Source organism: Acetatifactor muris, from assembly GCF_024623325.1.
Classification (GTDB): domain Bacteria; phylum Bacillota; class Clostridia; order Lachnospirales; family Lachnospiraceae; genus Acetatifactor; species Acetatifactor muris.
Genome location: NZ_JANJZD010000038.1, coordinates 1 through 43,840 on the forward strand (window position 1 = coordinate 1; position 43,840 = coordinate 43,840).

Below are 43,840 nucleotides of genomic sequence, written 5' to 3' on the forward strand. Positions count from 1 at the left end.
ATCTATTACTCTTTTGTCGGCAAGGTAGAATTGCCCGACTAAAGCCCGACCCGTCCGGCAGTCAGCCGGACAGGGAACGGCAAAATTTTTTACACTTCTTTTACTTCTTTATCTCACATGAGCAAAATCACAGGGCATGAAACAGGTCACGGCTAATTAGAGGTAATCAAAAGAGGAAAGGAAAAGCACAATCCAGACGGAACCGGCGATACCGTCAAGAAATGTTTGTGAGTTAGCAAGAATCCTGATATAATGGGTGTAAACGCCCATCTGGGGCAGAAAGGCAGGGAGAAAAATGCACATCAGCTACAAACCGCTCTGGCACACACTGATAGAGCGAAACATGAGGAAAGAGGATTTAAGGCTTGCCGCTGGACTGACCACAAATATGATAGCCAACATGGGCAAAGAAGGGAAACATATCAGCATGGACACGCTGGCACGAATCTGCGAAACGCTGGATTGTGGCATTATGGATGTGATTGAGCTGGCCAGTGACGAGCCTTCCACCACAGGAGGGAACGACAATGGAAAAACTGAAAGAAAGAATCACAGAGAACGGTATTGACTATATTCTGGCAGGCGATTACTATATTCCGGACTTGAAGCTGCCGGAGGAGAACCGCCCCATCGGACGCTATGGGCGGCTGCACCGGGAATATCTCAAACAGGAACACCCGGCACGGTACAGCTCCCTTATCCTGACCGGGAAATTGTGGACATACCTTGCCGACCTGAACGAGCAGGCGGAGGAACGGCTGGACTTAATCATGGAGCAGATAAAAACCGCCGAGGGAGTGACCGAGGAACTGAAAACCCAAAACCAGCTTGAATGGGTAGGCCGGATGAACAATATCCGCAGCCGGGCGGAGGAAATCATAAACAGCGAACTGATTTATATTTGATTGGACATGGAAAGGCCAGCCGACACCCGGCTGGCCTTTCTAACCTTCCTTATGCTCCAATACTGCCCGAATCATGGCAACGGCGATTTCCTGCTGGCTGGGCGATGTGCTTTCCCACAGTTCCGCCAGCTCCCGTATTTTGCTGACCTCATTATCTTCCAACGCATCCCGTAGCAGATAATCAGGGGAGATTTTCAGTGCATTGCAGATATTGATAAATACGGGCAGGCTGGGAACCTTTGTGCCGCCCTCAATTTGCCGGAGGTAAGTTGCGTTGATATTGCACAGTTCCGAGAGCCTGTCCGCCGTGAATCCCCGGTCTTTCCTCACCATGTTGATACGTCTGCCTAATCCTTTTCCTTCCATAATGCCCACCCATTTCATAAGCTTTTAGCATTTATTTTGTTCACTTTTAGACTACATCACGCATAGGGATTGCAATAGATTCTAAAAGGCTATATAATATTAGCTAATAGACTATAAATTATGAAAGGGGAACAACAGAATGGAACTGAACTATTTTAGGGACAGGCTTTTCGATTTACTGAATGACAGCGAGGGGATGGGGATTGCCGACCTGAACGCAGACGAGCGGAACAGCCTGCTCACTGTCAGGACAGAGGACGGGAACGTATTTGAAATCGTATGCCGACAGGCAGCGGGGAAGGAGGATGGATGGACGACCGGAAATTGACCGTTTATAATGGGCGAGGGGCTTTCAAAAAATCGCCGCCGCAGATTCTTTTACAGGGGAACTGGCTGGAACAAGCCGGATTCTCCGCAGGGGACAAAATCACCGTGAAATGCCAGCAGGGGCAGCTTGTTATTACAAAAGACAGAACAAGAGCAGACTTACGAGAATAACACTTTATTGCAACTAAATGAATTTTTTGTAAAGTCTATTCCATCAGGAAAGTTATTGCGGTATAATGGAGTCATTGACAAATCTGTAGTTGCTCATTTTGACGGCGGGGCAAACGATAGGAGGGATATATCATAAGCGAATTGATGAAATTTGCCAGCAGAAAAGAATTCCGTGAATGGCTTTACGAGCATTGTCTGTCAAATGAAGGTATTTGGCTTTTATTTGGTAAGGCTGGTGGGCCAAAAACTATAAAAGCGGGAGAAGCTTTGGAGGAAGCCCTCTGTTTTGGCTGGATTGACGGACAGATGGAAAAGATTGATGATAAAACCTATAAGAAGTATTTTTCTCTGCGCAGAGAAAACAGCAAATGGTCAGAGAAAAATAAGGCATTGGTGAAAAGGCTTGACGAACAAGGGCTTATGACTGACTTTGGCAGGAAGAAAATAGACGAAGCCAAGAAGAATGGCCAATGGGACGCTCAAAATCCTCTGGCAATCATTACAGAGGAACAGATTGCCTGCCTATCCGCACTGTTGGAAGGGTACGAACCTGCTTATACAAATTTTCAAGCCATGCCCCCATCCGTAAAGAAAACTTATACACGGGCATACCTTGATGCTAAGACAGACGCTGGACGGGAAAAGCGAATCGCATGGATGGTGGACAGGCTCAATAGAAACCTAAAACCCATGTAATCAATTTGAAAGGAGTAACACCATGGAAGAATTAAAATTTATTATGGAGAAGTTCGTTGCGTCTGGTTGGGATTTAATATCTATTCCCGCACAACAATGGTTAGAGGGAAAAGCTGATAAAGACACTTTAGTATCAGCAATCAAGCAAGCAGACAAAGAATGTGAAAGCTGCGGTTGCGAATTAGACCCGTTGTATAAAAGAGCTTTGGAATTGATTTAATATCGCCAGCAATTCTAGTGTACCGACCTATTGACATTTATGGTAAAATGTAGTAAAATAAAAAGAAACGGTGGTGATACATTTATGGGTAGAAAACGAACTTACCATATCTTTTTATCTGATGACGAAAAAAAGCTTCTCCATAGTACCATAAACAATAAAAAAACATGTAAAACAATTATCCGCAGATGTTCCATACTTCTTGAACTGGATGAAAATGCCCCCGCACATCTGACCCAGATGCAGATTGCAAAATCATATGGTGTTAGTAAGGCAACTGTTTCAAATATTGTAAAGGCATATGCCGACGGCGGCATTAAGTCAGTTACAGCGATTAACCGCAACCCAAACTCAAATGCCCGCCGGAAAGCGGATGGCAGGACTGAAGCGGAGATCATCAGGATTGCCTGCGGGCCGGCTCCGGAAGGAAGGTGCCGGTGGACACTGCGCCTTCTGGAAAAGCAGGTTCTCCTGGAGCTTGATGAGCCTGTCGGGCGGGAAACAATCCGCCGTGTTTTAAAAAAACGAACTCCATCCCCACATGAATGAATACTGGTGCATCCCGCCAAAAGAAAATGCGGATTTTATAGCACACATGGAAGATATCCTGGATGTATATGAAATGCCGTATAACCCGGAAATCCCGGTGGTCTGCATGGATGAAAAACCATACCAGATGCTGGATAACCGTCTGGAACCGCTGCCTGTGCGCCCTGGCGATATACAAAAAACGGATTCCGAATATATCCGTAAAGGAACATGCAGCATTTTCATTTTTGTGGAGCCGCTGTCAGGATGGCGTTATGCCAGTGTACAGGAGCACCGCACGGCAGAAGACTGGGCTTTAGAAATAAAACATCTTCTTACCGAATGTTATCCTTGCCATGAAAAAATCATCCTGGTAATGGACAATCTGAATACACATGTGCTGGCGTCGCTGTATAAATGTTTTCCGGCCCCAGAAGCCCGCAGTTATGCAAAAAGGCTTGAAATCCACTATACACCGAAACATGGGAGCTGGCTGAATATTGCAGAGATAGAACTTAATGCTATGACACGCCAATGCCTTGCCCGGAGGTTAATGGATCTGGAAACCGTCAGGCAGGAAGTTTCTGCCTGGGAAATCATGCGTAATGAAGATGCGTGTAAGGTAACCTGGCATTTTACGGCAGATGATGCGCGGAATAAGCTGGCTTCCTTGTATCCTAAATTTTCTTCTGCAGAGGAATAAAACACCTCTGCAGAATTACCATAGATAACAATGGGTCATCACACTAGTTTATCAAGCCACGTTCTCAACTAAATACCGCCAGCACAAAACCGCTGTTACATGGAAACATACACAACCATGCAACAGCGGTTTTTTTATTTCCGTTTCTTTCTCTGTCCGACATAGCTTTTGAAGAATTTGGATTTTTCAAGGATATGTACAAGCTGCCGGAACTCCACATCAGACAGCTTGTTATAATTGATACCCAGCCGCTTGCAGTAAAGCGCAGCCTGTTTTTCAAGGGGGCTTCCCTTGAAATTCGCAACATCCTCTAAATCCTGCTTCAATTCTTCGGCAATGGTAGTTGGCGGCGCACTCTCACTGTCAGACTTATGTGCAGCACGAATATCCCGGACGATTACGCTTATATCGTCCTGTATCATGTGGCTGAAATATTCATCATCCTCAATGTGTGCAGCCTGCAAAATCCGGAGGTACGGGTCATCCTCTCCGGGGCGGTGGCGTTCTATAATTTCGTGCCGGACGGTATCCACAAGGGAGTTGAGGTTTTGAATCTGCATGGAGGCAAGCCCATCTACATAAACCTCAATATCAGCCAAAAACTTTATAAAATCCTTGTGGGTGGCAAGTTCGCACAGCAGACGGTTGTTAATCCGGCCGCTTTTCAGAAGCGCAACCATTTCATCACTCAAATGCAATTCTGTTAAAGGCGTGTTGACCTGCTCCCTGTTTTCTGTCCGACATAACAGATAATCAATGGACACTCCATAAAAATCTGCCAGCGTGATAAGGTTGCCATGATTGATTTCTTTATTGTCCTTAGATTCATAGCTGGCAAGGGCAGATTTTGAAATCTTTGTCAGTTGTGCCAGTTTTTCCAGATTCAGCCCTTTGTCCTTGCGCAGTTCCCAAAGGCGTTCCTGTATGGTAGTCGCTCCTTTCATGGGCGCACGCTCCTTTCTGGCGGCTGCTTCCCTGCCGCTTAACTGGATTATACCATACTTTCCACAATCGTGGAAATTTCCGATATTTGCCCTTAATTCCTTTTTTGTGGACATACGGCACAAGGCTCAAAAATGTTCTATGATACAGGTAGTTCATCGATGGATTATTCCAATCGAATGACCGGCCTGTATGGGATATGCTCCCCGGCGATGTAGCGCAACGACTTCCGGCAGGGAAACGGAGGAACCCTGACCGCAACGAGCGTACCAAGGAGAGCGAAACGCCGCCAAAGACGGGGGCAGGAACGACAGCAGAGGGAACCGGCAAAATGAACACCGAAACGATACCGAAACACAACAATTTCACGGGGCATAGTCTGCCCTGTCCGTAATACCAAGGGGGATTTTGGGGCGGCTCTACGGCTGTATTTCCCTTGAAAATCACCCCGAAACGCTACACAAAAAACTACTGTCCGCCCATTCCGGCTGTTACTGCTGAATCGGGCGGTTTTTCTATGAAGGAGGCACTATGCCGAGAATGTCAAAAAAGCGGAAGAAAGAGCTTGCTTTCTTCCTGAACGACCGGGGGCGCAGAAGCTACAATGAACTCTGCCGGAAATGCCAGCATGAGTGCAAGCAGAGTTTCCGGGCTGTCATGATCGACTGCCCCCGCTACCTATCCAAACGAGCCAAAAGGAGGACACCACCCAATGAATTATGAGTTTATGATAACCGGAACACACCTGCCGCCCTGTATGCCGCTCCCAAGAGCGACACTCCGCCTGCCGGTCAGCAACACGGCAAAAGTCATGTACGCCCGCCTGCTGGATGAAATCCTGACAAGGGGAACCGAGGACTGCAACGGGATTTTGTTTATCCGCTTCCCCATCATGGAGATAGCGGCGGCACTCTCCCGAAGCCCCCAGACCTGCAAGCGTTCCTTAAACGAACTGGAACAGGCCGGGATGATTATGCGTGTCCGTCAGGGAATCGGGGAGGTCAGCCACATCTATATCCTGCTCCCCAAGGAGGACGCCGCCCATGAATGAGAAGCTGGAAAAACTGAATCAGGAGATTGAAAAGACCGAAGCAAGGCTGCGGAGGGCGCAGCATAAAGAGAAAATGCTGGAACACCAGATAAAGACTCTGAACCGGAAGGAACGGACGCACCGGCTCTGCACCAGAGGGGCAATGCTGGAAAGCCATCTCCCCCACCCGGAATCCGTGACGGACGGGCAGGTCAGCACCATCTTAAAAGTCCTGTTCTGCCGGAGCGACACCAAGCGTCTTGTAGCACAGGTTCTTGCAGAAAATCAGAAGGAGGACACGGAATGAAATTTTCAAAAAGTGAGCTGGATATTATCTACCAGTACGCCGCACCGACCAAGGAGGAAACCCTTGCGGGCATGAAAGAAATTGTGCCGGTGATAAAAGATATATTGACCAAGGCAATCGTGGAGAACGCCATCCGAAAACTGGAAAAGATACCGGAACCGGAGTGCAGCCAGTTTGTCGCTGCCACAAAAGCACGGTTCCTTGCAGAACGTGACAACTCCATCCGCCAGCGGCTTGCGGCGGCAAAGCTACAGGAGCCGATTATGCAGGGGCATGACCTGTCAGGAAAGGAACGGTTCCACCCGGAAACCCGGCACATGATTACGCTGGAAGTGCAGAAAGATTGTTTTGTCGGTTTTAAGGGAGAGCGGTTCCGCTTTTACCTCTCCGATGAAGGCTACCGGAACGCAAAACACAGCGAACAGGAAGGGGAAATCAAGATAAAGAGCCATGCCGCCGTTGTCGCCGGGAAGCTCTATCCTGACAAGAAACCCAGACAGCGGGAACGGTAAAAACGGCAGAAAAACGGAAACCCGGAAAATCCCCCTCTGAAAGAGGGCGCAATTATACACCACTTAGGGAAGTGGTGCATTGCGCCCTGCCGGGAGCGTCCTGCGGACAGCAGATGATTTCCACAGATTTTCAATCTGCTCCAATCATCACAGGGGAAGCTACCCTTCCCCTGCGCTGGCTTTGCCAGCTACCCCTTTGTGGCTTTGCCACCCGGAAATCTTTCAGAAAGCGTATTCCATTTAGCAAGTTAAAGCTGTATAATAGTGCCAGCGATAAATCAGGATTTGAGAGGAGGAGTTTTTTATCATCAAACAGATTAAGCCATTTATTATCCCTGTACTTTTTTTGACATTGATAGACCAAACTATAAAAATAATTATATTAAAGTTATTTATGCAAGACGAGTTTGATATAATATTTCATTTGTTGCGATTTAACCCAGAACAAAATACAAATTTGTCATGGTTTGGAAATTTTGCTGATGTTTTTTCAAGTTCATTTCTTATGGTTGTTTTTAACATTCTTGCCATTTATATTATTCTATCAGGATATTTATTGTATAGAGCAAAAACGAAGAAAACTAAATTTTCAGTGAAAATAATTTTAGTTTTTGGGTTGGCAGGTTGTTTGTGTAGCTTAATAGATAAAATTTTTTGGGGAGGAAGTTTAGACTTTTTGCAGATACCAAACTTCTTTATTTTTGATATTAAGGACTGTTACCTTACAGTCGCAGGAATTATATTTGTTATCATCGGTATTTTACATAGTAAAGAAATAACCGTTAAAGAGTATTTGTACTTTTGTAGGAATAAATTCAAATTGTAAAATTTTAGCTTATCAAACTGATAACTCATCAAAAACTAAATACCTGCCGCCCACCAGCGGCAACGCAAGCAGGAAACTGAAAAAAGGTATCCTGCTTTTTCTATGCCCGGAATCCGGGAGAAAGGAGGGCGCACACTTGCCATGCCCGCACTGTAAAATCACCATCATTAAGCGGAGCAACAATGAATCCGCTGTTTCTGCCGCCGCCTACCAGAGCGGCGAAAAGCTGTTCTCTGAATACGACCAAGAGCAGAAATACTATCCCTACAAGAACGAAGTCACCCACAAAGAAATCATGCTCCCACCCCATGTGCCGCCGGAGTTTGCAGACCGCAATACCTTATGGAACTCTGCTGAAGCGCAGGAGAAACAATGGAACTCCCAGCTTGCACGAAGGTTCGTGCTTGCCATTCCAAGGGAAATCCCGCCGGAACAGTATGCCGACCTTATCCGTGACTACTGCCGGGAGTTTTTTGTTTCCAAAGGCATGATAGCCGACTTTGCCATCCATGACAAAGGGGACGGCAACCCCCACGCCCATATCCTGCTCACCATGCGGGCGATGGACGAAAAGGGCAAATGGCTCCCCAAGAGCCGCAAGGTATACGACCTTGACGGGAACGGCGAAAGAATCCGGCTCCCATCCGGCAGATGGAAAAGCCACAAGGAGAACACTGTAGACTGGAACGACCGGAAGTACGCCGAAATCTGGCGGCAGGGATGGGCGGACACGGCCAACCGCTATCTGGAAGCCAATGACCGCCCGGAACGGCTTGACCTGCGCTCCTATGCCCGACAGGGGATTGATAAAATCCCCACCGTCCACATGGGGCCAGCCGCCTGCCAGATGGAGAAGAAAGGAATCCAGACCAACATCGGCAACCTGAACCGGGACATCAGGGCCGCCAACTCCCTCATGCAGTCCATCCGCCAGATGGTGCGCCATTTAAAAGGCTGGATTGCCGAATTAAAGGAGAAAAAGGCCGCTTTTCTGGAAGCGTTGAAGCAGGCCAAGGAGCCGACACTCCCAGAGCTGCTTTTTCAGTATCTGGAACTGCGGAGCGGGGAGCGTGCCGACTGGACTTCCAGAGGGAAGCTCAAAGGCACAGTTGCCGACTACAATAAAGTGCAGGCGGCTATGGACTTCCTGCGGAAGAAAGGAATCTCCACCGTGGAGAGCCTTGACACCCGGCTGGACGAAATCAGCCAGAACGCCGTTTCCGTCATGGGGAGCATGAAAAAAAGCGAGAAGCGTATCAAAGCCATCAATACCATGCTGTCCTACATTGACAAATATGAAGCGAACAAGCCAGTCCATGCGGAGTATGCCGCCATCGGCTGGAAGAAGAAAAAGGAGAAGTTTGCGGAGAGCCACCGGGAGGAACTGGACGCTTACAATGCCGCCATCCGGTATTTTAAAGCCAACCTGAAAGGCAACTCCTACTCCCGCAAAGATTTGGAATCCGAACAGGAACAGCTTGCCGCCGCCCTGCCCGGACAGAGGAAGGAGCTGGAAGCGGTTCAGGCAGACGTGAAGGTACTCCGTGACGTGCGCCACTGGCTCAACCAAGTGCTGCCATCCGAGCAGTACCGCCAGACCGCTGATCCGGGGAGGAAACCGTCTGTACAGGAGAGCCTGAAAGGGCGGCAGGAACGCATCCGGCAGGAGCAGGCAGCGAAAAGCCAGCCGAGCCGGACAGAGAAACAACAGAATATGGAACTTTAATCAGGCACTTGTTTTGTGATTGGAAACCGCAGACAAGCGCCTTTTTCTTTGCAACAAAATGGATTTACCGACAACGTGAGCGACATTGTGTCGCCCACGTTGGGATTATCAGGAGGGAACGCCTATTGAACGTATTTGAAGCCGTGAAGCAGTCCGTCACCACAAGGCAGGCTGCGGAGCGTTATGGAATTAAGGTAAACCGGAACGGGATGTGCGTCTGCCCGTTCCACAACGACAGGAACCCAAGCATGAAGGTTGACCGCCGCTTTTACTGTTTCGGCTGCGGAGCCACCGGGGATGTGATTGACTTTGTTTCCCGGCTCCACGGAATCGGGAGCAGGGAAGCCGCCCTCATGCTGGCGCAGGACTTCTCCATCCCCTACGAGGACGGGAGGAACACCGGGAAGCCGCCCATCCGTCCACGCCTGCGGAGGGAAACCGAGGAACAGAAATTTAAGCGCATGGAGCGGCACTGTTTCCGGGTGCTGTCCGACTATTACCATCTCCTGCGCCGCTGGAAGGAGGAATACGCCCCACGCCAGCCGGATGAAGCATGGAACCCCCGGTTTGTGGAAGCCCTGCAGAACATGAGCCGGGTGGAATACCTGATGGACGTGCTTCTCTCCGGGGATATTCACGAGCGGGCAGCCCTTATCACAGGACACGGAAAGGAAGTGAGGAACCTTGAAAGACGAATGGCAGAATTTACCGCCCCAGATACGGCAGGAAATAGCGAACATGGCAGGCAGCACCGAGCCGCCCCGGAGCGTTGAGGAAGTCAAGGCCATGCTGGAAACCACCGAGAAAGGCGGCTTCCGCAACAGCATGAGCAACTGCCTGACCGTGTTCCAGTGCGACCCGCTCCTGTCCGGGGCGGTTGCCTACAACCTGCTGACCGACCGCACCGATATTTTAAAGCCAATCGGCTACAAAAGAGCCACCGGAAGCCCTATGACCGACACGGACATGAAATATATCCGGCTGTATCTGGAAAAGACCTATGGCCTGACAAGCGAGAAAAAGATACAGGACGCCGCCGACCTTGCCGCCAATGAGAACAGTTACCACCCTGTCCGGGATTATTTAAACGGCCTGACATGGGACGGAACCGGGCGGATACGCTTTTGTCTGCGGCACTTTCTGGGAGCCGGTGAGGACGATTACACTTACCAATCCCTGCGCCTGTTTTTATTGGGAGCCATCCACCGGGCATTTTCCCCCGGCTGCAAGTTTGAAGTCATGCTCTGCCTTGTGGGAGGGCAGGGAGCCGGGAAGTCCACCTTCTTCCGCCTGCTGGCAGTCAAAGACGAGTGGTTCTCCGATGATTTACGGAAACTGGACGATGACAACGTATACCGGAAGCTGCAAGGCCACTGGATTATTGAAATGTCGGAAATGATTGCCACGGCAAACGCCAAAAGCATAGAGGAAATCAAATCATTTTTGAGCCGCCAGAAGGAAGTCTACAAGATTCCCTATGAAACCCATCCGGCGGACCGCCCAAGGCAGTGCGTGTTCGGCGGCACATCCAACGCCCTTGACTTCCTGCCCCTTGACCGCTCCGGCAACCGCCGCTTCATTCCTATACAGGTATGCCCGGAACAGGCGGAAACACACATTTTAGAGGACGAACCCGCTTCCAGAGCCTATATCAATCAAGTGTGGGCGGAAGCGATGGAGATTTACAAAAGCGGCAGATGGAAGCTGACGTTCAGCCCGGAAATGGTGCGCTACCTGAAGGAACACCAGCGGGATTTCATGCCGGAGGACACCAAGGCCGGGATGATTCAGGCTTTCCTTGACAGCTACCCCGGCGATACCGTCTGCTCCAAGCAGCTTTACAAAGAAGCCCTGAACCATGATTTTGACGAGCCGAAACAATGGGAAATCCGGGAAATCAACGAGATAATGAACCAGTGCGTCACCGGCTGGAACTATTTCTCCAATCCCCGGATGTTCGCCGGGTACGGCAGACAGAAGGGATGGAAACGGGAAAACGCACGGACAGAACCGGCAACAGACAGCGGCAACAGGACGGAAAAAATCCCGGAGGGATTTACACCAGTGCCGGAACAGATGGAACTTCCCTTCTGAAAAAATCCGGTCAGGGACAGCCCGTTGCATACTCCGTTGCTACCCCGTTGCCGAGCCGGTTGCCGGGGGAAATCCCGTAACTGCGGGCTTTTCTCCCCTTTAACAACCAAAGCAACAGAAAAATAAAAGAAAAAGTATAAAATAACCCAACCGCCAGACAAGGATTATCTGCGAGGTTTTTTGAAGCCCGTTGCCGGACTTCGTTGCCGGCCTTCCCTGTCTGGCCTTTTCATGTATGGAGGACAACTGCCTATGGCGAAAAATAAAACAGAGATTCATGTCACCACAGTATTTGACGGCGAGCTGGACGCTACGGACGTTTTCGTGAGCCTTATCGCACAGAAACACAGCAGAAAAATAGATAAAGAATATCTTGCTAAAACGCAAGAAATGAGATATAATAAAGACGAGGTTCATAGCGACCGTGTTCCGTCTGGATTGTGCGGGTAAACGGTTATGATGAACACTTTTGAATATGCAGGGATGGACACACTCCTTGCCGGGAGCTTCCGGGCAGCTATCTATTGCAGGCTGTCCAAGGACGACGACCTTGACGGGACGAGTGCCAGCATCGAAAACCAGCGGGATATGCTGGAAAAGTTCTGCGAGAAGCAGGGATGGGAGGTCACGGCAGTCTATCAGGACGATGGCTTCACCGGCCTGAACATGGAACGCCCCGACCTGAAACGGATGTTGAAAGCCATCGAGCGGAAGCAGATAAACCTTGTCATTACAAAGGATTTATCGAGGTTAGGGAGAAACTACTTGCAGACCGGGCAGCTTATCGAGGACTTCTTCCCAAGGAACGGTGTACGGTACATCGCCATGAATGACGGGATAGACACCATGCGGGACAACAACGACATTGCGCCCTTCAAAAATATCCTGAACGAGATGTACAGCAAGGACATTTCCAAGAAAGTCCATTCTTCCTATGTGCTGAAGGCGCAGAAAGGCCAGTTCACCGGCTGCCTTGCCCCCTTCGGCTACCGGAAAGACCCGGAGGACAGGAACCGCCTGCTGGTGGACGAGGAAACCGCCCCGGTTGTCCGGCTGATTTTCGGGTATGCGCTGGACGGGCACGGCCCCAACTACATCCGGCGCAGGCTGGAGGAAGGGAAGCACCCCTGCCCCACATGGTGGAACCGGAAGCGGGGACACCGGAATATCCGCACCAAATGGGAAAAGAAAGACCCGGAGAACGGGCGGTACGTCTGGGACTTCTCCGTGATTAAGGAAATCCTGATGAACCCCGTCTACACCGGCGCAATCGCTTCCCAAAAGACCGAGTACCGCTTTAAAATCGGCACGATCCGGGACAAGAAGCCGGAGGACTGGATTGTGGTGGAGGGGACGCATGAGCCGCTGATAGACAAAAAGAGCTTCTCCATCGTGCAGGAAAAGCTGAAATCCCGCCAGCGACCGGGCAAGTCCGGGGAAATCAACCTCTTTGCAGGGCTGATAAAATGCGGGGAGTGCGGGAAGGCTCTCACCATCCGCACCACGCATGAGAAATTCCCGAAGCGTATTTTCTCCTGCAAGACCTACAACGCCTATGGGAAGCAGCACTGCACCCAGCACCGGGTTGAGTTTGACACGCTCTATTCTCTTGTGCTGAACAAAATCCGGGTGTGCGCCGCCGCTGCCCTGACCGACAGTGAAGCGGTAGCCGACCAGCTTACCAATACCTGCGAAGCCCAGCAGAAAGGCCAGAGGGAAGCGATGGAGCGCACCCTTGCCAAAGACGGGGAACGGATTGACGTGCTGGAAAAGATGGTGCTGCGGCTCTATGAGGACATGGTAGCCGGACGGATTACAGAAGAAAACTTCAATCTCCTGCTGGAAAAGACACAGAAGGAACAGGCGGAATTAAAAGCCAAAGTTGAGGAAGGACGGAAACGCCTTGCCGATGAAATCCGGCTTGCCGTGGACGCAAGGCAGTGGGTGGAATCCATACAGGAGTACCAGGACATCACCGAGCTGGACGCTCCCACCTTAAACCGTCTGATTAAAGAAATCGTTGTCCATGAAACCATAAACAGCGACAAAACAAGACACATTTCTATCGAAATTCATTTTAATCTCAAACCCATACCGGAAGTGGAGCAGGTCACAGGCTGACCGCTCCCCTGCTCCGGGGAGGTTCTTTAAAAACTCCATATATATTTCTTGACGTGCCGCCGCCCGCCAGAAAGCTGTATTGTTCCTACTAATTGGGGATAACACAGCTTATGGCGGGCGGAGGTATTGCGCTGGTGGGTGCCACGCTGATCCCGCTGCTCTCCGGCCTGTTCGGTTAATAGCCGATGGGCAGTCTGTTTGAATGGATAACAGACTGGATTAAAGAGGGCTTGATTGAAGCGATCACAGGACAATACACCGGTATCTTTGAGTCCGTCAACAGCCAGGTCTCGGATGTGGCCTCCCAGGTAGGCCAGACACCGCAGGGATGGAATGGCGGCGTGTTTTCCATGATACAGAACCTTTCGGAAACCGTCGTCATTCCCATTGCGGGAATCATCCTGACTTTTGTTCTTGTCTATGAACTGATCCAGATGATCCTGGAAAAGAACAATATGCACGATTTTGATACGTTCAACATCTTCAAGTGGATTTTCAAGACCTTTGTTGCCACATACCTGCTCACCAACTGTTTTACCATTGTCATGGCGGTGTTTGACGTCGCCCAGCATGTGGTAAGCAGGAGCGCCGGCGTGATAAACGGAAGCCTGGATGTTACCGCCGCGCTGGCCGACCTGGAGACGCAGCTTGAGGCAATGGGGATGTGGGAACTGATCGGCCTGTGGCTGGAGACCAACATCATCAACCTGTGCATGTGGGTATTGTCCATCGTGATCTTTGTCATTGTGTATGGCCGCATGATTGAAATATATCTCACGGTCAGCCTGGCACCCATACCGTTTTCCACAATGGCAAACCGTGAATGGGGGCAGATGGGGACGAATTACCTGCGTTCCCTGTTTGCTTTAGGTTTCCAGGGGTTTTTGATTATGGTCTGTGTTGCGATCTATGCGGCGCTGGTCCAGTCAATCCCTTCTTCCGGCGACATCCACGGCGCGATCTGGGGCACGGCAGGCTATACGGTCCTGCTGGCCTTCGCCCTGTTTAAGACAGGCTCGCTGTCCAAAAGCATATTTAACTCGCATTAGCGTGTAACCAACCTACATTTTAACAAGAAGGAGGACTTTTCTATAATGAGTAAGACAAACAATGAACCCATGCAGCCGGAGGCCCAGGCGGGCGAGGGCTTGAAGCTGGATGTGACGGTGCGCCCGATTGCCCCGATGGGGAACCTTCTGGCTTTCGCCAATGTGACGATTGGGGACAGTTTCAAGATTGACGGCTTCCGTATCTGCTCCGGCGAAAACGGCCTGTACGTCAACATGCCTTCCACCCAGGATAAGCAGGGAAAATGGAGGGATGTCTGCTGGCCGGTGACGGCGGATTTCCGCAGGCAGCTCAACGACGCCTTGATCGGAGGGTACGGGCAGGCGATTGAAAACCTGCAGGCCACCCTTGAAGCGACAAAGGGAGCGGCGGAGAAGCCTTCACTGACCGGCACCCTGAAAGAAAATGCCGGCAAGGTCAAGACGGCCCCGGCAAAACCCGCCCCGACAAAGAATGAGCAGGCCCGGTAATGGCGGAGGCCGGGAAATATGGCATCGTGTACGCAGACCCGCCCTGGCGCTATGATATGAAACGCGGAAACGGGGTGGCTGAAAACCACTATCCGACCATGAGCATGGACGAAATATGCGCGCTGCCGGTTGCAGACCTTGCGGCCAGGGACAGTGCGCTTTTCCTGTGGGCCACCTTCCCGCAGCTTAACGAAGCCTTCCGGGTGATCGAGGCATGGGGGTTCAAATATAAGACGCTGGCCTTCCTCTGGCTCAAACAGAACCGGAAAGCGGATTCCTGGTTTTACGGGATGGGGTTCTGGACCCGCTCTAATGCGGAGGTATGCCTTCTGGCGACACGCGGGCGCCCGAAACGCCAGTGCGCGGGAATCCACCAGTTTGTAATCTCCCATATTGAGCAGCACAGCAAAAAGCCGGACGAGGTACGGGATAAGATCGTGAAGCTCATGGGCGACCAGCCCAGGATAGAGCTTTTTGCGAGGCAGCAGACCCCCGGCTGGGATGTGTGGGGCAACGAGGTGGAATCCACGGTCACGATGCAGGAACAAAACCAGTGAGATAAGCATGAATGGAGGTGAAATTACATGCCTTATGTACCCGTACCCAAAGACTTAACAAAAGTCAAGACCAAGCTGGCCTTCAACCTGACGAAGCGCCAGCTTATCTGTTTCAGCCTGGCCGCGCTGGCCGGGCTGCCGGTATATTTCCTTACCCGCGGCGCTGTCGGCAATTCGGCGGCGGTGCTGATGATGATCGGGCTTATGATGCCCTTTTTCTTTTTCGCCATGTATGAGCGGGACGGGCAGCCGGCGGAGAAACTTCTGAAAAACAGGCTCCGCTATAAGCTCTGGCCGAAGAAACGGCCATACCGGACAGAAAACCTGTATAAATCCATGTCAGAGAAGGAGGTTATGAGGATTGCCAAAAACCAGACAGCAGGAGGCCCAGGAAAAGCGCCTGCAGAGAAACATCAGGCAGGCCCAAAAAGCCAGGGCCGATGCAAAAACAGGCGGGCGTAATGCTTCCCGCGCAAAGCCGTCCAGGAAAGGCGGCTTTTTTGCCGGGCTCAAATCGGATGCCCCGCAGACGGTCCAGCAGAGTATTCCCTACAAGGAAATGTACCGGGACGGGATCTGCCGGCTGACGGATAAGCTCTACACCAAGACAGTGCAGTTTTTTGATATTAACTACCAGCTCGCACAGGCGGATGACAAGGCGCAGATTTTTGAGGGCTACTGTGATTTCCTCAATTATTTTGACGCTTCGATCCGTGTGCAGCTTACCTTTGTCAACCAGCGGGCCAACATGCAGGATTTCGCCCGCAGTATCGACATCCCCGTCCGCGGCGACGAATATGACGGAATCCGCAGGGAGTATGGGGATATGTTAAAGGGCCAGCTCCAAAAAGGCAATAACGGCCTTACCAAACGGAAATATATCACCTTCGGCATTGAGGCCGACGACCTCAGGACCGCAAAAATGCGCCTGGAGCGGATCGAGGCTGACGTGCTGGCGAATTTCAAGGCCCTGGGAGCCCAGGCAAGGCCGCTTAACGGGCTGGAACGCCTGGAGCTCCTTCACAGCCAGCTCCACCCGGACGGGCAGGAAAAGTTTCATTTCACCTGGGCGGACCTGCCGAAAACCGGGCTTTCCACAAAAGATTTTATCGCGCCCTCCGGCCTGTCGTTCTCGAATGACGGAAAGACCTTCCGGGTGGCCGACCATTCCGGGGCGGCGTCCTTTTTGCAGATTTTAGCGCCGGAGCTGACGGACCGGCTGCTGGCGGAGCTGCTTGATCTGGACGACGCCGTGACGGTGAACCTGCATATCCAGTCTATCGACCAGGCGCAGGCTATTAAAAATATCAAGCGCAAGATGTCCGACCTGCAGAAAATGACCATTGAGGAACAGAAGAAAGCGGTCCGTGCAGGGTATGACATGGACATCATACCTACCGACCTTGCCACCTATGGGGAAGAAGCAAAAAATCTCTTACAGGATTTGCAGAGCCGGAATGAGCGGATGTTTTTAGTCACGGTACTGGTGGAGAACATCGCGCCGAAACGCCAGAAGCTGCTGAACGATATTCTGTCTGCCTCCGGCATTGCGCAGAAATATAACTGTGCCCTGAAACGTCTGGACTTCCAGCAGGAGCAGGGCCTGATGTCCTCCCTTGCCTTAGGGCTGAACCAAGTTGAGATTGAGCGTGGGCTTACGACCAGCAGCACCGCCATTTTCGTGCCGTTCACGACCTGCGAGCTGTTCCAGGAGGGCGAGGCGCTTTATTATGGCCTGAACGCTTTAAGCAACAACTTGATCATGGCGAACCGCAAGAACTTAAAGAACCCCAACGGCCTGTTCCTGGGAACGCCGGGCAGCGGCAAGTCTTTCTCGGCAAAGCGCGAGATTGTCAACGTGTTCCTTCTGACGGAGGACGACATCATCATTGCAGACCCGGAGAATGAGTACGGGCCATTGGTGCAGCAGTTCGGCGCCCAGGGGCAGGTCATTGACATTTCCCCGACCTCCACCAACTATATCAATCCGATGGACATTAACCTGGACTATTCGGATGATGAAAACCCCATCACGCTGAAAAGTGATTTTATCCTGTCCCTGTGCGACCTGGTGATCGGCGGCAAGGAGGGGCTTTCCCCCATTGAGAGGACCATTATTGACCGCTGCACAAGGCTGGTGTACCGGGATTATTTGCAGGACCCGCGCCCGGAAAATATGCCGGTCCTGGGAGATTTGTACGGGCTGCTTTTGAAGCAGGCCGAGCCGGAGGCGCAGAATATCGCCACGGCGCTGGAAATCTATGTCAACGGCTCCCTGAATGTATTCAACCACAGGTCCAACATTGACATGAACAACCACCGGGTACTCTGCTTCCAGTTAAAGTCTCTGGGGAAGGCCCTGAAAGAGATCGGGCTTCTCATTATGCAGGATGCCGTTTGGAACCGTGTCACGGCCAACCGCTCGAAGCATAAGACGACCTGGTTCTATATTGACGAATTCCATCTCCTTCTGAAAGGCCAGACCGGAAGTTTCAGCGTGGAAATCTGGAAACGGTTCAGGAAATGGGGCGGCATACCGAGCGGCCTGACGCAGAACGTGAAGGACCTGCTGGCCTCCCGTGAGATCGAGAATATCTTTGAGAACTCGGATTTTATCTACATGCTGAACCAGGCCCAGGGGGACCGGCAGATTCTGGCGAAGCAGTTGGGGATTTCCCCGCACCAGCTTTCCTATGTGACCCATTCCGGCCCCGGCGAGGGGCTTCTGTTCTTCGGGAATGTGATTATCCCCTTTGTCGATCATTTCCCGAAGGATACCCTGCTGTACAGCGTACTTACAACCCGGCCTGATGAAGTGGCAGGGACGAAAGCATGAGAAAACGAAAATACCCTGAAAGCGATTGGAGGTGAGGACAATGGCGCGTGACAGGAATTTTCAGAGAAAACAGAAAGACGCCCGGATGCCGGCGCGGGATTCCCACGGGGAGGACCGCATGGCGGCCCGGCAGGGAGAGCCGGATTTTGACCTGCGCCGGGCAAGGGACGCCCCTTCTTCCGGCACTTCAAGGAACCGCAGGCAGGCGGCACCGGTGCAGGCAGAAACTTATGGATCAGATATATTTGCAGGCTGCGAAAACAGCGATACGGCGGCACAGGATTCCCCTATCCAGGTTTTCCCCGGACAAGAACCAACCGGATCAGAGCCATATGTGCCGGAAACCGGGCGGGGCAGCCAGGGACAGGGCAATGCCGTTTACAGGGATGCCAGGCGGGAGAAACCCAGGCAGGCTGATTTTAGCCAGGAGAGCCCAGGGAGGCGCAATACCGTTTACCAGAATTTCAGGCAGGAGGAACCCAGGCAGACGGATTCCAGCCAGGAGAGCCCAGGGGGACGCAATGCCGCTTACCAGAATTTCAGGCAGGAGGAACCCCGACAGGAGGATTCCAGCCAGGAGAGCCCAGGGAGGCGCAATACCGTTTACAGGGATTCCAGGCAGGAAGAACCCAGGCAGGCGGATTCCGGCCAGGAGAGCCCAGGGAGGCGCAATGCCACTTACCGGAATTTCAGGCAGGAAGAACCCAGGCAGGCGGATTCCGACCAGGAAAATCCCGGAGAGACATCTTTTGCAGAACACGATCCGAAAGGTACGGATTCCCGGTATGGGAAATTATTTCAGGAAAGCGCCGGGGCACAGAAAGGGGAAGAAAAATCCGGCCAGGCAGGACGCCGGAACCGGACACGGCAGCATGGCAATAAATACCAGCAGCGCTTCCGGGAGACGGCACAGGCAGGGGAACAGGCGGCGCAGGCAGAAGGGAAGGCCGGGGACGGGCAGAAGAAAATTTCCAAGCTGGAATTTACCGCTGACGAGCTCCCACCGGAGACGGCGGATAAGAAACTCACGAAAGCCAGGCGGAAGGCAGAACGGACAGCGGAAAAGCTGGAACAGGCGGAAAGCCGCCTTCCTGCCCGCCGCAGGCTGCGGATGGAAACAGCTTCCGACCCTGATACGGGCAAGGCCAAAAAGCGCCTGAAATTTGAAAAGGAGGTGAAGTCCCAGCGGGCCCATGTCAAGGGCCCCGTCCCAATGCGCCCGGTAAAGGCCGGCGCAAATACGGCAATCGGCTACGCCCATAAAAAGATTTACCAGACGGAGAATGAGAATGTCGGCATTAAGGCGGCCCACCGCACCGAGCTTGTAAGTGAATCGGGGCTGCGCATGGCATATCACAGGCATAAGACAGCGCCGTACCGCAGGGTGGCAAAATTGCAGCAGAAATCAGCCAGGGCCAATGCCCGGCTTGCCTACCGGCAGACTTTGCATGACAGCCCGGAGCTGAAGAAAAACCTCCTTGCCCGGATGTGGCAGAAACAGAAGATAAAACGCCAGTATGCCAAAGCAGCCAGAGAAGCGAAAAAAGCGGGAAAGCGTGCAAAGGACACCGCCGTTACCACGGAAAAGATCGCGGCCGGCGTGGTCCATGCCGTCAGGCGCCACCCGGTCCTATGCGGGATCGTGCTCCTGCTCCTTCTGGTATTTTTTCTGATCGCGTCCCTGATTTCTTCCTTTTCCAACCTGGGGACCGGCGGGCTGGGGAGCCTTGCAGCCTCTACCTACCTGGCGGACGATGCGGACATCAACAATGCGGAGCTTGCTTATACCGAGTGGGAAACGGACCTGCAGATGCAGGTCAACCGTGTGGAAACAGACCGGCCCGGCTACGACGAGTACCGCTATAATATCGGCCCCATTGAGCATGACCCCTATGTCCTGATGGGGTACCTCACTTCTGCCTATCAGAATTTTACCTATGCGCAGGTCGAGGGCGTCCTCCGGGAGCTTTTTAACGGGCAGTATTCCCTCTCTTTTTCAGAAGAAACGGAAACCCGCTACCGGACGGAAACAAGCACTGACCCGGAGACCGGCGAGGAAACGGAGGAAGAAGTGCCTTATGAGTGGCACATTTTGAATGTAACGCTTACTTCCGTGCCGCTTGAAAACCTGGTGGTTCCACGCATGGATGCGGACCAGAAGGAAATCTGCGAGATTCTATTGCAGACCAAAGGCAACCGCCAGTATGTGAAAAATGTATTTGGCACGAACTGGCTGCCCTATGTCACCAGCTACTACGGCTACCGGGTACACCCGATCAGCGGGGGAAAGAACTACCATACCGGCGTTGACATCGGGATGCCCCAGGGCACGGAGATTCTGGCCGGGCATGACGGCACGGTCACGCTGGCCGGTGAAGCCGGAGGATATGGCCTGTGCGTTGCCATTGAGGGCGAGGCTTATGAGGGGCACTCCCTCACCACCAAATACGGCCACTGTTCGCAGATTCTTGTATCTGCCGGGCAGGAAGTAAGGGCTGGGGACGTGATCGCGAAGGTCGGCAGCACCGGGAATTCCACCGGGCCGCACCTGCACCTGGAGGTCCTGGTTGACGGCCAGTATAGGAACCCTTTATATTTTGCCGATACCGGCGATACCAGCGAGCGGCATTTACCAACAGTGGGCGCAGGCGGCGGAGGGAATTATTTTGATTACGATGTCCCGCCGGAGGCCCTTGCGGATGAAAAGTTTGCCGCCATGCTCGCGGAGGCCGAGAAGTATTTAGGCTATCCGTATGTATGGGGCGGCGCGAGCCCTTCCACTTCCTTTGACTGTTCGGGCTATGTTTCCTGGGTAGTCAACCATTGCGGCGTGGGATGGAACTTCGGGCGGCTGACCGCGGACGGGCTTTTAGGCGTATGCACGCCTGTATCAAGCGCGGATGCAAGGCCCGGCGACCTGATATTCTTCCAGGGCACCTACAATACCAGCGGCGCAAGCCATGTGGGAATCTATGTGGGCAACGGGATGATGATCCATTGCGGGGACCCGATCTCCTACGCAAATATCAACACAAGCTACTGGCAGCAGCATTTTTATACATTTGGGCGTCTGCCCTGACAGATTGGAGGTAATGAATTGAACCCTAAGATTGAGAAACTGGAGAAAGAGATCGACAAGGCCAAAACAAAGATCGCGGAGATGCAGGCCAAACTCCGCGACCTGGAGAAACAGAAAACGGAGCTGGAGAATACCGATTATGTGGCGATTGCCCGCAGCTTCCATCTGACGCCCCAGCAGTTGGCCGAATTTCTGAAATCGCAGCAGCCCGCCCCGTCCGGGAACGGCACGCTGCAGAAGGAGGATAGGAATGAGGACTAAAAAAATCTCTCTGCTACTGGTGCTTATGCTTGCCGTAAGCGCCATAGCTTTCCCCCTGACGGCCTATGCCGCCGGGGACAAAGATACCACGCCGCCCGAACTTACGGCTTCCCTGGACGGCGATACGCTGAAAATAGAAAGCAGCGACGATAATTCCGGCGTGGAGGCGGTCTTTGTGGACGGGAACCGGATCGGAACCCTGACGAACGGGGCGGCCTCTGTCACCTTAAAGGATTATGCCGGCACGGAAAAGCAGGTAAGCGTGTACGCCCAGGATTATGCCGGAAACCGCTCAAAGGCCGTGAAGTTTGAGAATCCCTATTATGAGGAACCGGCGCCCACGGAAAAACCTGCGGCTGCAACGCAGGAGGACCAGGGCGGCACGGCGGCAAAACCGGCGCAGGCCCAGGCTGCTTCCCCCGGCAGCACAAACAGCAATGCCGGGAACAGCAATTCCGGCAGCAGCCACTCCGGGAACGGTTCTAATACAGGTACGAATACGGGCGCCAATACCGGCGGCAATACAGCCTCCGGCACAAACGGCGGCGGCTCCGATTCCCAGGAGGAAACCGCTTCCGCTATCCCGGACGGCGCATTTACCCCGGAGGGCACCGGCACGGTGTTAGATACGGCCATCGGGGAAGATGGGGATAAACAGTTTTACACCATCACCTCCGAGGACGGGAATGTGTTCTATCTGATTATTGACGGAAAGCGTGACGGCAACAATGTCTACTTCCTGAACGGCGTTACCGAGGCCGACCTGATGGCTCTGGCGGAAAAGAGCGGGGACACCATGAGCGCTATCCCGGCGGAGGACGTCTGCACCTGTACGGAGAAATGCGCAGCAGGGGAAGTTGATACCGCCTGCCCGGTCTGCAAGAATGACCTGAAAGGCTGCACCGGGAAGGAAAAACCTGCGGAAACGGAGGAACCCGCGCAGGCCGAGCAGCCGAAAAAGGACAAGGGCAGCGCCGGCACGATTATCTTCATTCTCATTGCCCTGCTTGCGGCAGGCGGCGTTGGCTATTATGTGAAGATCGTCCGTCCGAAACAGCAGGCGGAGGATGACGAGGATTTCGAGGATGACGGGTACGGCGAAGGCTTCGACCCGGACGAGGCTTACGGCGGGACGGAATATCTCTCCGAGGACGATTTTGAGGACAGGATCAACGAGGAACAGGAGGACAGCGAGTAAAGCTGTCCTTTTGTATTCCAATCAAATATAAGAAAGCGAGGATTTCTATGGTAAATATGAAAAAGCACGGCCTGAAAAGGCTCCTGGCGCTCCTGCTCTGCGCGGTATGCCTCTGCGGGGTGTTCCCTTCCCAGGCGTCTGCCGCCTCCGTGGGCCAGAAGGCAAGCTCCTGGCTCGGAGACCAGTACATCGGTTCTGACAGGCAGCATTATTACAGCCCGGCGCCCTACACCTACCTGGTCTACAATTCTGACGGGACGATGGATGTGCGCACCAGCTCCGGCGGCAGCGCCTACCGGCATTACATGCTGACAGATTCGGGCGGGGTGAGCCACCATGTCTATTGCGTGGAAAGCGGCATTGCCTATAACACTTCCGACAATACCTATACATCGGAAAGCGGCACCAACAGCAATTACCTGAACCTGCTCCCTTCCGAGGCAAGGCGGGGGATCACCCTCACGACAATCTACGGCTGGAAACCCGGCGCTTCCCTCCCTGTGCCCGGCATTAACGAGGACGATTATAAAATGGCGACACAGATCATCCTCTGGGAATACCAGCAGCAGCTCCGCAGCGACCCTTACAGCCGGCACGGGAACGGCCAAGCAAAGGCAGACCAGTATTTCAGCGTGATTGCCGGACGTCCTGCGGAAAAGGCATATAACTGGATTCTTTCGCAGGTCGCCTCCCATTCCACGGTCCCCTCCTTTACTTCCACGAAGAAAAGCGAAGCCCCGGAGCTGGAGCTGAAATGGGACACGGAGAAAAAAGTCTATGCCCTGACCGTCACGGACACCAATAACCTGAAAATCAACCTGGAGACCCTGAAAGGCAGCGGCGTTTCCGTCACAAGGAACGGGAACAAGTACACGTTCACCAGTAAGAACATGATTATGGACCCTGTTGCCTATGAATTCCGAAAGGACATCCCTGTTGCCAACGACATGCTGATCTGGGGCAGGCCGGGCTACCAGACCATGATGACCGGCGCCAGCGACCCGGTTTCCTTCTTTGTAAAGGTCAAGACCGAGACCTACGGCACCGCAAAGATTGTCAAGACCAGCGAGGACGGCATTGTGTCCGGGATTCCTTTTCAAATCTCCGGCACGGACATCCTGGGGAATAGGGTGGATGAAACCGTCACTACCGGGGAAAACGGACAGATTAAGGAAAAGCTGCTGCCCGGCACCTATCTGGTGAAGGAGCTGCCGGTGGACCGCTATGTGACCCCTTCCGCGCAGTATGTCACCATTGAAAGCGGCCAGACCGCCACGGTCCATTTCAGCAATATCCTGAAAAAATTCCGTGTCCATGTGGTAAAGAGTGACGCAGATACCGGCACCGCCCAGGGCGACGCCACCCTTGCCGGGGCCGTTTACGGGATTTATAACAACGGCGAGCTGGCAGACACCTACACCACCGGGCCGGACGGCAGCTTTATGACCCGGTACTATGTCTGCGGCGATAACTGGACCGTGCGGGAGATTGAGCCGAGCACCGGCTACCTATTAAACGATACGGTCTATGAGGTGGGCGCTTCCCCAACGCTCTATGAAGTGGAGCTGAACACCGCCGAGAACCAGGTCAAAGAAACGGTCATTTATGGAAACATCCAGCTTGTGAAGCATACGGACGACCCGGACCCGGATGTGTCCGGGGATGAAAATACGGACGAACCCAATGAGGGCGTCATTGAGCGCCCGGAGGCCGGCGCGGTTTTTGAAGTCTATCTGAAAGCGGCTGGCAGCTATGACGAGGCGAAGGAAAGCGAGCGCGACCTGCTCACTACGGATGGGGACGGCTTCGCCGCCTCTAAAATGCTCCCCTACGGGCATTACACGGTGCACCAGGTTTCCGGTGAGGAAGGGAAAGCCTTTATCCCGGATTTTACAGTCTTTGTTTCCTCCAACGGGCAGACCTACAGCTATATCCTGAATAACCGTACCATTACCGCAAGGCTGCGTGTGGAGAAATGCGACGCGGAGACCGGCAATCTTATCCCGATGACGGGCACCGGCTTCCAGATCAGGGATCTGTCCACCGGGGAATTTGTCACCCAGGAAATCTACTACCCGAACCCGGAAACCCTTGATACCTTCTATGTTTCGGATGAAGGCTGGCTGATGCTGCCGGAGCCTCTGCACACCGGAGATTATGAATTGTATGAGGTGGCGGCGCCCTACGGTTATGTGCTTTCCAGTGAGCCGGTGCCCTTTACCATTGACGGCAGCGAGGCCGTTGTCACGGTCACACAGCACAATATGCCGCAGAAGGGGCAGCTTACGATTACCAAGACCGGGGAGGTATTTGCTTCCGTCCAGGAGAACGGCGGCCTGTACCAGCCGGTGTATGAGGTCATGGGGCTTCCGGGCGCGGTCTATGACGTGATCGCGGATGAAGATATTTATACCGGAGACGGTACGCTTCGGGCGGCAAAAGATACCGTCGTGGAGACCCTTGCCACCGGGGAGGACGGGACGGCGCAGAGTGGGCTTTTATACCTGGGGCGCTACCGCCTGGAGGAACGCCAGGCGCCGGAGGGGATGGTCTTAAATACCCAGCCGGAATATGCGGAGCTTACCTATGCGGGTGAAACCGTGGAAGTGACACAGGCCGCTGCCGGCCTCTATGACGAGCGCCAGAAGGTGGATGTGAGCCTGTCCAAAGCGCTGGAAACGGACGAGCTTTTCGGGCTCGGCATGAATGAGGAATACAAGGATATTTCTTTCGGGCTGTATGCTTCCGCAGACCTGACAGCCCTTGACGGCAGCGTGATCCCGGCAGGCGGGCTTCTGGAGGTGGTTTCCGTTGACCCGGATGAGGCGGGCGGCTATGGCGCTTCCTTTGCCTCCGACCTTCCTTTTGGCAGCTACTATGTAAAGGAGCGCACCACAAACAGCGCTTATATCCTCCCTGATACGGAATATCCGGTTGTTTTTGAATATGCCGGCCAGGAGGCGGCGCTGGTACAGATTCTTGTAAACGAGGGAGAGGCTGTTTCTAATGACCTGCTGCGCGGGCGTGTGGACGGCATGAAAGCCGGGGAGAACCCGGAGGGCGGCGGAGATGTGAAGCTGGCCGGCGCGGTTATGGGCCTGTTTAAGCCCGATACAGAAGAATTTACCGGAGAAAATGCGCTGCTTACCGTTACCACCGCGGAGGACGGCAGCTTTGCCTTTGAGAATATCCCTTACGGCCACTGGATTGTAAAGGAGATTTCTTCCCCGGCGCTCTATACGGTAAGCCCCGAACAGCACCATATTTATATCGGCGTGGACGGCCAGAGCATTGAAATCAAGGTGGAAAACACCCTGATCCGCGGCAGCGTGCAGGTGATGAAAACCGAGGCGGTAGACGAGCCTTCTTCCGTGGAGAAAAAGGACAAGGATAACAACACCTTCCTGCGTTTCCTTTCCGGTGCGGCGTTCGATCTGTATGAGGACGCCAACGGCAACAAGGAATTTGATTCCGAAGATACGAAGATCGGCACACTGAAAGAATCGGATGCGGGCTACCACACGGCGGAGGACCTTCTGGCAAAGGGCTATTTCGTGAAGGAAAGCAAGGCACCGGAGGGCTACCAGATGGATGAAAAAGCCTACTATTTTGAGATCACCGAGGACGGCCAGGTGGCCGTTGTGGAAAATGGAGAGGCCGGGCGCGGCTTTACCAATGAGGCGTACCGGGGGAACCTGAAAATCACGAAGGATTCCAGCGACGGGCGCAAGGACGGGTTTGCTTTTGAGGTCAGGAATGCGGACGGCTCCTATTGTGAGACCTTTACCTCCCCGAAATCCGGCGTGATCGAGGTCAAGGGGCTGCGCGTCGGCATTTATACCGTAACGGAAATCTCCAACCGGGCAAGCAGGGACTATATCATTCCCGACGCCGCCACGGTGGAGATCAAGGCGGACGAAACCGCAACGGTCCAGTTCTTCAATGAAAAACCGGAGAAACCAAAAACGCCGGACACACCGGAGAATCCGAAAACACCGTCCAATCCGTCCAACCCATCCAACCCGTCCACACCGTCCAATCCGGGCAAAGCGGTACCGCAGACCGGGGATGATCATTTCATTTTTCTGTATGGCGGGCTTCTGGCGCTGGCTGTGATCGGCGGCGGTGTGTTTACGGTATGCCGGTACAGAAAAGGGAAGTCCAGAAAGATTTCACCGAAAGCAAAAGCTGCTAACATTGCGGTGATTACCCTCTGCGCAGCGCTGGCTCTTGGCAGCGGGTTCCTGATTGTCCGTGACCTTAACCAGTATGCCGAGAGCGCCGGGACCTATGACGGGCTGGCGGAACATGTGGAAATACCGGAGCAGGCCGCGGAGCCGGAAGAACCGGGGACAGAGGAAGAAACAGGCAGGGAGGATTCCAGTGTGGTCCTCCCTGTTGTTGATTTTGAGGCCCTCAGGGAAAACGGGCCGGACATCATCGGATGGCTTAACCTTCCCGATACGGCCATCAACTACCCGGTAACGCAGACAGACGATAACGAGTATTACCTGCACCATCTGTACGACGGCACCTATAACAAGGTGGGCTGCCTGTTTGCAGACTATGAGAACCGGGCGGATTTTTCGGACCGCAATACCATTATCTACGGCCACAACATGCGGGACGGTTCCATGTTCGCCGCCCTGAATGAATATGGCGGGCAGGGCTATTATGACGGTCACCCGCAGATGTACCTTGTCACCCCTGGCGGCGGCTATACCGTGGAAGTCTTTACGGCGTTTGCGGCAGAGCCCGGAGAGTCCGGCAGCGACGCCTCTCCCTGGAGGCTTAGCTGGAAGGATGACGGGGCCTACACTACCTGGCTTTCTGAAATGGCGGGCCGGTCTGTCATTGAGACCGATGTAACGGTGACTTCCAGTGATAAGGTGCTGACCCTTTCTACCTGTACGCCCGGAGGCAGGAGCCGCTTTATCGTCATGGGAAAGCTGGCGGCTATAAACGATTAACAAGCATATGGAAACCGGTGCGGGGGCTGTCTGCTCCCGCACCTGCTATATAGGAGGATTTTTCTATGGTGAATACCATTGTTTCGATACCCGGCTACGTCCATCTGTACCGCTCCCTTCTGCGGTTCTATGACATGCCGGAGAATGAGGTCCGGGAAATGCTCTATCTTCTGAATACGGCAAACCTGGACTGCTACGAGTATTACCACCCGGAGCGTGATGTGGTCCAGAGCGGGCCGGTGGCCTTTAGCGGCTGGCTGGAGCATGGGGATTACCGCCCTTACCGGACGGAGGTACAGCTTTATAAATCCCTGCTGTTCTTAAAGCGAAGCATTGACCGTGACCTGATCGTGACCGCACAGCGGGAGGCGCTGCAGACGCTGCGGTGTATCATTTCCAACCTGGAATACCGCTTCTACAAGGCGTATGGCATGGAGATCGAGGACAAGCGGACCGTGTACGGGGAATGTACCTACCACATGGTCCCCAGGGAGGACGAGCCCAGCGTGTGCCTGATGCACGACTGGATTTATCTGCCGAGTGCCTGAAATGCAGCGGATAAAAGATGTAATGCGTATTTTGTTCTGCTTCAAGTAAAACTGTCCCGGATTCTATACCGTATTCGGGACAATCCATTTTTCAAAGGAGGGATGCCATATCACACAACAGGAAGTCAATGCCGTGTTTGACGAACAGGTGCGGCTCTGTGCCGACACATTGCAAAAGAAAACGAAGGAATATACCGGGGACGATACGGACCGGCTGGGGGCTTTTAAGGCGGCGGCAGCCTTGCAGCACACCACGCCGGAGCGCGCCCTTGCCGGGATGCTGGCGAAGCATATCGTTTCCCTGTACGACATGTGCTTTGACAATGATACGGATTACGGGATGAGCATATGGGAGGAAAAGATCACAGACAGCCTCAACTATCTGTTCTTATTGAAAGCCATTGTAAAGGAGGGACATACCGATCAGACGGATTGAAGTAAAAATATTGAACTGCCAGGCGGTTTCGGAGGCCGAGAAAAACATGGTCTTTGCCGCCCGGCTCACCCAGAGGGGCCATAAGATCGCCACAATGGACGATTTGATGGCCCTTTATGAAAAATCATTCAGTGAGGATTCTGTGGCGGTCATCAGCGCCCTTCCCCACCCGACGGTCCAGAAATTTGCGGTGATTACCGTCGCCGTAGTAGGGGCAAGCCGGAGGTTCCTTTCGCAGATCACCCGGCACCAGAACGAAGTAAAGTTTATGAGCGCGTCCTTACAGTACAGCAATTATGCGGGGCAGGCGGATTTTGCCATACCTTATGAGATCATCACCGCCCCGGCAGCGGTCCGGGAACTGTACTTAAAAAGCTGCCACGATGGCATGGGCTGTTACGAAAAGCTGTGCGCCGAGGGGATCGGCCATGACGCGGCGGGATATGTCACACCTCAGGGGCTTCGGAATGTACTGGTTATCAGCGCCACGCCCTACCAGTGGAAACACATCATCGGCCAGCGGGTATGCCGGCGCAATACGGATGAGACCCGGATCGTGCTCTTAAAAATCTGGCAGGAGCTTTATACATTAAGCACGGCGCTGTTTGCCCCTGATCTTACAGGTCCCTTCTGCCAAAAAGACAAATGTCTGGAGGGGAAAATGACCTGCGGGAACAAACTGAAAGCGGATATGACGCCCGGAGACATCCTAAAAACGGACTATCCGGCGCTTCTGGAAGGAGGCGGCGCATGAAGATCAGACTGATCGACTTTGGCGTGCCGGAGGACCGCCGCCCTTTCCGTCCGCATGGGAACGATGCCGGCGCGGATGTCTACATGCCTTATGACTGCACGTTACAGCCGGGGGAGATCGCAAAGGTTCCTCTTGGGTTCGGGATTGAAGTACCGGACGGATATGCGGGCTATGTATTCCCGCGCACCAGCATGGCGGTAAAAGGGCTGGTCTGTGAGCTGCCGCCGGTGGATTCCGGCTACCGCGGGGAGATTCATGCGATTATCAGCAATGTAAGCAGCCAGACCCAGGAGATTTCCAAAGGTTCCCGCGTGGGGCAGCTTGTGATTACCCCGGTTGTCATTGCGGACTTTGTTTCGGAGCTGGGTAAGCAGCGCGGCACAGGCGGGTTCGGGAGTACAGGAAAATAAAAAAGTGACATTCCGGGAGTGATTCTTGGTTTATCGCCAGTAGTGGGATTGGGCATATCAGGAGGATTGCGGGATAAAATAAAAGAAAGGCAGCAAAAAGCGGCCAGCACCGTGGCCGCTCATTTCCTGCTATTGAGTTCTTTCATAATTCCCAGGAGATAAGAAAGCGACCTGGAATCCAGTTTTTTTGCCTCTGTGATAAATTCCTTTAAGGCTTGCGGGTCCGGGTTCCCTTCGTCAAAAAATTCCTGGGGCGTCACGCCCAGATATTCACAGATGTAAAGGAAGGACTGCATGGAGGGAAGGGACTTTTTATTTTCAATGTTGTTAATGTAGTTATTTGCCTGTCCCAATGACAACGACATATCGCGTGCAGATACGCCTTTCTGTGTCCGCAGCTTTGCCAGCCGTTCCGGGACGAAATCTTCATACATCGCCTCTACCTCCTATTCTGTAATAGATTGTACCTTACACCCTTCCCTTATTCGCAAAATTAAAAAGGGTGTTTGTGTTGAAGCGCTAAAATAAATCTATTATAATTTGATAAATGAAGAATACTAACTATCGGATGGAGGAAAAGAAAGATGGAAGGAAAGACATGCTGTGTCACCGGGCACAGGGATTTACCGCAGAAAGAAATCAACCATGTAAAGGCGGCGCTGCGGCGTGAGATTGACTGCGCCGTTGCGGACGGGTTTACCCGCTTTATGAGCGGCTTTGCGGACGGCGTGGACCAGTATTTCGCAGAGATTGTACTGGAAAAGAAAAAGACGAATCCGGCGCTGGAGTTGGTTGCGGTTATCCCCTACCAAAAGCGCCTGGACAGCCTGATGGAGAAAGGGCGGACCTATGAAATGCTGGAGGCATGTGCGGATGTTGTCGTCATGCAGGAAAAATACCATCCCAGCGTCTATTCCCACCGGAACCGCTACATGGCCGAACACTCAGACCGGGTGATCGCCGTATATGACGGGAGGGAAAAAGGCGGCACGGTCAGGACGATCCGGTTCGCGCACCAGATGAAAAAGGAGCTGCGGGAAATCCCGGTGGGGGAGATCATCCTGCCGGGACAGCCCGCAGCAGGAAGAAAATAGAAGAATGGATAACTGATACCTGATGATGCGCCTGCTTTCCAGTGGGCGTTTTCTTTTTACCCGGAAGGAGGGCTGTTATGTGTAACCTGGTGATGTGCTCCCTGTGCTTTTTAGCAGGCACAGTGGTGGGCGTGATGCTCATGTGCCTTCTGCAATCCAGCAGGCGCATTGACGAAGATTTTGAGGAAATGCAAAGGAGGTCTGGATATTGAAGTTAGTCATTGCAGAAAAGCCTTCCGTCGCCATGTCGCTGGCGGCGGTCCTGGGCGCGAATGAGAAAAAGGACGGCTACCTGGAGGGCGGCGGCTATCTGGTGAGCTGGTGCGTGGGGCACCTGTTGGAACTGGCGCAGCCGGAGGCGTATGGGGAACAGTATGCCAGATGGCGCTATGGCGACCTGCCGATCCTGCCGGAAGAATGGAAATACGAAGTGCCGAAGGATAAGAAAAAGCAGCTTGGCCTCTTATGCCGGCTGATGAAGGACAAACGGGTGGAATCGGTGGTATGTGCCACGGACGCCGGACGGGAGGGCGAGCTGATCTTCCGTCTGGTCTATGGACATGCCGGATGCAGGAAACCGATGGAACGGCTCTGGATTTCCAGTATGGAGGACGCAGCGATCCGGGACGGATTTGAGCACCTGCGCCCCGGCAGCGACTACGATAAGCTCTATGACGCGGCGGTCTGCCGGGCCGGGGCTGACTGGCTGATCGGCATTAACGCCACCCGGCTTTTTTCTGTCCTGTACGGCGTCACTTTGAATGTGGGGCGCGTCATGTCGCCCACGCTGGCCCTCCTGGTGCAGCGTGAGGCGGATATTGAGGCATTTGCGAGCAGGCCCTTTTATGTGCCGGAGATCACCTGCGGCGGATTTACTGCCTCCGGCGAAAAGCTGCCGGACAAGGCCGGGGCTGAAAAAATCCGTATGGAAAGCGACGGGCAGGCGGCTTCGGTGCTGTCTGTGGAAAAGCAGGTCAAGACGGTGCAGCCGCCCCGGCTTTATGACCTGACGACCTTGCAGCGGGAATGTAACCGTATCTATGGCTATACGGCGCAGCAGACCCTTGACTATGTGCAGTCCCTCTATGAGAAAAAGCTGGCGACCTATCCCCGGACGGACAGCCAGTTTTTGACCGAGGATATGCAGGCAACCGCCGCTTCCCTGATCCTCTGGCTGCGGGACAATATGCCCTTCGGGAAGGGGTGTGCCGGGGAACCGGATATTGGCCGGGTAACGGACAGCGGCAAAGTCACCGACCACCACGCGATTATCCCCACGGCGGAGATCGCCCGGACGGATTTGTCGGGGCTTCCTTCCGGGGAGCGGGATGTGCTGACGCTGATCGCCGCAAGGCTCCTTTGTGCCACGGCCCAGGCCCACCGGTTTGAGGCGGTGGCGGCGGTCCTGGACTGCCGGGGCCATTCCTTCACGGCAAAGGGGAAAACCGTGTTGCAGGCCGGATGGAAGGAAGTGGAACGCCTTTACCGCATGGGATTAAAAGAACCCAGGCCGGAGGATGACGGGAATACGGACGCCTCCCTCCCCATGCTGCAGGAAGGGCAGGTATTTGAAACGGCCTCTGCCAGCATCCGGGAGGGCAGGACTTCCCCGCCAAAGCATTATACGGAGGATTCCCTTCTGGCGGCAATGGAGACCGCCGGCGCCGGGGATATGCCGGAGGACGCCGAGCGCAAGGGGCTAGGCACCCCGGCCACCCGTGCCGCCATACTGGAAAAACTGGTATCTGCCGGTTTTGTGGAGCGCAGGAAAAAGCAGCTTATCCCCACGGAGAAAGGCACAAACCTGATCCTGGTGCTGCCGGATAACATCAAATCCCCTGTCCTGACGGCGGAATGGGAATCCATGCTGAAACAGGTGGAACGCGGCGAGCTGGCAGCAGATGCTTTTATGGGACAGATCGCGGACATGAGCCGTGCGTTGGTAAAGGAGCATACTGCCCCGGAGGAATGTTTTGCGGGCCTGTTCCCGGATGCAAAAAGAAACGGGCGGGAGGCGGTGGGCGCCTGCCCCCGCTGCGGCGCTTCCGTGTATGAGGGCAAAAAAGGGTTCTTCTGCGATAACCGGGACTGTTCCTTTGCGCTGTGGAAAGACAATAAATTCTTTTCCGGAAAGAAAAAATCCATAACAAAGCCTGTTGCGGCGGCCCTTCTGAAAGAGGGCCGCGTTTCCATGTCCGGGCTTTACAGCGAAAAGACGGGAAAGACCTATGACGCGGTGGTGCTGCTGGATGACACGGGCGGAAAATATGTGAATTTCAGGCTGGAATTTCCGGCGAAGAAAGGCAGGGGGAAATGAGCGGGCCGCCCTCACGGGAATTAACCAGGCAGGAACGGGCGGCGATCCGAAGGCAGGTGACGGAGCTGTGCGCCAACTATGACAGCCGGGATAAGCTCTGCCGTCCTCTGGACTGCCCCTGTTACATGCTGCATAAATGGTGGACCGGCTCTTTCTGCCGCTACTTCCGGGAGGCGGTGCTGCCGACGGACCCGGCGCTGGAATCTGCCGTTACCGACGAGGACACTTCCTTAAAACAGAAAACCTGCCCGGTCTGCGGGAAGGCATATCTTCCCACCACCAGCCAGGCATACTGTTCGGATTCCTGCCGCGCCTTTGCCAGACGGAAATCCGAGCGGGAACGCAAGCGCCGGATCAGGCAGAACCAGGGGTGATATGTCCGCAATTTAACCCAAAAGAGGCTTGGTTTCAGTGGCTTCCGGCACCCGGATTGAGGGGAGGCTGGATAAGAATACTCCGGCACCCTGAAACGGCCCTAAGTTGCGGACAAAAAGAAAAATGGGGAGGGATGTTTATCGGAAAAATAAAAATTCCAATCGTGCCGGAAGTCATGCGGATCGACACATGGACGCAGGCCATTGACATACAGCAGATCGACAACCGGCGCTTCATGTATAACCCGGACATGGGGCTGTTAGTATTAGGCCGCCAGTATGCGGCTGTAAGCCTGACGGATTCCAGCCACGCCGGCGAGCTTGCGGCTGCCGGTATCACAAAGGATTATGATGCCTTTGTACGGGGCTGGGTCGGGACCGGAGGGGATTACCCTGTGGGGGTGGTCCATTTCGCGCCCAGCGTGGATGCACGGAACATAGGATTATTTGACCGGGCATTTGACACTTTGAAGATGTTTGCGGATAACGGGCTCATGTGCGGAACCGTGGTCCGTGGGTTCGGGAAAGAGTGGGAACAGCCGGCCTCTGCCATTTTAACGGATATGTGGCAGCCGGCAGCAAAGCCTTCCGTCCGCAGGCAGCTAAAGAAACAGCCGGGGGCAAAAGCCGCCCGGCAGAAAACCAACCATCAACAGGAACGATAGGAGGCGGATTTATGAATATCAACACGGTCACAACCGACGACCTGCGGGGCATGGAGGGCAGAGACGGCCTGATCCTGCAGGGCTGCGGCGGGGATTTGAAGGAATGGGTGGACGGGATCAATGAAATGTTCACCGAGGCGGGCATTTTGAAGGATAGCAGTAAATTTGAGGATGTTTCCACTTTCCAGTATGGGGAGCTTACCTGCCTGCTCTACCCTTTCGAGGATGTAAAGCTGGATATCGGGAAACTTGCCATGTGGCGGTTACAGACCCATGCGGATTTCGGGGGCACCTGGCTGTCCGATTTTGTGCCGAACCGTCTGGGCGGCTTTATCAGTGAGCCTTCGCCGGAGCCGGAAAAGCCGGACTGCGCGCTGATCGGCCAGGACGGGAATATTTTCAACCTGGTAGGGATTGCGGCCCGCACCCTGCGCAGGAATGATATGGCGGACCAAGCAAAGGAAATGTCGGACCGGGTGTTTGCTTCCGGCAGCTACCATGAGGCGCTGAACATCATCGGCGAGTATGTCAATATCACGGATTCCGAAAGGGAGCCGGAGCACAGGGCCTCGGTCCGGCAGCAGATAAAAGAAACAAAGACGGCGGAACCGGACAAAAAGCAGAAAACACCGAAACAGCAGGAACGGTAAGGAGGATCACAGGATGGGAAAAGAAAAAGTATACGGCGTGTGGGCGGTCCGTAGCGGCGCTTCCATTTTTGGACGTGCGGAGGGCTGGTGCAAAGAGGACGGAAAGCCCCTGGAATTTGATTCCGAAAAAGCCGCCCAGGATTATGCGGATGAGGCCGGACGCCATGCCACGGCCAATGTCCGCTACTATGTGGAGGAAAAAGAGCCGGAACCGGGCGCAATAAAAAAACATGCGGCACAGCCGGATTTGGATGCCCGCACCCATGAGGATGCAGCGCCGAGAAATGACGCGGCGGAAAAGCGCGGCGAGATTCCCGGCAGGCAGATCACGCCGGAGGCGGACCCTCTGGTGGAAATCCGCTCTGCGGTCCACAGCAACTATGCGGGCATGGTCGCCATGCTGGGCGCGGATAACCGGGTGTACCTGGGGCGTGAGGAACGCTGCCACTGCCAGGATATGCAGGCATCTTATTATGACAACCAGGACGGCTCCCTGTGCTTTGTCTGCGACCAGCCGGATATGTACTATTTCCTCTACGGGGAGGGCTGGGCGCATACCCAGGCGGAAATGCTGGAGCGCGGCCTTACCCTGCGCCAGTATGAGGAATTTGCAAGGCTCCGGGGCGGCGTGCTCTCACAGTTTACGCCCCACAGGGAGATCATGTTTGCCGGGCAGCCCTTCCAGGCGCCGGAGAGTTATCTGCGTAACGCGGAGCTTTACGAGGAAGGACAGACCGGCAATTACAATATGCTGGACGGCAGGCTCAACAACGAACCGCCGGAGCGCCCCGACCTGACGGACGGGCAGACTTACGGGGAAATCCGGGAGCTTGCCCCGGAGACGCTGCCGGAGGAAACGCCGGAGAAACCTTCCCTGATGGAACGGCTGAAGGCGGAGCGCCCGGAGCATGGGGAAAGGCAGGCCGGGCCTCCCGTGCCGGAAAGGGAAAGGTAGCGTATGGGGCTGAAATTTGAAGATGTGGACATTCTGGATTTCCTGGGGAAGATCGTGGAGCTGAACACCCACCACTATAAGGATGATTTTGACCTGGACAGGGATCTGATCTTAGGGCTTGCAGGAACAGGTGAGCCGGAGGACCGGCGGCTTCTCTGGATGTCGAGGCCGTGCGGCACCTATACCCTCCGGGAGCGCGAGGTTTACCTGGAGGGGAGCTATGCGAATAACGTGTGGCGGTTCTACCATGAGCAGACCAGGGACACGGTGCTGGCCTACGCTCTCTCTGTCAAAGACGCACAGGATGGGAAGGTGGCGGGAAATATCTACCCGCTGGATTATGGGGCGCATGTGGAGCAGATGAAGCGGCTGACCTGCCCTGTTGGGAAACTGGCCGTTACTTTTGGGGATGGGACCAACATCATAATCCCGTGCCAGGAAAAGGGACGGCTTATAAATGAGCTTACGCCACTGCATGGGCAGCCAAAGTCAATCACCGATCTGCCGGAGAATGAGCGGGAGCTTGCCATGATCCTGAAACGGGAACGGTTCAAGCGTTCCTACCATGCCACGCCCGGAGATTTGAAAAAATACATGGACGGCCTAAAAAAGAGCACCCTCCGGGGAAAACTGAAAGAGGCGCAGGCGGCGGCTTCCACCCGCAAACCGCCCTCCCATAAGAGGGAGACTGAACGATGAAGGGCGGGCATAATAAAAAATCTGTCCGCATAGAGTTCGTCATGTCCGAGCAGGATGCGGAGCTGGTAAGGGAACGCATGGCGGAGCTCGGCATTACCAACCTGTCCGCATACCTGCGCAAGATGGCGGTTGACGGTTACATCATCCATCTGGACATGAGCGACATTCAGGAAATGATACGGCTCCTTCGTATCTGCTCCAATAACCTGAACCAGTATGCCAGGCGCGCCAATGAGACCGGGAGTGTTTACGCTGCCGACGTGGACGACCTGCGCACCCGCCTGGACAGCCTGTGGGACGGCATGGATAAGTTGCTGCGGGGATTTGCGAACATTTCGTAAACAGGAAGAACCGCCGTTGCTTTCCGCAGGCCGGCACGGTAAAATTTTAATGGAGGGGTAAATATGCTTCTCTATGAAATACCCTTCGGGCATACCTGGATGTCCTGAAAAAAACGGACACGGGATTAGGAAAGGAGGCGGACGTATGCGTCTGATTGGTAAACTGCTGGCACTTCCCTTTGTAATCGTTACAGGGATTCTTTATCTGTTCTGCAAATTTCTTGTTGTGGTTTCCGGCGCCGTGCTGGGGATTCTGTCAGGGATTGTTTTTCTGGCGGCACTGGCGCTGTTCTTCGCAGCCGGGTTCTGGCCGGGAATGTCCTGGCTGGTGGTCGCGTTCCTTATCAGCCCTTACGGCCTGCCGATGGCGGCGGCCTGGCTGGCCGGCATGATCGGCGGCGTGAATGGCGCCCTGAAAGATTTTATATTTGGTTAAACAGTTTCGGCGGGGCGCATTGGCAGCCACGCCCTTTTTCTATAATTACGGCTGTCTGTCAGGGCAGCTTTTTGATTGGAGGGATTTCATTGAAAGATACAACGCCAATTTATTTCCATTCTGCTACCTATGCGTATGAGCATGGGGAACTGGATCAGTACCACGCTTCCCACAAAGCTAACATTGCGTGCAGGGAGGCAATCGAACAGGCCATTGCGGACAACTACCGGGACAACCGTTTAGGCACGGCATGTGTGCAGCAGGTCTTACAGAAATTTGATCCTGAACGGATTTTTTATGTCCTTGCCAACACGGTCCGGCAGAAAGATTACGACGGGCGCATTTCACGGGACAATAAGGCATGGGCGCAGACGGTCCCGGTCTGTGAGGATAAGGACGGTTTCGGATATGACCGGAATGTCTGCTTTGCTGTGGACCGCTGCAATCCCGGACTTACCGACCTGTTTCTCTCCCAGGCCAGGCGGGAGTGTGCGCCGGCCCAGGAGCAGAAACCGTCCGTGCGTGACAGCCTGAATAAAAATGCCGGGCAGCAGGCGGCGCACAGTAATAAAACAAAAGTGAATAAAGAGCAGGCACGGTAACAGGGAAAATTTCTCATTAAGGGGGTGAAGGGATGGCAACCACACGGCTCATGCCGCTGCATGTCGGGAAAGGCCGGGATGTTTCCACGGCCATAGCGGACATCATTGACTATGTAAAGAACCCACAGAAAACGGATTTCGGAAAATTCATTTATGGCTATGAGTGCGACACCCGGACCGCTGACGCCGAGTTTCTTTTATCCAAGCGCCAGTATACGAACCTGACCGGGCGTGACCGGGGCGCGGATGATGTGATCGCCTACCATCTCCGGCAGGCATTTAAGCCCGGCGAGGTCACGCCAGAAGAAGCCAATCAGATCGGGCGGGAACTGGCGTTGAAACTCACAAAGGGAAACCATGCCTTTGTTGTCTGCACCCATGTGGATAAGCACCATGTCCATAACCACATCATCATAAACTCTACGACGCTGGACTGCCAGAAAAAATTCCGCAACTTCTGGGGCTCTACATGGGCAATCCGGCGCATGAATGACAAGCTGTGCCTGGAGCACGGGCTTTCCATTGTGGAAAATCCGAAACCCAGCCGTGAGCATTACGGCACATGGATGGGAAGTCAGAAACAGCCTTCCCATCAGGAACAGCTACGATGGGCTATAGACGCAGCCCTGGAAGAAAAGCCGAAGGACTTTGAAGAACTTTTGAAAAAGCTGGAGGCGGCTGGGATCGAAGTCAACCGGGAGCGAAAGCACCTCCGCTTTCGCCTGTCGCCCGAAGATCGGTATACCCGGTGCGACACGCTGAAAGGCGACTATACCGAGCAGGCCATCAAAGAACGGATCGCCGGCACCCGGACGGCAAAGCCGCGCCGTACCTCCCCACAAAAGCCGGTTTCCAAAGTCGGGCTGCTGGTGGATATTGAGGCGGCGATCCGTGCCGGCAAAGGTCCGGGATATGAACGCTGGGCGAAGGTGTTCAACTTAAAACAGCTCTCCCAGGCGGTGATCTGGCTCAAAGAGCATGGCGATATGGGCTATGAGGATTTGCAGGAAAAATCAGACGCCGCCACCGCCAGCTTCAATGCGCTGTCGGTACAGATCAAGGAACTGGAATCGCAGATGGCCGCCAACGGGGAGTTGCAGAAACAGATCGTAAATTATGCCAAGACGCGGGCGGTCTATGTGGAATACCGGAAAGCCGGGTACAGCAAAAAATTCCGTGCGGCGCATGAGACGGAAATCCTGCTGCACCAGGCGGCGAAGAAACACTTTGACGGCTTGGGGATCACAAAGCTACCCTCCGTCAAATCTCTGCGGGAAGAATATGCCGGGCTCCTGGAGCAGAAACGGAAAGCCTATTCTTCTTACAAGCAGGCCAGGGCTGACATGAAAGAGCTCCATAATGTCCGGGCGAACGTGGAGCATTTGCTGGACATTCCCACCGGGCGGGAACCGCAGAGGGAATCGCAGAAGTCACGGCAATAGGTTTCTCTTCGCTTTTGTTTTTCAGCGTTCCAACGGAATGCGTAGCCATCACCGCAGGTGATGATCTCAGGGGTTTGGGGACATGTCACCAACAAGCATTTAGCAGAAATTCCGGGAACGGGATTTCTGCTAAATACGCAATCTTACGGAAGATTGCATTGCTTGCCAGTAAGTTGCCTATTTTGAATTATGTGAGTGCTAACCACATATATCTGCAAAGAATTTAACTGCGCCTTCAATATCTTCATTGTTAGGCCGCCCTTTTGCAATCCCTCCAATTAGTTTGAATGGGCCAAATGTATCAAAACCTGGACAGCCATAGCTTCCGATTATTTTTGCATTTTTAGAATCGGCAATCTGTTTGATAGAATCAATATAAGTATTTCGCTTTACACCGCAAGTGTAGAGGAAAAACACTTGTTTATCTTGTGGCAGATATTCTTTGGCGCACTTTAAAATATCATCATGGAATTTCTGATAGTAGATACCAGAAGCAAAGCCAATCAGATCATAATCAGACCAATTTATTTTTCTGGCGTTGGATGTGTCTGCCAGAGTGACATCTCCTTGCTGTGCGATTGCTTCTACCAGTTTTTTTGTATTGTCATGGTGTTCCGAATGGTAAATAATCAATACTTTCATTATACATATACGCTCCTTTTATTTTTATGAGTAGGAAATTTCAATAGAAAACTCTTTTCCATCTGTTACAGGTGTGACAGATAATACTTTGTTGCCTTCATTCTCCAAAGCAAGTACAGCATGTCGGGCGGCAATGCCTACATCAATTTTATTCAGCTTGTTTTTCAGGATAATGCGTTTTATGCCACGTCCGGTATCATGGATGATTATTTTTCCATTCTGAAAATCCAGTTTCCACGGCTGTGAGTTCAGAGAGGATGGAGCCAAACGGACAGCCTGGGTAATAGGATTATCATGCCCGCTGATCTCACTGGCTGCGATTCGCTTAAATTCATCCAGACTTTTTCGCATGGGGACATCCGTATTACCAATGGCAAGGGCAATACAGAAACGCTCTGATTCCTTTTTGGGTTTTATGTTCATAAACCAGCCGCAGCCCAGCCCCATGCTCTGGACACACAGGTCAACCTTTTGCAGTACAAAACCGACATTGGCGTAAGCAGGCGGTGAATTGTCGCAGAAACCGAGTAAATAATGGGACGCCCCCTGATTGGCGGAAACTTCCGCAGCCGGGAGCAGCTTGAAATCAGCGTGCTGCCCGGTAAGCTGTTCCGCTTCGGTGGCACAGGCAAGGATATGGTCTAAACGGTCTCTCGGGACAGGTGAGTTCAGATAATTGCGTACCTGTCTGCGTGTGAAAATTGTTTCATAGAGTGTCATAGTGTTTTCCTCCTGAAAATATGATTTTATTTACAGAGCTAATACCGCTACGAACAGGAAATAAAGTAATGGCTGATGAATCATGTATAAACCGAGGGAATGCCGGCCAAACCATTCCAGCGTCTTTGATTTACTGCTTTCTAAATGTGTGAGCAGCTTACAGTGTGCAAAAAGCCGATGTGTAAAATATCCGGCAGTATACAGGAAAATCCACGGCAGCAGCGAAAAATAATCTGTTGAATGAAAACCGGGCATGGGAAATCCCAGGTAGGTGGTTACAAAATTATGATACCAGTTATCCGGCAACGGCAGCAGATTCCAGTTGGCAAAACCGAGATAACCCTGATTGATATTTCTGGTGAGAAGAAATAAGGTAATGCTGAAAATCAATCCATACACAGGTCTGCATTTTCGCAAGACCTTTTCTGCCGGAATCATCAGGAGCATACAGGAACCGATCAGGGTGAGGACACCGAATCGAACCCTGTTTTGCGGCATTGCAATCAATGTAGCTAACACAATCAAAAATCCCAAACTAAAGACAGTAACGCCTCTTTTCAGTTTTTTCTTTCCCAATGGTTCGCAGAAGCCGGAAAGGAAAATGAATGTATGGCAGATACATTGCTGCCATATATAAGCGCTTTCCGATTGATACCATTGCAGGTCGAAGCCGAAAAGATAGACCAAATCCCATACCGCATGGTAAGCGATCATGTTCAGAAGTGCCAGCCCCCGTATACCGTCTAAAGCAAAATATCTTCCAGATTTCATGTATCGTATCCTTTCGTATGCAGCGTCAGGGGAAGGGTTACGGTAAATGTCGTGCCTTTGCCCTCTTTACTGGAAACAGCAATATCCCCGCCATGCAGATCGATGATCCGCTTTGCCAGCGCAAGCCCCAGGCCGTTTCCCTGGGAGGAACGTGAGAAGTCCCCCTGATAGAATTTTTCAAATACCCGCCGCATTACGTCCTCGCTCATACCGATTCCATTATCTGTGATGCTGGTTATCAATGAGCCGTTTTCCCTGCGGAGCAGGATATGGATGATTCCATTTTCAGGGGCAAATTTAATGGCGTTGCTTAAAATATTCTGCCACACATGGGCGAGCAAATCTTTATTGCCATAGTAATCCACAGCGTCCAGGTCGATTTCAAGTTCCAGTTGTTTTTCCGTCCAGCCTTCTTCCAGAAGGAGAAGGATTTCCCGAAGCTGTTCATCCAGACAAAAGGATTCCTTTTTAATGCCGATCTCCTGATTTTCCAGCCGGGATAAAAGTAGAATATTGCTTGTCAGTGTGGAGAGGCGCCTGGTATTATACAGGATTTTTTTTGTGTAATCCTGGCGTTTTTCCGCACTTATATCTTTTTTCTGAAGCAGGGTGGCATAACCCTCTATGGCAGACAGCGGCGTCTTGAACTCATGGGAGACATTTTCCACAAAATCTGTGCGGAGGATTTCTGTTCCGGCCAGTTCCTTTGCCATCAGGTTAAAGTTATGGGCCATCTCCCTCAGCTCTTTGATTCGGATGTTTTCGTCAAGGGACACATCGAAATTGCCCCTTGCCACTTCCTGGGTTGCATTGCTCATAGCAATGATTGCCGTGAGGGGATGTCTGCCGGCATAATTGGAGATAATGGTGCCGACAAGAATGCTGACAAGGGCGATAACGAAAAATACAATCCCCCGGTTCTGCCGGACTAATATACCGGTCCGGATCAGCAGTAAGGTAAGGAGAGCTGAAAAAAGGATTGTCAGCGTCAATGTAAGGAAGGTTAAAAGGGAAAACATGACCGAGAGCCGTTTCGGACACTTCCTCCATTTTTTTGTCGGATTGCTTTGTTTCGGTTCAGAAGATTTTTGATTATCCATGTCTGCTCACCGCCTTATATCCCAAACCACGTACCGTGACGATCTCAAAGTCTGCATTATTTTTGAACCGCTCCCGCAGGCGGCTGATATGGACATCCAGTGTGTGGGAATCCGCTTCATTGTCCGGCCCCCACACATCATCCATGATCTGCCGTCTGGTAAAAATGCGGTTGGGAGAGGTTATCAGCTTATATAACAGGTAAAATTCTTTCTGTGGCAGTTCAGTGGTTTCTCCGTGTGAGGAAATCGTCAGGGTGTCACAATTAAATTCTGTTTCGCCAAATTTGCTTTTACGCTGGCTGACAAGCTGGCTGCGGCGCAGCAAGGCTTCCACCCGCCAGACCATTTCATTCACATCAATAGGTTTTACCATATAATCATCCGTACCCAGGCGAAATCCCTCGCGTTTGTCGGTGGCGCTTTCCTTAGCCGTGATAATCAGGATGGGCATAGTATATCCTGATTCCCTTAATGCTTTGGTAAGCTCAAAACCATCCATGCGCGGCATCATAATATCGGAAATAACCAGATCAATATTCGTGTTATCCAAAATATCAAAGGCGGCAAGTCCATCAGCCGCCGGAACAGCCGTATATCCATTATCCGTAAGAACCGTACAGAAAAGGTCGCGCAGTTCCTTATCATCTTCTACAACTAAAATCTGAAACATCTTTAGCACCTCCGCTATTAGTATAGCTTATGAGCAGGCAGCAATAAAGCGATTTGCTGCTTATCTTATAAAAATTTTATACGCCCAATCTCAACTGAACCTCAACAAAATTTTATTTTTGCAAAAATATGTGTCCGTTGAGGTTCAGTTGAGAAAAGCGGGATAGGATGTTTCATAACTTCTCGGAATCTCAATGAATGTGATTCTAACTGAAAATTGACAACTGAATATGGTGCAGGAAAAGAAATTTGAGAAAAATGGACATAAACATTGGACATAGTGGGTACTATGCCTTGAAAAA

At 53.0% G+C, this 43,840-nt stretch carries 51 protein-coding genes and 1 pseudogene; 44 read left to right on the forward strand and 8 right to left on the reverse strand.

The genetic code is table 11. From position 1 onward, the window contains the following. The first annotated feature begins 295 nt into the window (after positions 1-295). Positions 296-568 carry a helix-turn-helix domain-containing protein gene (locus NSB25_RS23980; protein WP_103241946.1) on the forward strand — a complete coding sequence of 91 codons (273 nt, stop codon included), beginning with the start codon at positions 296-298 and terminating at the stop codon, positions 566-568. Then, positions 528-905 (forward strand): TnpV protein, encoded by a 378-nt coding sequence (locus NSB25_RS23985; RefSeq protein ID WP_103241947.1) that lies wholly within the window; start codon positions 528-530, stop codon positions 903-905. Before NSB25_RS23980 ends, NSB25_RS23985 begins: the two co-directional genes overlap by 41 nt. A gap of 39 nt (positions 906-944) precedes the next feature. On the opposite strand, the gene NSB25_RS23990 is transcribed toward NSB25_RS23985, so the two are convergent. Further along, positions 945-1,271, reverse strand: a complete 327-nt coding sequence (locus NSB25_RS23990; RefSeq protein ID WP_103241992.1) for a helix-turn-helix domain-containing protein — start codon at positions 1,269-1,271, stop codon at positions 945-947. A gap of 139 nt (positions 1,272-1,410) precedes the next feature. Between NSB25_RS23990 and NSB25_RS23995 the strand changes: the two genes are divergently transcribed. The 6 genes from NSB25_RS23995 to NSB25_RS24020 all read left to right on the forward strand — a co-directional run bounded on the left by NSB25_RS23995 (position 1,411) and on the right by NSB25_RS24020 (position 3,916). Beyond that, positions 1,411-1,599, forward strand: a complete 189-nt coding sequence (locus NSB25_RS23995; RefSeq protein ID WP_103241948.1) for a hypothetical protein — start codon at positions 1,411-1,413, stop codon at positions 1,597-1,599. Beyond that, positions 1,581-1,769 (forward strand): SymE family type I addiction module toxin, encoded by a 189-nt coding sequence (locus tag NSB25_RS24000; RefSeq protein ID WP_103241949.1) that lies wholly within the window; start codon positions 1,581-1,583, stop codon positions 1,767-1,769. Before NSB25_RS23995 ends, NSB25_RS24000 begins: the two co-directional genes overlap by 19 nt. A gap of 144 nt (positions 1,770-1,913) precedes the next feature. Then, a complete protein-coding gene (locus tag NSB25_RS24005; protein ID WP_306817696.1) occupies positions 1,914-2,465 on the forward strand; it encodes a YdeI/OmpD-associated family protein in 552 nt (183 codons plus the stop codon). Positions 2,466-2,487: 22 nt separating this feature from the next. Continuing rightward, on the forward strand, positions 2,488-2,685 hold the full coding sequence (locus NSB25_RS24010) for a hypothetical protein (RefSeq protein ID WP_103241951.1): 198 nt from the start codon (positions 2,488-2,490) through the stop codon (positions 2,683-2,685). Between the two features lie 84 nt (positions 2,686-2,769). Beyond that, positions 2,770-3,234: a helix-turn-helix domain-containing protein gene (locus NSB25_RS24015; RefSeq protein WP_103241952.1), complete on the forward strand. Its 465-nt coding sequence runs from the start codon at positions 2,770-2,772 to the stop codon at positions 3,232-3,234. After that, positions 3,227-3,916, forward strand: coding sequence for an IS630 family transposase (locus NSB25_RS24020; RefSeq protein ID WP_146040173.1), 690 nt, complete (start codon positions 3,227-3,229; stop codon positions 3,914-3,916). Before NSB25_RS24015 ends, NSB25_RS24020 begins: the two co-directional genes overlap by 8 nt. A 134-nt stretch (positions 3,917-4,050) precedes the next feature. On the opposite strand, the gene NSB25_RS24025 is transcribed toward NSB25_RS24020, so the two are convergent. Beyond that, positions 4,051-4,860, reverse strand: coding sequence for a helix-turn-helix domain-containing protein (locus tag NSB25_RS24025; RefSeq protein ID WP_103241953.1), 810 nt, complete (start codon positions 4,858-4,860; stop codon positions 4,051-4,053). 529 nt (positions 4,861-5,389) lie between these two features. Between NSB25_RS24025 and NSB25_RS24030 the strand changes: the two genes are divergently transcribed. The 24 genes and pseudogenes from NSB25_RS24030 (at position 5,390) to NSB25_RS24145 (ending at position 30,061) form a co-directional block, all read left to right on the forward strand. Beyond that, positions 5,390-5,581, forward strand: coding sequence for a hypothetical protein (locus tag NSB25_RS24030; protein ID WP_103241955.1), 192 nt, complete (start codon positions 5,390-5,392; stop codon positions 5,579-5,581). Beyond that, positions 5,571-5,909 carry a MarR family transcriptional regulator gene (locus NSB25_RS24035; RefSeq protein ID WP_103241956.1) on the forward strand — a complete coding sequence of 113 codons (339 nt, stop codon included), beginning with the start codon at positions 5,571-5,573 and terminating at the stop codon, positions 5,907-5,909. Before NSB25_RS24030 ends, NSB25_RS24035 begins: the two co-directional genes overlap by 11 nt. Continuing rightward, positions 5,902-6,195 (forward strand): DUF3847 domain-containing protein, encoded by a 294-nt coding sequence (locus NSB25_RS24040; RefSeq protein ID WP_103241957.1) that lies wholly within the window; start codon positions 5,902-5,904, stop codon positions 6,193-6,195. Before NSB25_RS24035 ends, NSB25_RS24040 begins: the two co-directional genes overlap by 8 nt. After that, positions 6,192-6,707: a DUF5720 family protein gene (locus tag NSB25_RS24045; RefSeq protein WP_103241958.1), complete on the forward strand. Its 516-nt coding sequence runs from the start codon at positions 6,192-6,194 to the stop codon at positions 6,705-6,707. The genes NSB25_RS24040 and NSB25_RS24045 overlap by 4 nt, the downstream gene beginning before the upstream one ends. A gap of 352 nt (positions 6,708-7,059) precedes the next feature. Further along, entirely contained in the window at positions 7,060-7,533 is a 474-nt protein-coding gene (locus tag NSB25_RS24050; RefSeq protein WP_330406205.1) for a signal peptidase II, read from the forward strand. A gap of 136 nt (positions 7,534-7,669) precedes the next feature. Then, positions 7,670-9,259 carry a MobQ family relaxase gene (mobQ, locus tag NSB25_RS24055; RefSeq protein ID WP_103241959.1) on the forward strand — a complete coding sequence of 530 codons (1,590 nt, stop codon included), beginning with the start codon at positions 7,670-7,672 and terminating at the stop codon, positions 9,257-9,259. A gap of 125 nt (positions 9,260-9,384) precedes the next feature. Then, positions 9,385-10,032, forward strand: a complete 648-nt coding sequence (locus tag NSB25_RS24060; RefSeq protein WP_103241960.1) for a CHC2 zinc finger domain-containing protein — start codon at positions 9,385-9,387, stop codon at positions 10,030-10,032. Further along, positions 9,998-11,353 carry a virulence-associated E family protein gene (locus NSB25_RS24065; RefSeq protein ID WP_103241961.1) on the forward strand — a complete coding sequence of 452 codons (1,356 nt, stop codon included), beginning with the start codon at positions 9,998-10,000 and terminating at the stop codon, positions 11,351-11,353. Before NSB25_RS24060 ends, NSB25_RS24065 begins: the two co-directional genes overlap by 35 nt. Positions 11,354-11,605: 252 nt before the next feature. After that, positions 11,606-11,803 (forward strand): hypothetical protein, encoded by a 198-nt coding sequence (locus NSB25_RS24070; protein ID WP_103241962.1) that lies wholly within the window; start codon positions 11,606-11,608, stop codon positions 11,801-11,803. A 6-nt stretch (positions 11,804-11,809) separates the two neighbouring features. Next, positions 11,810-13,474 carry a recombinase family protein gene (locus NSB25_RS24075; RefSeq protein WP_103241963.1) on the forward strand — a complete coding sequence of 555 codons (1,665 nt, stop codon included), beginning with the start codon at positions 11,810-11,812 and terminating at the stop codon, positions 13,472-13,474. Between the two features lie 95 nt (positions 13,475-13,569). Then, a pseudogene (locus tag NSB25_RS24080) lies at positions 13,570-13,653 on the forward strand (Maff2 family mobile element protein); the annotation flags it as partial. Between the two features lie 6 nt (positions 13,654-13,659). Next, a complete protein-coding gene (locus NSB25_RS24085) occupies positions 13,660-14,523 on the forward strand; it encodes a VirB6/TrbL-like conjugal transfer protein, CD1112 family (protein WP_103241964.1) in 864 nt (287 codons plus the stop codon). Between the two features lie 45 nt (positions 14,524-14,568). Next, positions 14,569-15,012, forward strand: a complete 444-nt coding sequence (locus NSB25_RS24090) for a SpoVG family protein (RefSeq protein WP_103241965.1) — start codon at positions 14,569-14,571, stop codon at positions 15,010-15,012. Next, positions 15,012-15,569 carry an MT-A70 family methyltransferase gene (locus NSB25_RS24095; RefSeq protein WP_103241966.1) on the forward strand — a complete coding sequence of 186 codons (558 nt, stop codon included), beginning with the start codon at positions 15,012-15,014 and terminating at the stop codon, positions 15,567-15,569. Before NSB25_RS24090 ends, NSB25_RS24095 begins: the two co-directional genes overlap by 1 nt. Before the next feature lie 27 nt (positions 15,570-15,596). Then, entirely contained in the window at positions 15,597-16,031 is a 435-nt protein-coding gene (locus NSB25_RS24100) for a PrgI family protein (RefSeq protein ID WP_103241967.1), read from the forward strand. Next, entirely contained in the window at positions 15,931-18,405 is a 2,475-nt protein-coding gene (locus NSB25_RS24105) for a VirB4-like conjugal transfer ATPase, CD1110 family (protein ID WP_172455267.1), read from the forward strand. Before NSB25_RS24100 ends, NSB25_RS24105 begins: the two co-directional genes overlap by 101 nt. A 40-nt stretch (positions 18,406-18,445) precedes the next feature. Continuing rightward, positions 18,446-21,484 (forward strand): CD1108 family mobile element protein, encoded by a 3,039-nt coding sequence (locus tag NSB25_RS24110; protein WP_103241968.1) that lies wholly within the window; start codon positions 18,446-18,448, stop codon positions 21,482-21,484. Between the two features lie 18 nt (positions 21,485-21,502). After that, positions 21,503-21,745 (forward strand): DUF4315 family protein, encoded by a 243-nt coding sequence (locus NSB25_RS24115; protein WP_103241969.1) that lies wholly within the window; start codon positions 21,503-21,505, stop codon positions 21,743-21,745. After that, complete coding sequence (locus NSB25_RS24120; protein WP_103241970.1) at positions 21,735-22,943, forward strand: DUF4366 domain-containing protein; 1,209 nt, start codon at positions 21,735-21,737, stop codon at positions 22,941-22,943. The genes NSB25_RS24115 and NSB25_RS24120 overlap by 11 nt, the downstream gene beginning before the upstream one ends. Positions 22,944-22,990: 47 nt before the next feature. After that, a complete protein-coding gene (gene srtB / locus NSB25_RS24125) occupies positions 22,991-27,913 on the forward strand; it encodes a class B sortase (RefSeq protein WP_103241971.1) in 4,923 nt (1,640 codons plus the stop codon). 65 nt (positions 27,914-27,978) lie between these two features. Then, positions 27,979-28,461 (forward strand): hypothetical protein, encoded by a 483-nt coding sequence (locus tag NSB25_RS24130; protein WP_103241972.1) that lies wholly within the window; start codon positions 27,979-27,981, stop codon positions 28,459-28,461. A gap of 109 nt (positions 28,462-28,570) precedes the next feature. Continuing rightward, positions 28,571-28,897 carry a hypothetical protein gene (locus tag NSB25_RS24135; RefSeq protein WP_172455268.1) on the forward strand — a complete coding sequence of 109 codons (327 nt, stop codon included), beginning with the start codon at positions 28,571-28,573 and terminating at the stop codon, positions 28,895-28,897. Between the two features lie 46 nt (positions 28,898-28,943). Beyond that, a complete protein-coding gene (locus NSB25_RS24140; protein ID WP_103241995.1) occupies positions 28,944-29,651 on the forward strand; it encodes an FAD-dependent thymidylate synthase in 708 nt (235 codons plus the stop codon). After that, positions 29,648-30,061, forward strand: a complete 414-nt coding sequence (locus tag NSB25_RS24145; RefSeq protein ID WP_103241973.1) for a dUTP diphosphatase — start codon at positions 29,648-29,650, stop codon at positions 30,059-30,061. Before NSB25_RS24140 ends, NSB25_RS24145 begins: the two co-directional genes overlap by 4 nt. Positions 30,062-30,180: 119 nt before the next feature. On the opposite strand, the gene NSB25_RS24150 is transcribed toward NSB25_RS24145, so the two are convergent. Continuing rightward, positions 30,181-30,495, reverse strand: coding sequence for a helix-turn-helix domain-containing protein (locus NSB25_RS24150; protein WP_103241974.1), 315 nt, complete (start codon positions 30,493-30,495; stop codon positions 30,181-30,183). A 150-nt stretch (positions 30,496-30,645) separates the two neighbouring features. Here NSB25_RS24150 and NSB25_RS24155 point away from each other — a divergent pair, with 150 nt between their 5' ends. From NSB25_RS24155 to NSB25_RS24210, 12 genes are all read left to right on the forward strand, one after another. Beyond that, entirely contained in the window at positions 30,646-31,155 is a 510-nt protein-coding gene (locus NSB25_RS24155; protein ID WP_103241975.1) for an SLOG family protein, read from the forward strand. Positions 31,156-31,232: 77 nt separating this feature from the next. Beyond that, complete coding sequence (locus tag NSB25_RS24160) at positions 31,233-31,367, forward strand: DUF3789 domain-containing protein (protein ID WP_103241976.1); 135 nt, start codon at positions 31,233-31,235, stop codon at positions 31,365-31,367. Further along, the gene (locus tag NSB25_RS24165; RefSeq protein ID WP_103241977.1) at positions 31,364-33,472 is read left to right on the forward strand and encodes a DNA topoisomerase 3; all 2,109 of its coding nucleotides are present in this window, start codon (positions 31,364-31,366) and stop codon (positions 33,470-33,472) included. The genes NSB25_RS24160 and NSB25_RS24165 overlap by 4 nt, the downstream gene beginning before the upstream one ends. Then, on the forward strand, positions 33,469-33,846 hold the full coding sequence (locus NSB25_RS24170) for a cysteine-rich VLP protein (RefSeq protein WP_103241978.1): 378 nt from the start codon (positions 33,469-33,471) through the stop codon (positions 33,844-33,846). Before NSB25_RS24165 ends, NSB25_RS24170 begins: the two co-directional genes overlap by 4 nt. 134 nt (positions 33,847-33,980) lie before the next feature. After that, positions 33,981-34,511 carry a hypothetical protein gene (locus tag NSB25_RS24175; RefSeq protein ID WP_103241979.1) on the forward strand — a complete coding sequence of 177 codons (531 nt, stop codon included), beginning with the start codon at positions 33,981-33,983 and terminating at the stop codon, positions 34,509-34,511. Positions 34,512-34,522: 11 nt separating this feature from the next. Continuing rightward, the gene (locus tag NSB25_RS24180) at positions 34,523-35,161 is read left to right on the forward strand and encodes a hypothetical protein (RefSeq protein WP_103241980.1); all 639 of its coding nucleotides are present in this window, start codon (positions 34,523-34,525) and stop codon (positions 35,159-35,161) included. 13 nt (positions 35,162-35,174) lie between these two features. Continuing rightward, the gene (locus NSB25_RS24185; RefSeq protein ID WP_103241981.1) at positions 35,175-36,116 is read left to right on the forward strand and encodes a DUF4316 domain-containing protein; all 942 of its coding nucleotides are present in this window, start codon (positions 35,175-35,177) and stop codon (positions 36,114-36,116) included. Between the two features lie 3 nt (positions 36,117-36,119). Further along, positions 36,120-36,815 carry a hypothetical protein gene (locus tag NSB25_RS24190; RefSeq protein ID WP_103241982.1) on the forward strand — a complete coding sequence of 232 codons (696 nt, stop codon included), beginning with the start codon at positions 36,120-36,122 and terminating at the stop codon, positions 36,813-36,815. Then, positions 36,812-37,156, forward strand: coding sequence for a plasmid mobilization protein (locus NSB25_RS24195; protein ID WP_103241983.1), 345 nt, complete (start codon positions 36,812-36,814; stop codon positions 37,154-37,156). The genes NSB25_RS24190 and NSB25_RS24195 overlap by 4 nt, the downstream gene beginning before the upstream one ends. Positions 37,157-37,301: 145 nt before the next feature. Further along, on the forward strand, positions 37,302-37,592 hold the full coding sequence (locus NSB25_RS24200; RefSeq protein ID WP_103241984.1) for a CD1845 family protein: 291 nt from the start codon (positions 37,302-37,304) through the stop codon (positions 37,590-37,592). An 89-nt stretch (positions 37,593-37,681) separates the two neighbouring features. Next, the gene (locus NSB25_RS24205; protein ID WP_103241985.1) at positions 37,682-38,194 is read left to right on the forward strand and encodes a DUF3849 domain-containing protein; all 513 of its coding nucleotides are present in this window, start codon (positions 37,682-37,684) and stop codon (positions 38,192-38,194) included. Positions 38,195-38,226: 32 nt separating this feature from the next. Continuing rightward, positions 38,227-39,636, forward strand: coding sequence for a relaxase/mobilization nuclease domain-containing protein (locus NSB25_RS24210; RefSeq protein ID WP_103241986.1), 1,410 nt, complete (start codon positions 38,227-38,229; stop codon positions 39,634-39,636). A 198-nt stretch (positions 39,637-39,834) separates the two neighbouring features. On the opposite strand, the gene NSB25_RS24215 is transcribed toward NSB25_RS24210, so the two are convergent. From NSB25_RS24215 to NSB25_RS24235, 5 genes are read right to left on the reverse strand one after another with little or no spacing between them, the layout of a single operon-like run. Further along, positions 39,835-40,278 (reverse strand): flavodoxin domain-containing protein, encoded by a 444-nt coding sequence (locus NSB25_RS24215; RefSeq protein ID WP_103241987.1) that lies wholly within the window; start codon positions 40,276-40,278, stop codon positions 39,835-39,837. Positions 40,279-40,302: 24 nt separating this feature from the next. Then, positions 40,303-40,998, reverse strand: coding sequence for a nitroreductase family protein (locus NSB25_RS24220; protein ID WP_103241988.1), 696 nt, complete (start codon positions 40,996-40,998; stop codon positions 40,303-40,305). 30 nt (positions 40,999-41,028) lie between these two features. After that, complete coding sequence (locus tag NSB25_RS24225) at positions 41,029-41,769, reverse strand: heparan-alpha-glucosaminide N-acetyltransferase domain-containing protein (protein ID WP_103241989.1); 741 nt, start codon at positions 41,767-41,769, stop codon at positions 41,029-41,031. Continuing rightward, positions 41,766-42,869, reverse strand: a complete 1,104-nt coding sequence (locus NSB25_RS24230; protein ID WP_103241990.1) for a HAMP domain-containing sensor histidine kinase — start codon at positions 42,867-42,869, stop codon at positions 41,766-41,768. The genes NSB25_RS24225 and NSB25_RS24230 overlap by 4 nt, the downstream gene beginning before the upstream one ends. Then, complete coding sequence (locus tag NSB25_RS24235) at positions 42,862-43,539, reverse strand: response regulator transcription factor (RefSeq protein ID WP_103241991.1); 678 nt, start codon at positions 43,537-43,539, stop codon at positions 42,862-42,864. The genes NSB25_RS24230 and NSB25_RS24235 overlap by 8 nt, the downstream gene beginning before the upstream one ends. Positions 43,540-43,840 lie beyond the last annotated feature (301 nt).

Excerpts from the sequence above, each read along its gene's own strand:
- NSB25_RS23980 (WP_103241946.1), top strand. The coding sequence starts at position 296 with ATGCACATCAGCTACAAACCGCTCTGGCACACACTGATAGAGCGAAAC.
- NSB25_RS23985 (WP_103241947.1), top strand. The coding sequence starts at position 528 with ATGGAAAAACTGAAAGAAAGAATCACAGAGAACGGTATTGACTATATT.
- NSB25_RS23990 (WP_103241992.1), bottom strand. The coding sequence starts at position 1,271 with ATGGAAGGAAAAGGATTAGGCAGACGTATCAACATGGTGAGGAAAGAC.
- NSB25_RS23995 (WP_103241948.1), top strand. The coding sequence starts at position 1,411 with ATGGAACTGAACTATTTTAGGGACAGGCTTTTCGATTTACTGAATGAC.
- NSB25_RS24000 (WP_103241949.1), top strand. The coding sequence starts at position 1,581 with ATGGACGACCGGAAATTGACCGTTTATAATGGGCGAGGGGCTTTCAAA.
- NSB25_RS24005 (WP_306817696.1), top strand. The coding sequence starts at position 1,914 with ATGAAATTTGCCAGCAGAAAAGAATTCCGTGAATGGCTTTACGAGCAT.
- NSB25_RS24010 (WP_103241951.1), top strand. The coding sequence starts at position 2,488 with ATGGAAGAATTAAAATTTATTATGGAGAAGTTCGTTGCGTCTGGTTGG.
- NSB25_RS24015 (WP_103241952.1), top strand. The coding sequence starts at position 2,770 with ATGGGTAGAAAACGAACTTACCATATCTTTTTATCTGATGACGAAAAA.
- NSB25_RS24020 (WP_146040173.1), top strand. The coding sequence starts at position 3,227 with ATGAATGAATACTGGTGCATCCCGCCAAAAGAAAATGCGGATTTTATA.
- NSB25_RS24025 (WP_103241953.1), bottom strand. The coding sequence starts at position 4,860 with ATGAAAGGAGCGACTACCATACAGGAACGCCTTTGGGAACTGCGCAAG.
- NSB25_RS24030 (WP_103241955.1), top strand. The coding sequence starts at position 5,390 with ATGCCGAGAATGTCAAAAAAGCGGAAGAAAGAGCTTGCTTTCTTCCTG.
- NSB25_RS24035 (WP_103241956.1), top strand. The coding sequence starts at position 5,571 with ATGAATTATGAGTTTATGATAACCGGAACACACCTGCCGCCCTGTATG.
- NSB25_RS24040 (WP_103241957.1), top strand. The coding sequence starts at position 5,902 with ATGAATGAGAAGCTGGAAAAACTGAATCAGGAGATTGAAAAGACCGAA.
- NSB25_RS24045 (WP_103241958.1), top strand. The coding sequence starts at position 6,192 with ATGAAATTTTCAAAAAGTGAGCTGGATATTATCTACCAGTACGCCGCA.
- NSB25_RS24065 (WP_103241961.1), top strand. The coding sequence starts at position 9,998 with ATGGCAGGCAGCACCGAGCCGCCCCGGAGCGTTGAGGAAGTCAAGGCC.
- NSB25_RS24070 (WP_103241962.1), top strand. The coding sequence starts at position 11,606 with ATGGCGAAAAATAAAACAGAGATTCATGTCACCACAGTATTTGACGGC.
- NSB25_RS24075 (WP_103241963.1), top strand. The coding sequence starts at position 11,810 with ATGATGAACACTTTTGAATATGCAGGGATGGACACACTCCTTGCCGGG.
- NSB25_RS24085 (WP_103241964.1), top strand. The coding sequence starts at position 13,660 with ATGGGCAGTCTGTTTGAATGGATAACAGACTGGATTAAAGAGGGCTTG.
- NSB25_RS24090 (WP_103241965.1), top strand. The coding sequence starts at position 14,569 with ATGAGTAAGACAAACAATGAACCCATGCAGCCGGAGGCCCAGGCGGGC.
- NSB25_RS24095 (WP_103241966.1), top strand. The coding sequence starts at position 15,012 with ATGGCGGAGGCCGGGAAATATGGCATCGTGTACGCAGACCCGCCCTGG.
- NSB25_RS24100 (WP_103241967.1), top strand. The coding sequence starts at position 15,597 with ATGCCTTATGTACCCGTACCCAAAGACTTAACAAAAGTCAAGACCAAG.
- NSB25_RS24110 (WP_103241968.1), top strand. The coding sequence starts at position 18,446 with ATGGCGCGTGACAGGAATTTTCAGAGAAAACAGAAAGACGCCCGGATG.
- NSB25_RS24120 (WP_103241970.1), top strand. The coding sequence starts at position 21,735 with ATGAGGACTAAAAAAATCTCTCTGCTACTGGTGCTTATGCTTGCCGTA.
- srtB (WP_103241971.1), top strand. The coding sequence starts at position 22,991 with ATGGTAAATATGAAAAAGCACGGCCTGAAAAGGCTCCTGGCGCTCCTG.
- NSB25_RS24130 (WP_103241972.1), top strand. The coding sequence starts at position 27,979 with ATGGTGAATACCATTGTTTCGATACCCGGCTACGTCCATCTGTACCGC.
- NSB25_RS24140 (WP_103241995.1), top strand. The coding sequence starts at position 28,944 with ATGGTCTTTGCCGCCCGGCTCACCCAGAGGGGCCATAAGATCGCCACA.
- NSB25_RS24145 (WP_103241973.1), top strand. The coding sequence starts at position 29,648 with ATGAAGATCAGACTGATCGACTTTGGCGTGCCGGAGGACCGCCGCCCT.
- NSB25_RS24150 (WP_103241974.1), bottom strand. The coding sequence starts at position 30,495 with ATGTATGAAGATTTCGTCCCGGAACGGCTGGCAAAGCTGCGGACACAG.
- NSB25_RS24155 (WP_103241975.1), top strand. The coding sequence starts at position 30,646 with ATGGAAGGAAAGACATGCTGTGTCACCGGGCACAGGGATTTACCGCAG.
- NSB25_RS24160 (WP_103241976.1), top strand. The coding sequence starts at position 31,233 with ATGTGTAACCTGGTGATGTGCTCCCTGTGCTTTTTAGCAGGCACAGTG.
- NSB25_RS24170 (WP_103241978.1), top strand. The coding sequence starts at position 33,469 with ATGAGCGGGCCGCCCTCACGGGAATTAACCAGGCAGGAACGGGCGGCG.
- NSB25_RS24175 (WP_103241979.1), top strand. The coding sequence starts at position 33,981 with ATGTTTATCGGAAAAATAAAAATTCCAATCGTGCCGGAAGTCATGCGG.
- NSB25_RS24180 (WP_103241980.1), top strand. The coding sequence starts at position 34,523 with ATGAATATCAACACGGTCACAACCGACGACCTGCGGGGCATGGAGGGC.
- NSB25_RS24185 (WP_103241981.1), top strand. The coding sequence starts at position 35,175 with ATGGGAAAAGAAAAAGTATACGGCGTGTGGGCGGTCCGTAGCGGCGCT.
- NSB25_RS24190 (WP_103241982.1), top strand. The coding sequence starts at position 36,120 with ATGGGGCTGAAATTTGAAGATGTGGACATTCTGGATTTCCTGGGGAAG.
- NSB25_RS24195 (WP_103241983.1), top strand. The coding sequence starts at position 36,812 with ATGAAGGGCGGGCATAATAAAAAATCTGTCCGCATAGAGTTCGTCATG.
- NSB25_RS24200 (WP_103241984.1), top strand. The coding sequence starts at position 37,302 with ATGCGTCTGATTGGTAAACTGCTGGCACTTCCCTTTGTAATCGTTACA.
- NSB25_RS24210 (WP_103241986.1), top strand. The coding sequence starts at position 38,227 with ATGGCAACCACACGGCTCATGCCGCTGCATGTCGGGAAAGGCCGGGAT.
- NSB25_RS24215 (WP_103241987.1), bottom strand. The coding sequence starts at position 40,278 with ATGAAAGTATTGATTATTTACCATTCGGAACACCATGACAATACAAAA.
- NSB25_RS24220 (WP_103241988.1), bottom strand. The coding sequence starts at position 40,998 with ATGACACTCTATGAAACAATTTTCACACGCAGACAGGTACGCAATTAT.
- NSB25_RS24225 (WP_103241989.1), bottom strand. The coding sequence starts at position 41,769 with ATGAAATCTGGAAGATATTTTGCTTTAGACGGTATACGGGGGCTGGCA.
- NSB25_RS24230 (WP_103241990.1), bottom strand. The coding sequence starts at position 42,869 with ATGGATAATCAAAAATCTTCTGAACCGAAACAAAGCAATCCGACAAAA.
- NSB25_RS24235 (WP_103241991.1), bottom strand. The coding sequence starts at position 43,539 with ATGTTTCAGATTTTAGTTGTAGAAGATGATAAGGAACTGCGCGACCTT.